General features: G+C 72.6%; 43 protein-coding genes. 24 read left to right on the forward strand and 19 right to left on the reverse strand.

The genetic code is table 11. The features are described from left to right. The 3 genes from CKO43_RS11005 to CKO43_RS11015 form a co-directional block, all read right to left on the reverse strand. Positions 1–381 (reverse strand): ChaN family lipoprotein (locus tag CKO43_RS11005; protein ID WP_200378665.1); only part of this gene is annotated, 381 nt, incomplete at its 3' end. Positions 382–489: 108 nt separating this feature from the next. Next, positions 490–1,119, reverse strand: a complete 630-nt coding sequence (pssA, locus tag CKO43_RS11010) for a CDP-diacylglycerol--serine O-phosphatidyltransferase (RefSeq protein WP_200231821.1) — start codon at positions 1,117–1,119, stop codon at positions 490–492. A 112-nt stretch (positions 1,120–1,231) separates the two neighbouring features. Next, positions 1,232–1,696 carry a tellurite resistance TerB family protein gene (locus CKO43_RS11015; RefSeq protein ID WP_200231822.1) on the reverse strand — a complete coding sequence of 155 codons (465 nt, stop codon included), beginning with the start codon at positions 1,694–1,696 and terminating at the stop codon, positions 1,232–1,234. Positions 1,697–1,959: 263 nt separating this feature from the next. On the opposite strand from CKO43_RS11015, the gene CKO43_RS11020 reads away from it, so the two are divergent. From CKO43_RS11020 to CKO43_RS11050, 7 genes are all read left to right on the forward strand, one after another. Further along, positions 1,960–3,084, forward strand: a complete 1,125-nt coding sequence (locus tag CKO43_RS11020; protein WP_200378666.1) for an efflux RND transporter periplasmic adaptor subunit — start codon at positions 1,960–1,962, stop codon at positions 3,082–3,084. Positions 3,085–3,094: 10 nt separating this feature from the next. After that, positions 3,095–6,274, forward strand: coding sequence for an efflux RND transporter permease subunit (locus tag CKO43_RS11025; RefSeq protein ID WP_200378667.1), 3,180 nt, complete (start codon positions 3,095–3,097; stop codon positions 6,272–6,274). A gap of 106 nt (positions 6,275–6,380) precedes the next feature. Beyond that, a complete protein-coding gene (locus CKO43_RS11030) occupies positions 6,381–6,788 on the forward strand; it encodes a polyhydroxyalkanoate granule-associated phasin (RefSeq protein WP_200231826.1) in 408 nt (135 codons plus the stop codon). A 293-nt stretch (positions 6,789–7,081) separates the two neighbouring features. Then, on the forward strand, positions 7,082–7,639 hold the full coding sequence (locus tag CKO43_RS11035) for a hypothetical protein (protein ID WP_242478157.1): 558 nt from the start codon (positions 7,082–7,084) through the stop codon (positions 7,637–7,639). Between the two features lie 331 nt (positions 7,640–7,970). Then, on the forward strand, positions 7,971–8,942 hold the full coding sequence (locus CKO43_RS11040) for a hypothetical protein (RefSeq protein ID WP_200378668.1): 972 nt from the start codon (positions 7,971–7,973) through the stop codon (positions 8,940–8,942). A gap of 37 nt (positions 8,943–8,979) precedes the next feature. Beyond that, entirely contained in the window at positions 8,980–10,074 is a 1,095-nt protein-coding gene (locus CKO43_RS11045; RefSeq protein WP_242478158.1) for an AAA family ATPase, read from the forward strand. Further along, complete coding sequence (locus CKO43_RS11050) at positions 10,067–11,425, forward strand: vWA domain-containing protein (protein WP_200378669.1); 1,359 nt, start codon at positions 10,067–10,069, stop codon at positions 11,423–11,425. Before CKO43_RS11045 ends, CKO43_RS11050 begins: the two co-directional genes overlap by 8 nt. Here CKO43_RS11050 and CKO43_RS11055 read toward each other — a convergent pair whose 3' ends face one another. From CKO43_RS11055 to CKO43_RS11085, 7 genes are all read right to left on the reverse strand, one after another. Further along, a complete protein-coding gene (locus tag CKO43_RS11055; protein ID WP_200378670.1) occupies positions 11,426–11,752 on the reverse strand; it encodes a thioredoxin family protein in 327 nt (108 codons plus the stop codon). It lies immediately after the preceding gene. Positions 11,753–11,764: 12 nt separating this feature from the next. Then, on the reverse strand, positions 11,765–12,553 hold the full coding sequence (locus CKO43_RS11060) for an SDR family NAD(P)-dependent oxidoreductase (RefSeq protein ID WP_200378671.1): 789 nt from the start codon (positions 12,551–12,553) through the stop codon (positions 11,765–11,767). A 20-nt stretch (positions 12,554–12,573) separates the two neighbouring features. Next, positions 12,574–13,482 carry an EamA family transporter gene (locus CKO43_RS11065; protein WP_200378672.1) on the reverse strand — a complete coding sequence of 303 codons (909 nt, stop codon included), beginning with the start codon at positions 13,480–13,482 and terminating at the stop codon, positions 12,574–12,576. Between the two features lie 2 nt (positions 13,483–13,484). Further along, the gene (locus CKO43_RS11070; RefSeq protein ID WP_200378673.1) at positions 13,485–15,122 is read right to left on the reverse strand and encodes a gamma-glutamyltransferase family protein; all 1,638 of its coding nucleotides are present in this window, start codon (positions 15,120–15,122) and stop codon (positions 13,485–13,487) included. A gap of 66 nt (positions 15,123–15,188) precedes the next feature. Continuing rightward, positions 15,189–16,781: an MFS transporter gene (locus CKO43_RS11075; RefSeq protein ID WP_200378674.1), complete on the reverse strand. Its 1,593-nt coding sequence runs from the start codon at positions 16,779–16,781 to the stop codon at positions 15,189–15,191. Between the two features lie 160 nt (positions 16,782–16,941). Further along, positions 16,942–18,456 (reverse strand): tripartite tricarboxylate transporter permease, encoded by a 1,515-nt coding sequence (locus CKO43_RS11080; RefSeq protein WP_200231713.1) that lies wholly within the window; start codon positions 18,454–18,456, stop codon positions 16,942–16,944. Positions 18,457–18,469: 13 nt separating this feature from the next. Further along, a complete protein-coding gene (locus CKO43_RS11085; RefSeq protein WP_200231714.1) occupies positions 18,470–18,931 on the reverse strand; it encodes a tripartite tricarboxylate transporter TctB family protein in 462 nt (153 codons plus the stop codon). 154 nt (positions 18,932–19,085) lie between these two features. On the opposite strand from CKO43_RS11085, the gene CKO43_RS11090 reads away from it, so the two are divergent. From CKO43_RS11090 to CKO43_RS11120, 7 genes are all read left to right on the forward strand, one after another. Then, positions 19,086–20,045: a LysR family transcriptional regulator gene (locus CKO43_RS11090; protein ID WP_200378675.1), complete on the forward strand. Its 960-nt coding sequence runs from the start codon at positions 19,086–19,088 to the stop codon at positions 20,043–20,045. Positions 20,046–20,158: 113 nt separating this feature from the next. Beyond that, the gene (locus CKO43_RS11095; protein ID WP_207184982.1) at positions 20,159–21,133 is read left to right on the forward strand and encodes a TRAP transporter substrate-binding protein; all 975 of its coding nucleotides are present in this window, start codon (positions 20,159–20,161) and stop codon (positions 21,131–21,133) included. A gap of 23 nt (positions 21,134–21,156) precedes the next feature. Beyond that, entirely contained in the window at positions 21,157–21,663 is a 507-nt protein-coding gene (locus CKO43_RS11100; protein ID WP_200378676.1) for a TRAP transporter small permease, read from the forward strand. Between the two features lie 25 nt (positions 21,664–21,688). After that, on the forward strand, positions 21,689–22,987 hold the full coding sequence (locus CKO43_RS11105; protein WP_200378677.1) for a TRAP transporter large permease: 1,299 nt from the start codon (positions 21,689–21,691) through the stop codon (positions 22,985–22,987). Positions 22,988–22,993: 6 nt separating this feature from the next. Further along, on the forward strand, positions 22,994–23,713 hold the full coding sequence (gene pxpB / locus CKO43_RS11110; protein ID WP_200378678.1) for a 5-oxoprolinase subunit PxpB: 720 nt from the start codon (positions 22,994–22,996) through the stop codon (positions 23,711–23,713). Continuing rightward, positions 23,710–24,714: a 5-oxoprolinase subunit C family protein gene (locus CKO43_RS11115; RefSeq protein WP_200378679.1), complete on the forward strand. Its 1,005-nt coding sequence runs from the start codon at positions 23,710–23,712 to the stop codon at positions 24,712–24,714. The genes pxpB and CKO43_RS11115 overlap by 4 nt, the downstream gene beginning before the upstream one ends. After that, positions 24,711–25,472 carry a LamB/YcsF family protein gene (locus CKO43_RS11120; protein WP_200378680.1) on the forward strand — a complete coding sequence of 254 codons (762 nt, stop codon included), beginning with the start codon at positions 24,711–24,713 and terminating at the stop codon, positions 25,470–25,472. Before CKO43_RS11115 ends, CKO43_RS11120 begins: the two co-directional genes overlap by 4 nt. 7 nt (positions 25,473–25,479) lie before the next feature. Here CKO43_RS11120 and CKO43_RS11125 read toward each other — a convergent pair whose 3' ends face one another. From CKO43_RS11125 to CKO43_RS11145, 5 genes are all read right to left on the reverse strand, one after another. Beyond that, complete coding sequence (locus tag CKO43_RS11125) at positions 25,480–27,255, reverse strand: GspE/PulE family protein (RefSeq protein ID WP_200231715.1); 1,776 nt, start codon at positions 27,253–27,255, stop codon at positions 25,480–25,482. A gap of 9 nt (positions 27,256–27,264) precedes the next feature. Then, positions 27,265–28,035 carry a class I SAM-dependent methyltransferase gene (locus CKO43_RS11130; protein WP_200378681.1) on the reverse strand — a complete coding sequence of 257 codons (771 nt, stop codon included), beginning with the start codon at positions 28,033–28,035 and terminating at the stop codon, positions 27,265–27,267. Between the two features lie 12 nt (positions 28,036–28,047). Then, positions 28,048–30,810 (reverse strand): DUF3857 domain-containing protein, encoded by a 2,763-nt coding sequence (locus CKO43_RS11135; protein ID WP_207184983.1) that lies wholly within the window; start codon positions 30,808–30,810, stop codon positions 28,048–28,050. A 71-nt stretch (positions 30,811–30,881) separates the two neighbouring features. Next, a complete protein-coding gene (locus CKO43_RS11140; protein ID WP_200378683.1) occupies positions 30,882–31,379 on the reverse strand; it encodes a DNA-deoxyinosine glycosylase in 498 nt (165 codons plus the stop codon). Then, the gene (locus CKO43_RS11145; protein ID WP_200378684.1) at positions 31,376–32,206 is read right to left on the reverse strand and encodes a TatD family hydrolase; all 831 of its coding nucleotides are present in this window, start codon (positions 32,204–32,206) and stop codon (positions 31,376–31,378) included. The genes CKO43_RS11140 and CKO43_RS11145 overlap by 4 nt, the downstream gene beginning before the upstream one ends. 87 nt (positions 32,207–32,293) lie before the next feature. Between CKO43_RS11145 and CKO43_RS11150 the strand changes: the two genes are divergently transcribed. From CKO43_RS11150 to CKO43_RS11165, 4 genes are read left to right on the forward strand one after another with little or no spacing between them, the layout of a single operon-like run. Beyond that, a complete protein-coding gene (locus tag CKO43_RS11150; protein WP_200378685.1) occupies positions 32,294–33,217 on the forward strand; it encodes a S1C family serine protease in 924 nt (307 codons plus the stop codon). A gap of 31 nt (positions 33,218–33,248) precedes the next feature. Continuing rightward, positions 33,249–34,250: an AAA family ATPase gene (locus CKO43_RS11155; RefSeq protein WP_242478142.1), complete on the forward strand. Its 1,002-nt coding sequence runs from the start codon at positions 33,249–33,251 to the stop codon at positions 34,248–34,250. Beyond that, the gene (locus CKO43_RS11160; protein WP_200231720.1) at positions 34,243–35,196 is read left to right on the forward strand and encodes a DUF58 domain-containing protein; all 954 of its coding nucleotides are present in this window, start codon (positions 34,243–34,245) and stop codon (positions 35,194–35,196) included. Before CKO43_RS11155 ends, CKO43_RS11160 begins: the two co-directional genes overlap by 8 nt. Continuing rightward, positions 35,193–36,224 (forward strand): VWA domain-containing protein, encoded by a 1,032-nt coding sequence (locus CKO43_RS11165; protein WP_200231721.1) that lies wholly within the window; start codon positions 35,193–35,195, stop codon positions 36,222–36,224. The genes CKO43_RS11160 and CKO43_RS11165 overlap by 4 nt, the downstream gene beginning before the upstream one ends. On the opposite strand, the gene CKO43_RS11170 is transcribed toward CKO43_RS11165, so the two are convergent. The 4 genes from CKO43_RS11170 to CKO43_RS11185 all read right to left on the reverse strand — a co-directional run bounded on the left by CKO43_RS11170 (position 36,225) and on the right by CKO43_RS11185 (position 40,881). Beyond that, positions 36,225–37,004 carry a lysozyme gene (locus CKO43_RS11170; RefSeq protein ID WP_200231722.1) on the reverse strand — a complete coding sequence of 260 codons (780 nt, stop codon included), beginning with the start codon at positions 37,002–37,004 and terminating at the stop codon, positions 36,225–36,227. 74 nt (positions 37,005–37,078) lie between these two features. Further along, positions 37,079–38,179 (reverse strand): PQQ-dependent sugar dehydrogenase, encoded by a 1,101-nt coding sequence (locus tag CKO43_RS11175; RefSeq protein WP_200378686.1) that lies wholly within the window; start codon positions 38,177–38,179, stop codon positions 37,079–37,081. A gap of 54 nt (positions 38,180–38,233) precedes the next feature. After that, positions 38,234–39,943 carry a single-stranded-DNA-specific exonuclease RecJ gene (gene recJ / locus CKO43_RS11180; RefSeq protein WP_200231724.1) on the reverse strand — a complete coding sequence of 570 codons (1,710 nt, stop codon included), beginning with the start codon at positions 39,941–39,943 and terminating at the stop codon, positions 38,234–38,236. Beyond that, the gene (locus CKO43_RS11185) at positions 39,940–40,881 is read right to left on the reverse strand and encodes a hypothetical protein (protein WP_200231725.1); all 942 of its coding nucleotides are present in this window, start codon (positions 40,879–40,881) and stop codon (positions 39,940–39,942) included. The genes recJ and CKO43_RS11185 overlap by 4 nt, the downstream gene beginning before the upstream one ends. A 52-nt stretch (positions 40,882–40,933) precedes the next feature. Here CKO43_RS11185 and CKO43_RS11190 point away from each other — a divergent pair, with 52 nt between their 5' ends. The 6 genes from CKO43_RS11190 (at position 40,934) to CKO43_RS11215 (ending at position 46,832) form a co-directional block, all read left to right on the forward strand. Then, a complete protein-coding gene (locus CKO43_RS11190; RefSeq protein ID WP_200378687.1) occupies positions 40,934–42,190 on the forward strand; it encodes a lipoprotein-releasing ABC transporter permease subunit in 1,257 nt (418 codons plus the stop codon). After that, the gene (locus CKO43_RS11195; protein WP_200378688.1) at positions 42,183–42,857 is read left to right on the forward strand and encodes an ABC transporter ATP-binding protein; all 675 of its coding nucleotides are present in this window, start codon (positions 42,183–42,185) and stop codon (positions 42,855–42,857) included. The genes CKO43_RS11190 and CKO43_RS11195 overlap by 8 nt, the downstream gene beginning before the upstream one ends. A 31-nt stretch (positions 42,858–42,888) precedes the next feature. Continuing rightward, positions 42,889–43,746: a 3',5'-nucleoside bisphosphate phosphatase gene (locus CKO43_RS11200; RefSeq protein WP_200231728.1), complete on the forward strand. Its 858-nt coding sequence runs from the start codon at positions 42,889–42,891 to the stop codon at positions 43,744–43,746. Beyond that, positions 43,743–44,687: a DMT family transporter gene (locus CKO43_RS11205; protein WP_200231729.1), complete on the forward strand. Its 945-nt coding sequence runs from the start codon at positions 43,743–43,745 to the stop codon at positions 44,685–44,687. The genes CKO43_RS11200 and CKO43_RS11205 overlap by 4 nt, the downstream gene beginning before the upstream one ends. 76 nt (positions 44,688–44,763) lie before the next feature. Continuing rightward, on the forward strand, positions 44,764–46,053 hold the full coding sequence (locus CKO43_RS11210) for a sensor histidine kinase (RefSeq protein WP_200378689.1): 1,290 nt from the start codon (positions 44,764–44,766) through the stop codon (positions 46,051–46,053). 14 nt (positions 46,054–46,067) lie between these two features. Continuing rightward, positions 46,068–46,832 carry a LytR/AlgR family response regulator transcription factor gene (locus CKO43_RS11215; protein ID WP_200231731.1) on the forward strand — a complete coding sequence of 255 codons (765 nt, stop codon included), beginning with the start codon at positions 46,068–46,070 and terminating at the stop codon, positions 46,830–46,832. The last annotated feature ends 151 nt before the right edge of the window (positions 46,833–46,983 follow it).

The following is a 46,983-nucleotide window of genomic DNA, read 5'->3' on the forward strand; positions in this document are numbered from 1 at the left end:
CACCGGCACGCCGGCACGCAGCGCGGCGGCGACGAAGGGGCGGTAGAAGTCCCAGTTCCAGCCGGGGCCGCCGGCGGCGGCGATCAGCGCGTCGGCGTCGCCGCCGGCCGCGCGTGCGGTGTCGAGCGCGCCCTGGCGCTCGCGGTCGAACTGCTCCATCACCAGCGCCGGGCGTTCGCCGCGCGCCAGCAGCGCTTCGAACGCGGCCAGGCGCAGCGCGTGCGCGGCGGCGTTGTCGTGCACCTCGCCGAGCAGCACGACGGGGCGCGTGGTCTGCAGCGGCGGCGCGGCGCAGGCGGCCAGCGCCAGGCAGGCGGCGGCGGCGCCGATGGCGCCGACGGGGCGGAAGAAGGACAGCGGGGACGGCAGCGAGACGGTCACGGAAGGTTCCTCGGCACGGGGGCGTGAACGGCTGGCGGCGGGCTGGCGGCGAAACGGCGCCGCGAAGGCGCCGGGCAAACGGGCGCGGCCGGCGCGCCGCGCGCCGCACTACAGCTTGGGAATGCGGATGCGGCTGATCATCAGCGAGCCCGACAGCGCGTAGACCAGCACCAGCGGGTGCAGCGTGAAGCCGGCGAGCTTGTACTGGCCGAACCACAGCGCCTCGCGCACGTCGCCCAGCGCGGCGGCCAGCGCCAGCATCGCGACGATCAGGATCGAGGTCGGGATCGGCGTGCCCTCGAAATACTTGACCTTGCCGGTGCCTTCGGACAGCGCCTCGGCGGTGACGTTGTAGCGCGCCAGCCGCGACACGCCGCAGGCGACGAAGTAGACCAGCACGATGCGGTCGTACAGCCCCTGCATGCCGACGCCGTAGGCCATGATGGCCGGGGCGACGCCGAAGGAGATGACGTCGGCCAGCGAATCGAGCTCGCGCCCCATCGCCGAGCTCTTTTGGCGCCAGCGCGCGATGCGGCCGTCGAGCACGTCGAAGACCAGCGCGGCCAGCACCATCGCGGCGGCGAAGTACACGTGCTGCACGTGGCCGGTCTCGAGGTAGGTCATGGTCGAGAACAGCGCGCCGATGCCGCAGATCGCGTTGCCGAGCGTGAACCAGTCCGCGAGGTGGAACTCGCGGATCATCGAAAAAGGTTTGTTGGGCGGGATGGGCGTCGTCATGAGCGGATTCGGGCGTCGGCGCCCGGCACGGGCCGCCCGCGTGGGGCCGGTGCCGGCTCGCGGCCGGGGCGCCAGTGTACGAGCCCTGGCAAGCGGCGCGCCCCGGCCTGCGTCATGCCAGGCCGGCGGCCTCGCGTGCCCGCATGCGTGCATGCACGTAAGCGCCCTGCGGCACGTGCAGCAGGTCGGCGATTCGCCAGGTGATGTGCTGCTCGTGGGCGCTGAGCACGCCGTCGGCGTAGGCCACGCGCCACAGCGCCTCGACGATGGCGATCTTCTGCTCCATCTCCCAGGCCTCGTTGATCGCCGAGGTGAAGCCGAACAGGTCGTGCGCGGTGCGCACCGTCTGCTCGGCCAGTTCGACCAGGCGCTCGAGTTCGTCGTCGGCCAGGCCGAACTGCTGGCGCAGCGTGGCCAGCACCGCGGCGCGTTCGGCCGGCGTGATCGCCGGATCGGAGCGCATCACCTCGACCAGCAGCGCGGCGCAGGCGAGCTGCAGCGTGTGGGCATCGGCAGGGGCGGCGGCGTCGCGGCGCGGGGCGACGGCATCGAGCAGGTCTTTGAGGGTCTTCAGCATGATGGGCGCTGCGCGCCGGGGGCGCGCCAGGCTGGCGAGGTTAGCGCGGCTGAAGGCCGGCACGGCGGGCGGGGGCGCAAGGCCCCGGTGCTTCCCCCGGTACGAACCGCGGTGCAAAAGCATGGTTTCGTCCCGCCGCGACGCCACCGGCGCCGTGCGCGCACCCGTTCGTCGCAGCGGTGCTCGGGCAAGGCCGGCTCACGTTACGCTCGCGGCTTTTGCCCCAGACCGATGCCGCGCCCGCTGCGGCCCAGCCGATGCCCATGCGCCACCACGCCCTGCTCGCCGTCTGCCTCGCCTGCCTGCTCGCCGCCTGCGGCAAACCCGGCGCCTCCGGCCCGGCCGCAGCCGCTTCCGCCCCCGCCGCGACGCTGCTGGTCGCACCCGAGGACGTGCTGACGGTGGCCTCCAGCGCCATCGCCGGTGGCCCGGTGATCACGGGCTCGGTCCAGCCCGAGCGCCGCGCCGACCTGGCGGCCGAGGTCGCCGCGGTCGTCGTCCAGGTGCTGCGCGACAACGGCGAGCCGGTGCGCCGCGGCGACCTGCTGATGCGGCTGGACGACACCGCGCTGCGCGAGAGCCTCGCCTCGGCCGAAGAATCGGTGCGCGCCAGCAACCAGGCTTTCGAGCAGGCCGAGCGCCAGGTGCAGCGCCTGAGGACGCTGCAGCAGCAGGGCATGATCTCGACGCAGGCGCTGGAAGACGCCGAGATCCGGCGCAACAACACCCAGAGCGAGCTCGTCGCAGCGCGGGCGCGCGCGGTGTCGGCACGCCAGCAGGTGACACGCACGCTGGTGCGCGCGCCTTTCGACGGCGTCGTCAGCGAACGCCGCGTCTCGGTCGGCGACACGGTGCAGATCGGGCGCGAGCTGGTGAAGGTGATCGACCCGGCGAGCATGCGTTTCGAAGGCCTGGTCTCGGCCGACCGTGTCGCCGAACTGAAGCCCGGGCAGGCGGCGCGTTTCCACGTCAACGGCTTCGGCAACGCCGAGTTCAGCGGCCGCGTGCGCCGTGTCGACGCCGCCGCCAACGCCACCACGCGCCAGGTCGAGCTGATCGTCGACTTCGCCGACGCCGCCAAGGCGCCGCGCGTGGCCGGCCTGTTCGCCGAAGGCCGCATCGAGACCGGCAGCAGCGACGCGCTGACGCTGCCCGAGAGCCCGATCGTGCGCAGCGGCGACACCGCCAGTGTCTGGCGCCTGGACGGCAAGCTGCTGCAGAAGGTGGCGGTGACGCTGGGCGATCGCGACCCGCGCAGCGGCCAGTACGCGGTGTTGAAGGGCCTGGCCGCCGGCGACCGCGTGCTGCGCAACCCCGGCCGCACGCTGCAGCCGGGCCAGGGCTTCGAGTTCGCCGCCAGCGCCGCCTCGGCCGCGGCGGCGAAGTAAGGAGCGCGCCGTGCTGCTCTCCGAATTCAGCGTCAAGAAGCCGGTGGCGATGGTCGTCGTCATCATCGGCCTGATGGCGCTCGGCCTGCTCGCGCTGTCGCGGCTGAAGGTCAACCAGCTGCCCGACGCCGAACAGCCGGTGCTGGCGGTGACGGTGCCCTACCCCGGCGCGTCGCCCGAGACGGTGGAGCGCGAGGTCGTCGACCGCATCGAGAAGGCGCTGCAAGGCATCTCCGGCGTCGACCAGCTGCGCTCGACCTCGGCCGAAGGCAGCGCCACGCTGATCATCGTCTTCGACTTCGGCAAGGACCTGGTGCTGGCATCGGACGAGGTGCGCAACGCGATCGCCTCGGTGCGGCACAAGCTGCCGGTGGAGATGCGCGAGCCGGTGCTGCAGCGCATGGACCCGAACACCCAGCCGATCATGCAGCTGGCGCTGTCGTCGAAGACGCAGACGCACGCCGAGATCTCGCGCCTGGCCGAGGACCAGCTCGCCGACCGCTTCCGCGCCATTCCGGGCGTTGCCGTCGTCAACGTCAACGGCTCGCTGCAGCGCGAGCTGTCGGTGCTGCTGCGCTCGCAGAAGCTGCGCGAGTACGAGGTCTCGGTGACCGAGGTCGTCGCCGCGCTGCGGGCGCAGAACGCCACCGCCCCGGTGGGCAAGGTGCGCGGCACGCTGGAAGACCAGAGCATCCGCCTCGTCGGCCGCATCGAGCGCCCCGAGGACTTCGGCCAGATCGTCATCAAGCGCCGCGGCAACGAGCTGGTGCGGCTGGCGCAGGTGGCGGTGATCGAGGACGGCTTCGGCGAACTGACCGGGCGCTCGATCCGCAACGGCCACCCCAACGTCGGCATCATGGTCACGCGCACGCGCGAAGCCAGCACCGTCAGCGTCGCCACGCAGGTGCGCCGCGTCGCCGCCGAGATCGGCAAGACGCTGCCCGAGGGCACGACGCTGGAAGTCACACGCGACGGCGGCGAGGAGGCGCAGAGCAGCCTGGACAACGTCATCCACGCGCTCGTCTTCGGTGCCGGCCTGACGATCTTCGTCGTCTACGTCTTCCTGAACTCGTGGCGCTCGACGCTGATCACGGCGCTGTCGCTGCCGACCTCGGTGCTGGCGGCCTTCATCGCTGTCTGGGCCTGCGGCTTCACGCTCAACTTCATGAGCCTGCTGGGGCTGTCGCTGGCCATCGGCGTGCTGATCGACGACGCCATCGTCGTGCGCGAGAACATCGTGCGCCACATGGAGATGGGCAAGGACCGCTTCAGCGCGGCGCTGGAAGGCACCTCCGAGATCGGCCTGGCGGTGACGGCGACGACCTTCTCCATCGTCGCGGTCTTCATCCCGATCGGCGTCATGCCGGGGCTGGCGGGTGAGTGGTTCCGGCCCTTCGGGCTGACGGTCGTGGCCTCGGTGCTGGTGAGCCTGTTCGTCAGCTTCACGCTCGACCCGATGCTCTCGGCCTACTGGGGCGACCCGCCGGGGCGCCACGAGCGGCCGAAGAAGGGGCTGGAGCTGAAGCTGGCGCGCCTGAACGAATGGTTCGACGGCCTGGCCGAAGCTTACGGTCGCGTCGTCGGCTGGGCGCTGCACCACCGGCGCTGGATGACGGCGTTCGCGCTCGCGAGCTTCGTCGCCGCGCTGGCGCTGCAGGCGAAGTTCGGCGGCACCAGCTTCCTGCCGACATCGGACGTCGGCACCATCGCCGTCGAGGTGCGCACACCGGCTTCGAGCAGCCTGGAATACGCACGGCTCAAGGTCGAGGCCGCCGCGGCGCTGGCGCGCGAGATGCCGGAGACGGTGGCGACGAACAGCTCGATCAACCCGAACGGCGGCCGCGTCTTCGTCGACATCGGCAAGAGCACCGAGCGCCGGCGCTCGGGCAGCGAGATCGCCGCCGAACTGCGGGCACGCGTCTCGCGTCTGGTCGGCGCCGAATACGCCGTCATCGACGACCTGAACAACGGCGCGCAGAAGCCGGTGCAGATCCGCTTCTCGGGCCCCGACTCGCGCCGCCTGCTCGAGCTGACGACCGAGTTCATGGCGCGGCTGCGCCAGGTGCCGGGCGCGGTCGACGTCGCGCTGTCCGAGCAGGACCCGCAGGTCGAGATGAAGATCGAGCTCGACCGCGGTCTGGCCAACACCTTGGGCATCTCGGCCAACGATGCCGCGCAGGCGCTGCGCGTGGCCTTCGCCGGCGTCGAGGCCGGCGACTGGATAGACCCCAGCGGCGAGACGCGCGACGTCTCGGTGCGCCTGCACCCCCAGGACCGGGTCGACGCCGGCAACATCGAGAGCCTGCCGATCGCGGTGAACGGCAGCAACATGCTGGTGCCGCTGGAGCAGATCGCCACCGTGACCATGGGCCGCGGGCCCTCGCAGATCCAGCACGCCGACGGCAAACGCATGATCACGGTGGCCGCCAACGCCCAGGGGCGCTCGACCGGCGAGGTCACCGCCGACGCGCTGAAGATCGCGCGTTCGATGGACTTCCCGCCCGGTTTCGGGCTCGAGCTGGCCGGCACCTCGCGCGACCAGGAACTGGTGTTCCGCGACCTGGGCACGGCGCTGATCGCCGGCATCGGGCTGATGTACCTGATCCTGGTGATGCAGTTCGGCTCGTTCACGACGCCGCTGGCGGTGATGGTGTCGCTGCCGCTGTCGCTGATCGGCGTCGTGCTGGCGCTGCTGGCCACCGGCGGCACGCTCAACCTGATGAGCTTCATCGGCGTCATCATGCTGATGGGGCTGGTGGCCAAGAACGCGATCCTGCTGCTGGACGCGGCACGTTCGCGCGAAGCCGAGGGCATGGAGCGCGAGGAAGCGCTGGCCGCCGCCGGGCGCCAGCGGCTGCGGCCCATCCTGATGACGACGCTGGCGCTGATCGCCGGCATGCTGCCGGTGGCCATCGGCGTCGGCGAAGGCGGCGAGTTCTACCGCCCGATGGCCGTCGCGATCATCGGCGGCACCATCACCAGCACCTTCCTGACGCTGCTGGTGATCCCGAGCTTCTACGACAGCATCGAGACCTCGCGCGACCGCGCGATCGCCAAGTTCCGCCGCCGCGCCCAGGGGCGGCATCCGGCGCTGGCTTTCGTCGCGACGCTGGCCGAGGCGGTGGTGACGCTGCTGGGGCTGCGCATGGTCTGGCGGCTGCTGCGCAGGCGCAGGGGCGCGGCTGCCTGAGCGCCGGTGGCGCCGGTGAAACGCATGCCGGCGGCCTGTCGGCCGCCATCACCCCGGGCCGCGGTGGGCATCGCCGGCGGCGCCAGCGCAGGCCTAGAGTGATCGCATGGTCAAGCGCACACGCAACTCCTCGTCCCGGCTCGCGACACATTCCGCCGAACTCGCGTTCGCGGTGCCGCAGGTCGTCGCCCACCGGCTGGCACGCATGGCCTTCGCCGGGCCGCAGCTGTCGGCACGCGACCGGCGCGAGTTCAGCGGCATGGTGTCCGAGAAGGGCACGGCCTTCGCTGGCGCCTGGATGGCGATGGGCTGGCAGATGCTGCGCGTGCAGCAGCAGCTGAGCCTGGGGCTGTGGCGCGCCTGCTGGGCGCCCTGGCTAGCGCGCCATGGCGGCGGTGGCCTGCCCCAGCAGTGGCAGGCGGCGGCGCAGTCGGTGATGGCCGCCGGGCTGGCGCCGGTACACCGCAAGGCGGTCGCCAACGCCAGACGCCTGGGCCGCACCCGGCTGGGATGAGACCGGGCGGCGCAGAAAAAAACAAAGCCCGACAGCCGTCAGGCTGCGGGCTCCCCTCTCGTCGGATCGCGGGGCCGTGGCGGCGCGGCGACGAAAGCTCCTTGGCACCGGGTAACGGGTTCCCGCGATCCGCCCCATCTGCGGCCGGTTGCGTGCTTCGGATGGCCTCATGCTAAAGCGGCGCGCGGCGGCCGGTCCAGAGAGATACCCCGGATCAGGGGTCCATTTCCGGCCGCAGCCGCCACGGCAGCCGCGGCTGGTCGCGGCCGCTGCCGATGGGCAGAATCGCCCCCATGCGCCCCGCCCCATCGACGATGAAATACCGCGAGCTGGTGATCTTCAGCGGCGAGAGTTTCCTCGTGCCGCAAGGCGTGCAGCGCATCGACACCGGCGCCACCCACGGCTGGCAGGTGCGCTACCAGGGCAGCAAGCTGTTTTCCGACCACTCGCGCGACGGCAGCGGCGCGCGTGCGGCATTCGATCAGGCGACACGCGAGCTGATGCGCCGCATCGCCGCGCTGCCGGCGCCGGTGGCGCTGCAGCGCGCGCCCAGCGCGCACAAGACGAGCGAACTGCCGCCGGGCATCTCCGGGCCGATCATCCGCACGCGCTCGGGCACCGGCACGCGCAGCGCGGTGCTGTCGGTGCTGCTGCCGCGCTACGGCGCGCCGTCGCGGCGCACCAGCGTGCACATCGCCAGCGAAAGCAGCTACAGCCCGGAACGTTTCGAGGCCGCCTTGGCACGCGCGCAGGCGCTGCGTGCCGAAGCCGAGCACGCCTACGTGCAGGCGGCGACCCAGGCCCGGCGGCGCGCCGGTCTCGCGATGCGCCAGGTGCTGCGCGACCGCTGAGGCTTCTTCGCCTTGAGTTGTCTCAAGCCTGGAATCGGGGTCTGCACCAGGGGTGGCGATCCGCGGCGCAGCGGGCACGCGCACTGCCACACGAACCGGGCTGCGGATGCGGGAGACCGGCTCGAACAGGCCCCTGCACCCGGCGACAGCACGGCACAATTCGCGCAAATCGCTGGGCGCGGGCCGGCTGTAACCGACCCGATGGCCGACAAGACCCCGAGGCCGGCCGGCAGCCGGCACACTCGACGATGCGCAGGGCCGCAAACGGTGGCTGCGCAGACCCTGCCGCCCCTTTCGGGCGGCGCCGACCGTCCGTGAACGAGGTGAGACGATGAGCGCCCCCGTCCCGCTGACCCACCACGAGATCCTGGAGCTGGTCGCGCCCTTCAGCCGGCGCGGCCGGCGCGTGGACCTGGCCACCAGCGACCGCATCGCCCGCCGGCTGCGTTTCAAGCCGCTGGAACACCCGGCGCAAGCGCCGCTGGCCTGGCCGCTGCAAGAAGAAATGGAACTCGAGAGCTTCGCCGCCGACGACCACCGCGTGACGCGCCGCCTGCGCACGCCCGAAGGGCTGGAAGCGGTGCTGGTCGCCGACGGCCCGGCGGTAGAGGAGCTGGTGGAGCGGGTGCACGCGGTGCCGCCGGCACGCCAGTTCCGCCAGGGGCCGGGCTGGACCGCGGCGCTGGCGCACCGCGCGCGCCGCCTGGGCAACGGTGTCGAATCGATCATCCTCACCGACGCGCAGGCGCGTGTCGCCGGGCTGGACGTGAAGATGAAGGTCTCGAGCGTCTCGGGTGTCAACGCCGACCTGGAACTGATGCCGGCGCCGGGCCGTGCGCTGGCGCTGCCCGACGACCTGCTGGCGGTGCTGGGCTGGCCCTGGACCTGCATCGCCCGGCTGCGCGAGGGCTGGGGCGGCGCGCTGCGGCTCAAGGGCGACGGCAGCGAACGCAGCGCCGACGCCGAGAGCAAGTTCCAGCGCACGCTGGAACATCTGGCGCACACGCTGGCGGCGCCGCCGCAGGTCTTCCACCAGCGCATGCACCGCGAGCGCTGGCGCGTGACGCTGCGCCGGGCGGTGCCGCTGCTGGTCAGCATCGCGCTGATCGCCGGCGCGGCGATGGTGCCGATGATCCAGCTGGCGCAGAACTCGGTCTGGCGCATGCTGGTGTTCCATTCGCCGGCCTTCCTGCTGATGCTGTTCTTCTGCCTCGGCGAGATGCCGCGGCTGGAGTTCCCGCCGCTGCCGCGGCTGGCGCGTGCCGGCTCCTGGGAGCCGGTGACGCCAGCCGACCCCGCCTGACAACCTCTCCACCTGGACCAAGATGCTCGGCAACCCGATGAACATCCCCCCGGTCTCGATCGCCGCGGCCAAGGCCGCGCTGGTCGAGCAGTTCGCCTGCCCCGTGCTGCGCCAGCGCGCGTCGATGCTCTGGGGCACACGCGGCGTCGGCAAGTCCTCGGTGGTGCGCCAGGTCGCCGAGCAGCACGGCGTGCCGCTGATCGACCTGCGCCTGACGACGATCGAGCCGGTGGACATCCGCGGCGCGATCTACGCCGACGAGCAGCTCGAGAAGACGGTCTGGTTCCCGCCCGAGTTCCTGCCGCAGGCCGACCAGCCGCAAGGCATCCTGTTCCTGGACGAGCTCACCGCCGCCGATCAGCGGCTGCAGGTCTCGGCCTATTCGCTGATCCTGGACCGCCGCGTCGGCCGCTACGAGCTGCCGGCCGGCTGGATGGTGGTCGCCGCCGGCAACGCGAGTTTTCACGGCGCGGTCTGCCACGACATGGGCACGGCGCTGGCCGACCGCATGTTCCACTTCAACGTGCAGACCGTGGTCGAGGCCTTTCTGCAGCACGCCGCGGCCAACGACTTCGCGCCCGAGGTCATGGCCTACCTGAAGGTGCGGCCCGACAAGCTCGACGACACCCAGGCCCAGCTCGCCGCCGACCACCTGATCGGCGCCAGCCCGCGCGGCTGGGAGGACGTCTCCAACGTGCTCAAGAGCGGCCTGGGCGAAGCCACCCGGCGCGTCTTCGTGCAGGGCCGCATCGGCGCCGCCAACGCCGCCGAGTTCTTCGGCGTGCTGCGCGAGATCCAGTCGGGCGCCGACGTCGTCAAGCTGCTGGCCGCGCGCCCGGGCGAGGAGACGGCGGCGCTGCTGCCGCGTACGCTGGACGCGCTCTACGGGATGATCTACGGCCTGCTGGCCGCCAGCAACGACGACGCCGCACTCGACCGCGCGCTCGAGATCATCGAGCAGCTGCCCGACACGCGCGCCAATGTCGCGCTGCCGATCCGCGAGGCGCAGACGCTGGCGATGGAGCTGCTGATGCAGAAGGCGCTGGAAGGCGGCATGGAAGGCACCATCCTCGACAGCGCGGCCTACCGCCGCTACAGCGAGCGCCGCCAGCGCGAAGGCCAGGATGCCTGAACCCGGCTCCGTCTACCTGCACCGCGGCACACGCGCGGTGCAGCGCCTGGTCGAATTCGCGCCATCCACCGGCGGCCTCGCGCTGTGGGCGCACCACCGCGACCGCGCGGCCGGCGAAGGCGCGCCGACGATCGCCACCGACGGCCACACGATCTGGTACGGCCGCGCCTTCGACGAACTGACGCTGCCCCAGCAGGCCGGGCTGGTGGCGCACGAGGTGCTGCACGTCGCGCTGCGCCACGCCCAGCGCTACGGCGAGCTGCAGCAGGTGGTCGGCGACGTCGACCTGCAGCTGTTCAACCTCTGCGCCGACGCCATCGTCGACAGCACGCTCAGCCACCTCAGCTGGCTGGAGCTGCCCGCCAGCGCGGTGACGCTGGACCGGCTGCTGGCCAGCGCGCTGGGCATCGAGCAGAGCATCGACAAGGCGCTGCTGGAATGGGACGTCGAGCGCCTGTACCGCGAGATCGACGACCGCCGCAGCGAAGGCCGCGACGGCAAGCGCCAGGGCAGCAAACAGCAGGCCGGCGGCGCCGACGGCAAGGCTTCGCAGCGCAGCAGCGCCGAGTCCGCCCAGCAAAGCGAAGACGGCAGCGGTGAACGCAGCGACGGCCCGCGGGCCGCACGCGCGCGCTCGCTGGCGCGCGGCCTGGTGCCCGACCTGCTGCCCGGCCGCCACGGTGCCGGCAGCCCGGAAGACGAGGCCGAGGCCGCACGCGAGTGGAGCGAACGCCTGACACGCGCCCACGCCGGCGACGGCCTGCACTCGATGCTGCGCACGCTGCTGGCCGACCTGCCGAAGACACGCACGCCCTGGGAGCAGGTGCTGCGGGTGCAGCTGGCGCGTGCGCTGGCGCCGCGGCTGGAGGCCTCGTGGTCGCGGCCGTCGCGCTCCTATCTCGCCAACCAGGGCCGCATGGGCTCGCGCCGCATGCCCTTCGAGCCCGGCCACAGCCAGACCAAACGTGTGCCGCGGCTGGCGGTCGTGGTCGACGTCTCGGGCTCGATCCAGGACGAGCTGATGAACCGTTTCGCACGCGAGATCGAGTCGATCACGCGGCGGCTGGAGACCGGCCTGGTGCTGATCGTCGGCGACGAACGGGTGCAGCGGGTCGAACGTTTCAAGCCCGGCCAGTCGGACCTGCGCGACATCCAGTTCCAGGGCGGCGGCGGCACCGACTTCACGCCGCTGCTCGAAGAAGCCGACAAGCACCTGCCCGACATCGGCGTCGTGCTCACCGACCTCGACGGCCCGGCGCGTTTCCGGCCGCACTGGCCGGTGGTCTGGGCGGTGCCCGAGAAGGACGCCCACGCCCAGGCGCCGTTCGGGCGCAAGATCGTGCTCGCCTGATCAGGCGGCTGCGGCCAGCGCCTGGAAGGCGCGTTCGAGTTCGGCTCCGTCCTGCGGACGCACGACGCGCGCGACCTCCTGGCCGCGGTTGATGAACACCAGCGTCGGCCACAGCTTGACCGCGAACGAGCGCCCGAGCGGCTGGCCGCGGCCGTCCTCGATCTTCCGGTGCGTAATCGCCGGATAGCCGGCACGCGCCGCCGCGATCAGCGGCTGCGCGCCCAGGCAGTGCGGGCACCAGCCGGTGCCGAACTCCAGCACCAGCGGGCCGTCGAAGGCGTCGACCTCGGCGCGGGTCGGCTCGCGGTCGGGGGGCAGGCTGTCCATGCGTGAGCCTCCTCAGAAGGTGCCGGGATAGGCGCCGCCGTCGAGCAGCAGGTTCTGCCCGGTCAGGAAACCGGCCTGCGCGCTGCAGACGAAGGCACAGAAGGCGCCGAACTCGGCCGCGTCGCCGAAACGCTGCGCCGGCGCGACGCGGCGCCTGGCCTCGACCACGGCCTCCAGCGGCTGGCCGCTCTTCTTCGCGCCGGCGGCCAGCGTCGTGCGCAGCCGGTCGGTGTCGAAGGCGCCGGGCAGCAGGTTGTTGATCGTCACGTTGCGCCCGGCCAGCGCCGGCTGGCGCGCCAGGCCGGCGACGAAGCCGGTGAGCCCGGAGCGGGCGCCGTTGGACAGCCCGAGCACGTCGATCGGCGCTTTCACCGCGCCCGAGGTGATGTTGACGATGCGGCCGAAACCCCGCGCCGCCATCGCGTCGACGCTGGCGCGGATGAGCGCGATCGGCGTCAGCATGTTGGCGTCGAGCGCGGCGATCCAGGCTTCGCGCTCCCAGTCGCGGAAGTCGCCCGGCGGCGGCCCGCCGGCGTTGTTGACGAGGATGTCGACCTGCGGCGCCGCCGCCAGCGCCGCGGCGCGGCCGGCTTCGGTGGTGATGTCGCCGGCGACGGCGCGCACCTCGACCGCCGGGTTCAGCGCACGCAGCGCGGCCGCGGTGGCTTCCAGCGCCTCGACGCCGCGCGCGGTGACGACCACGTTGACGCCCTCCTTCACCAGCGCCTCGGCACAGCCTCGGCCCAGGCCCTTGCTCGCCGCACACACCAGGGCCCAGCGGCCCGCGATACCCAGATCCATCTCGATCCTCCTTCGATCAGTCAGCGTGCGCGCGCCAGCAGCGTGATGCCGGCGAGCACGAGCACGGTGCCGGCGACGATCCAGCCGTTGAAGGGTTCGTCCAGCAGCAGCACGCCCATCAGGATGGTCGACAGCGGCCCGACCATGCCGGTCTGCGCCGTCAGCGTCGGGCCTATGCGTTCGATCGCCATCATCACCATCAGCACCGGCGCCACCGTGCAGGCGGTGGCGTTGAGCACCGACAGCCACAGCACCTCGGGCGCGACGATGGCCGCGCCCAGCGGCCGCAGCACCGCGAACTGGGCGATGCACAGCAGGCAGGCGACGCAGCTCGCCAGGCCGGTGAGCCGCATCGCGCCCAGGCGCCGCACCTCGGCACCGCTGGCGACCAGGTAGACCGCGTAGCTGACCGCGCTGCCGAAGACCAGCGCCGCGCCGAGCAGGGTCTGCGGCCCGGCGAGCGTGACCTCGTGGCCGAAGACCAGCAGCACGCCGGCATAACTGACCGCCAGCGCCGCCAGCCGCTGCCCCGACACACGCTGGCCGAAGAGCACGACGCCCAGCAGCAGCACCAGCGTCGGGTTGAGGTAGAGAATCAGGCGTTCCAGGCTGGCGCTGATGTACTGCAGGCCAGCGAAGTCCAGCGTGCTCGCGAGGTAGTAGCCCGAGAAACCCAGCCCGGCGACCACGCCCCAGTCGCGCCGCGACAGAGGCGGCTTGCCGCGCCCGGCCCACCAGGCGATCGCCAGGAACAGCGGCAGCGCGAACAGCATGCGATACATCACCAGCGTCACCGCGTCGACGCCGTGGCGGTAGGCGAGCTTGGCGATGATGGCCTTGCCCGAGAACGCGATCGATCCGGCACCGGCCAGCGCCAGACCGGCACCGACGGGGCTGCGCGTGGCGGCGGCGCTGCCTGCGGTGGCCACCGTCAGAACCCGGCCGCCTGGCCGTCGCGGCGCGGGTCGCTGGCCGCGGCGTAGCCTTCGACGGCGGGCTCACCCAGGCGCCAGATGAACTGGCCGGCGCCGAAGTCCTGGTAGCTGTCCTGGATCACCTCGATGCGGTGGCCGAGCGCGGCCAGGCCCTGCACCAGGCGCGCATCCATCGCCGCCTCGACGTTGATCTCCAGGCCGGCGTTGAAACGCCAGCGCGGCGCGTCGCAGGCCGCCTGCGGGTTCTGGTTCCACTCGACCATGCGCAGATAGGTCTGCAGATGGCCTTGCGGCTGCATGTTGGCGCCCATCACGCCGAAGCTCATCAGCGGCCGGCCGGCGGCGGTGACGAAGCCCGGGATGATGGTGTGGAACGGCCGCTTGCCCGGCGCGACGAGGTTGGCGCTGGCGGCGTCCAGGCTGAAGCCGTGGCCGCGGTTCTGCAGCGACAGCCCCCACTCGGGCACGACGACGCCCGAGCCGAAGCCCATGTAGTTGCTCTGGATGAAGCTGACCATCATGCCGCTCTCGTCGGCGGCGGTGAGGTAGATGGTGCCGCCCTTGACCGGGTTGCCGGCGCCATGGTCCTGGGCGCGGCGTGGGTCGATCAGCTTCGCACGTTCGGCCAGGTAGCCGGGCGCCAGCAGGTCGGCGGCCGTCAGCCCCATCGCCTGCGGTTCGGCGACGAAGCGGTAGACGTCGGCGAAGGCGAGCTTCATCGCCTCGATCTGCAGGTGCTGGGCGGCGACGCTGTCGGCCGGGTGTTCGTCCAGGCCGGCGTGGCGCAGGATGCCCAGGGCGATCAAAGCGGCGATGCCCTGCCCGTTCGGCGGGATCTCGTGCAGCGTGGCGCCGCCGTAGTCCATTGCCAGCGGCTCGACCCATTCGGGCGCGTAGCCGGAGAAGTCGGCCAGCGTCTGCGCGCCGCCCTGGGCCTGTGCCTGGCGCACCAGGGTCTCGGCGATCTCGCCGCCGTAGAAGGCCTGGCCGCGGGTCGCGGCGATCGCACGCAGCGCACGCGCCGCGCCCGGCAGCGTGAAACGTTCGCCGACACGCGGTGCGCGCCCGCGCGGCAGGAAGGTTTCGGCGAAGCCCGGCTGCGACACCAGGGATTGCACGCCCGCCGCCGCGGCCCACTTCTCGCCGACGACGACCGGCACCGCGTAGCCGCGTTCGGCGATCTCGGCCGCCGGCTCGAGCAGCTGCGCCAGCGGCAGGCGGCCGAACCGCTCGGCCAGCGCGACCCAGGCCGAGACCGCGCCCGGCACCGTCACCGCGTCCCAGCCGCGCACCGGCGGCGTGCGCGCGTCGGCACCGTGGCGGCGGCGGAAGTACTCGGGGGTCCAGGCCTGCGGTGCGCGCCCCGAGGCATTGAGGCCATGCAGGCGCTGGCCGTCCCAGAGGATGCAGAAGGCGTCCGAACCGAGGCCGTTGCTGCAGGGCTCGACGATGGTCATCGCCGCCGCCGCCGCGACTGCGGCGTCGACCGCGTTGCCGCCGGCGGCCAGCATGCGCAAGCCGGCCTGCGCCGCCAGCGGGTGCGAGGTGGCAACGAGGTTGCGCGCGAACACCGGCAGACGCCGGCTCGGGTAGCCGGCGTTCCAGTCGAAGTAGTCGGGGGTGGCGAAGTCCATCGGCGCATTGTCTCCAGCCGCCGGCACGCGTGCCGCGGCGGGGCTTCGCCAGTCGTCAAGCCGGCATCAAGCGCGGTGCGGCGGCGCCGCGCGGTCGGCGACGAAACGCCGCAGCAGCGGCGGCTCTTCGCTGCGGTGCAGTGCGGTGCGGCGCGCGCGCAGCCCGGCGTCCTCGGCGGTGAAACGTTCCAGCCGGCGCTGGTGCTCGATCCAGTTCTCGTCGACGAAGTGTTCGACCCAGCGCCCGGGCAGCGCGGTGTCGCGGAACAGCGCCCAGGACAGCGCCCCCTGGCGCAGCCGCGCGGCGCGTGTCAGCTGCATCAGCGCGGTGAACTCGGGCACGTCGGCGTCGTCTATCAGGTACTCGACGGTGACCATCACCGGGCCTTCGTCGGGGCCGATCTCGATCGCCGGTTCGGCCGCGGCGCGCGGCACCGCGGGCGAGAAGTCGACGTCGGCGCCTTCGACCGACCAGCGCCGCGCCAGCGGCAGCAGCGCCGCGCCCAGCACCGAGGCCGTGGCGATGGCCTCGGGCACGCCGACGAGGCCGGCGAGCTTGCCGAACAGCATCGCGCCGAAGGCCGTGCCGGCCATCAGCGCCATCTGGTAGATCGCCATGCCGCGCGCCCGCACCCAGTTGGGCAGCGCGAGCTGGGCCGAGACCGACAGCGTGTTGGCAGTCGAGATCCAGGCCATGCCCGAGATGAAAACCGCCGGCACCGCCATCCAGACCTCGGGCACGAAGGCCGCGACCGCGGCCGCGGCCGCCTGCACCGCGGTGCCGTAGGTGGTGAAGTCGTCGCGGTCGAAACGCTGTCGCCAGCGCGGGAACAGCAGCGCGGCGGTGATCGCGCCGGCGCCCAGGCTGGCCATCAGCAGCGTAAAGGTGCCGGCGCCACCGCCCTGCAGCCCCTTGGCCACCAGCGGCAGCAGTGCCAGCAGCGCGCTCGACTGCAGGAAGAACAGGAACACGCGCACGACGACGGCGCGCATGCGCGGCGACTGGCGCACGTGCTGCAGGCCGACACGCATCGCGCCGACGAACCGTTCGCCCGGCAGCACGCTGGTGCGCGCCTGGGCGCGCCAGCGCAGGATCAGCACGAAGGCGACACCGGCCAGCAGCGCGTTCAGCACGAACACCGCCGCGGTGCCGGCCGAGGCCAGCAGCGCTCCGGCGACGACCGGCCCGATGACACGCGACATGTTCATCGAGATGCCGTTGAGCGCCATCGCCGCCGGCAGGTGGTCGCGGCCGACGACCTCGGGCACGATCGCCGAGAACACCGGCCAGCGCATCGCCAGGCCGATGCCGTTGAGGAAGGTGAGCAGCAGCAGCAGCGAGGGCGTCAGCATGCCGGCGAGCGCGAGTGCTGCGATCAGCAGCGCCACCAGCGAGACCCACAGCTGGGTGCCGGCGAAGTAGAGCCGGCGGTCGACGATGTCGGCGAGCGCGCCGCTGGGCAGGCCGAGCAGGAAGACCGGCAGCGTGGACGCGGTCTGCACCAGCGCCACCATCGTCGGGCTCGGGGTGAGCATCGTCATCAGCCAGGCGGCGGCGACGTCGTTCATCCACATCGTCATGTTCGCCGCCAGCCAGGCGAACCAGAGCCCGCGGAAGATCTGGCTTTCCAGCGGGGCGAGAGCGGCAGGGAGTTTCAAGAGTCGGTGAACGGCAGCAGGACGCCGAGGTTAACGGCCCTGGCCTTTCCGACGCGCGCGCAGGGATGCGCGGCGCGCCAAACGAAAACGAGGCCCCGCGGGGCCTCGTTCTTTCACGTCCTCAATCGCCTTGCAGGCCGCGGGCTCGCGGAGCTCGCCCTCAATCCGCGTCCTGGAACGCCTCTTCGCGTTTGGACTTGATCGACGGCAGCATCACGACGACGACCATCAGCAGCGCGGCGACCAGCAGGCCGGCCGACAGCGGGCGCGTCGCGAAGGTGGTCCAGTCGCCGCGCGACAGCAGCAGCGCGCGGCGCAGGTTCTCTTCCATCATCGGCCCGAGGATGAAGCCCAGCAGCAGCGGCGCCGGCTCGCAGCCGAGCTTGTAGAAGAGGTAGCCGACGACGGCGAAACCGGCGCCCATGTAGACGTCGAAGTTGTTGTTGTTCAGCGTGTACAGGCCGATGCAGCAGAAGGCCATGATCGCCGGGAACAGGAAACGGTAAGGCACCGTCAGCAGCTTGATCCACATGCCGATCAGCGGCAGGTTCAGCACCACCAGCATCAGGTTGCCGACCCACATCGACGCGATCAGGCCCCAGAACAGCTGCGGATCGCTGGTCATCACCTGCGGCCCCGGCTGTATGCCCTTGATCGTCATCGCGCCGACCATCAGCGCCATCACCGCGTTCGGCGGGATGCCCAGCGTCAGCATCGGGATGAACGAGGTCTGGGCGCCGGCGTTGTTCGCCGACTCCGGCCCGGCGACGCCGCGGATGTTGCCCTTGCCGAACGGCACTTCGCCGGCCTTGAGCCCCATCTTCTTCTCGACCGTGTAAGCCGCGAACGACGCCAGCAGCGCGCCGCCGCCGGGCAGCACGCCCAGGATCGAACCCAGCGAGGTGCCGCGCAGCACCGCCGGCCAGGCGTCCTTGAAGTCCTGCTTGGTCGGCCACAGGCCCTTCACGTCCTTGGTGAAGACCTCGCGTTTCTCGGTCGGCTGGCCCAGGTTGGCGATGATCTCGCCGAAACCGAACACGCCCATCGCGATGGCGACGAAGCTGATGCCGTCGGTCAGCTCGGGAATGTCGAAGCTGTAGCGCGGCACGCCCGAGATCACGTCGGTGTTGACCTGGCCGATCAGCAGGCCCAGCACGATCATCGCGATCGCCTTGACCAGCGAGCCCGAGGCCAGCACGACGGCGCCGATCAGGCCCAGCACCATCAGGCTGAAGTACTCGGCCGGGCCGAACTTGAACGCGAGCTCGGTCAGCGGCGGCGCGAACGCGGCGATGATGATCGTGCCCACGCAGCCGGCGAAGAACGAGCCCAGGCCGGCGGCGGCCAGCGCCGCACCGGCACGGCCGCGGCGCGCCATCTGGTAGCCGTCGATCGCGGTCACGACCGAGCTCGACTCGCCCGGCACGTTGATCAGGATCGCGGTCGTCGAGCCGCCGTACTGGGCGCCGTAGTAGATGCCGGCCAGCATGATCAGCGCCGGCGTCGCGTCCAGCGCGTAGATGCTGGGCAGCAGCATCGCGATCGTCGCCACCGGCCCCAGGCCCGGCAGCACGCCGATCAAGGTGCCCAGCATCGCGCCGCCGAAGGCGTAGGCCAGGTTCTGGAAGGTGAAGGCGACGCCGAAGCCGAGCGCCAGGTTGTTCAGCAGATCCATGTCGTCGCGCTCCTCAGCCGATGAAAGAAGGCAGCAACGGGATCGTCAGGCTCAGTCCCTTGATGAACACCGCCCAGCAGCCGATGGTCAGCACCACCGCGTTGATCAGCGCGCCCTTCCAGTGGAACTCGTCGCCCGCGGTGGCCGAACTCAGCACCAGCAGCGGCAGCGCGATGAACATGCCCAGGTGCGGCAGCGCCCAGCCGAACACCGCGACCGACCCGACGATGATCAGCAGCGGCTTGAAGGCCCAGGGGCCGACCGGGTCGCCGTCTTCGGTGCCGATGGTCAGCGCCTTGAACAGCACCATCGCACCCAGCAGCGCCAGCAGCACGCCCAGGCCGAACGGGAAGTAGGCCGGCCCCGGCCGCGCCGCGGACCCGAAGCTGTATTCCTGCGCGCCCCAAGCGAATCCGGCACCGACGACGACGAACATCAGGCCCGACCAGAAATCCTTCTGGCTTTTGATTTTCAAGGCTTGTCTCCTCCAGCCAAAGCGAGGCGGATTCTGGCAGCGCCCCCGGGCGGCGCGGATGTGGATATCACGTAAGCCACCGCGACCGCGGCCCGCACGCGACTTGCTTGCGCCCTGCGCGCCGGGCGCCATCGCCGCGGCCGCACCGACGCCCATGAACACCCGCTTCCTCGAAACCCTGGTCGTGCTGTCGCGTGTCGGCAGCTTCCGCGAGACCGCGCAGGTCCTCAACGCCACGCAGGCGGCGATCTCGCAGCGCATCGCCAGCCTCGAGGACGAACTCGGCGTCGACCTGGTCGAGCGCAGCTCGCGCAGGCTCGAACTCACCGCCGCCGGCGAGCAGGTGGTGCGCCAGGCGCAACGCATCCTCGAGCTCGAGCGCGCGCTGGTGGCCTCGACCCGGCCCGAGGCGCCGCCGGCCGGCCGCGTGCGCATCGGCGTCATCGAGTCGGTGGTGCGAACCTGGCTGTCGCCGCTGGTGCAGCAGCTGGCGCGCCGGCACCCACAGATCGACCTGGACATCACCGTCGACACCGCGCGCAACCTGCAAGAGCAGCTGCGCCAGCACAAGCTCGACGTGATGGTGCAGAACGACCCGTATGCACCGGCGGTGGGCACGCTCGACCACCGCGTGACGCCGCTGTGCGAGTTCCCGCTGAACTGGATCGCGCGGCCCGAGCTGGTGCGCCGCCACGGCCGGCTCACGCTCGACGACCTGGAGAGCGTGCCGCTGCTGACCTTCTCGCGTACCTCCAGCCCGCAGGCGCATGTGCGCGCGCTGTTCGCCGACCGCCAGGTCGAGCCGCGGGTCTGCAACTTCCCGTCGGTCGAATCGATCATCCAGCTGGTGCGCGACGGCTACGGCATCGCCGCGATCCCGCCCGTGTTCGTGCGCGAATGGCTGCATGGCGGCGAACTGGAACAGCGAGCCGGGCCGGTGCTGCCGGCTATGACGGTGACGGCGATCAGCGCCGCCGACGCCTCCCCGGCGGTGCGTGCGGCGCAGCAGCTCACGGCCGAGGTCGTGCGGGCCTATTGCGCGCAGCAGGGTGCGCCGTGGGTGCGATCGCTGGCCGAGCCCTTCGACGATCAGCAAATGTTGTCGCCGGGCTAAAGGATTTCTCGTTGGACAGCGGGCCGCGCTTGCCCGAGAGTCCGCGACAGCGCCGACGGCGCGCGCCGCAGGCCGGCCGCGAACGCCGGTTTCCACCCACCGACGAGGTTTGCATGATCCGACGCCAATTCGCCGTCGCGGCCGCCGCCGCTGCCGCCCTGCTGGGCCTGAACGCCCAGGCCGCCACGACCTGGAACGTGTCGGCCGAACAGCCCGACGCCAACTACCTGACGCAGAACCTGCGCCAGTTCGCCGACGACGTGAAGACGGCCACCGGCGGCCAGCTCGAGTTCAAGGTGCAGTCGAACTCGGTGCTGCTCAAGCGCCCCGAGGTCAAGCGCGGCGTGCAGCAGGGCATCGTGCCGGTCGGCGAGGTGCTGATGTCGGCACTGGGCAACGAGGACCCGATGTTCGAGGTCGACAGCATCCCCTTCGTCGCGACCTCGTTCGACGCCTCCGAGAAGCTGTGGAAGGCCGCGCGCACGCAGATCGCGCAGCGCCTGGACAAGCAGGGTGTGGTGCTGCTGTACGGCGCGCCGTGGCCGCCGCAGGGCATCTACACCAAGGTGCCGGTGGCGTCGATGGCCGACTTCAAGGGCGTGCGTTTCCGCGCCTACAGCGCCTCGACGACGCGCATGGTCACGCTGATGGGCGCGGTGCCGACGACGATCCAGGCCGCCGAGGTGCCGCAGGCCTTCTCCACCGGCGTCGTCGACATGATGATCACCTCGCCGGCCACCGGCGTGGACACCCAGGCCTGGGACTACGTCAAGCACTACTACGACGCCCAGGCCTTCATCCCGCAGAGCATCGTCATCGCCAACAAGCGTGCGCTGCAGTCGCTGCCGGCGGCCGAACGCGAGGCGGTGCTCGCCGCCGCCCGGCGGGCCGAGGCACGGGGCTGGCAGGCCGCACGCGAGCGCACCGCGGGCCTGACGCAGACGCTGGCAAGCAAGGGCGTCAAGGTGCAGCCGGTGCCGCCGGCGATCGCCGCCGAGCTCGCCAAGATCGGCCGCACGATGGCCGATGAATGGCTCAAGCGCGCCGGCGCCGACGGCGCCAAGGTGCTCGAGTCGGTGCAGCGCTGAGCCCGGCCGCGACGGAGCCGGCGATGAAACTTCTGGACCGACTGTGCGCCGCCGCCGGCGCTGCGGCCGCCGTCGCGCTGGCGATGATCGGCGTCGTCATCACGGCGCAGATCGTCGCCCGGCTGTTCGGGCGCCAGATCCCGGCGGCCGACGACTTTGCCGCGTGGTCGATGGCGGCCTCGGCGTTTCTCGCCCTGCCCTACGCGATGCGCCACGGCGAACACATCCGCGTGACGCTGGTGCTGCAGCGGCTGCCGGCGCGCACCGCGCGCCTGCTCGACATCGTCTCCAGCGCCATCGGCTTCGGCCTGGCGGCCTGGGCGGCGTGGAACGCCGCAGTCTTCGTCTACGACTCCTGGCAGTACGGCGAGGTCGCACAGGGCATGCTGGCGCTGCCGATGTGGATCCCGCAGCTGTGCATGCCGATCGGGCTGACGCTGCTGGCGGCGCTGCTGGCCGAGCGCCTGGGGCGGCTGCTGCGCGGGCTGGACCCGGCACCGGGCAGCAGCCCGGTTGCCGCCACCGAATGAAGCACGGGCCGCGCCCACAACCGACATGAACGAACTTTCCCAGGCAGCACTCCTGATGGTGCTGCTGCTGATCGCGCTCGGCCTGGGCGTCTGGGTGGCGCTCGCGCTGCTCGGCTGCGGCCTGGCCGGGCTGCTGCTCTTCACCTCGACGCCGCCGGGTCTGCTGTTCTCGACCACGGTCTGGAACTCGACCGCGAGCTGGGCGCTGACGGCGCTGCCGCTGTTCGTCTGGATGGGCGAAATCCTCTACCGCACGCGGCTGGCGGAAGACATGTTCGCCGGCCTGGGCCCATGGGTGCGCGGCCTGCCGGGGCGGCTGCTGCACGTCAACGTCATCGGCTGCGGCATCTTCGCCGCAGTCAGCGGCTCGTCGGCGGCGACGGCAGCGACGATCGGCCGCATCACGCTGCCCGAACTGGCGCGCCGCGGCTACCCGCAGGCGATCGCCATCGGCTCGCTGGCCGGCGCCGGCACGCTGGGGCTGCTGATCCCGCCGTCGATCGTGATGATCGTCTACGGCGTCGCCGCGCAGGTGTCGATCGTGCGCCTGTTCACCGCCGGCGTGCTGCCCGGGTTGATGCTGATGGCGCTGTTCTCGGGCTGGATCGCGCTGTGGTCGCTGCGCCACCGCGACCAGATCCCCGACGAAGGCGAACGCGTGCCGCTGGCCGAGCGCCTGAAGCGGCTGCGCCTGCTGCTGCCGGTGACGGTGCTGATCGTCGCCGTCATCGGCTCGATCTACGCCGGCCTGGCGACCGCGACCGAAGCCGCCGCGGTCGGCGTCATCGGGTCGCTCGCGATCGCCGCGTTCGGCGGCTCGCTGAACCGGCAGAGCTTCGTCGCCAGCCTGCTGGGCGCGACCCGCACCTCCTGCATGATCACCTTCATCCTGATGGGCGCGGCCTACCTGACCTCGGCGATGAGCTTCACCGGGCTGCCGTCGACGGTGGCGTCGTGGATCGGTGCGATGGGGCTGGCGCCGTGGCAGCTGCTGGTGGTGCTGACGCTTTTCTTCATGCTGCTCGGCTGCTTCCTCGACGGCATCTCGATCGTCGTGCTGACCGCGGCGGTGCTGATGCCGGCGGTGCAGGCCGCGGGCATAGACCCGCTGTGGTTCGGCATCTACCTGGTGCTGGTGGTCGAGATGGCGCAGATCACGCCGCCGGTGGGTTTCAACCTGTTCGTGATCCAGGGCATCACCGGGCTGCAGCTGCTGCAGCTGGCGCGCATGGCCCTGCCCTTCTTCCTGCTGCTGGTGCTGGCCACGGTGCTGATCACGGTGTTCCCGCAGATCGTGCTGGCGCTGCCGGGCGCGATGGGCTGAGCCGGCGTGACAGACCTGCGGATCGAACCCCTGGGCGACAGCGCGCTGATCCTGCGCCTGGGCCACGAGGTCGGCGCCGAGACCACGCGGCGCGTGCGCGCCGCCGCACGCCAGCTCGAACGCGACGCGCCCGCCGGCGTGCACGAGGTGGTGCCGGCTTACACCAGCGTCACCGTGCACTACCGGCCCGAGCGCGTGCCGGGCGAAGCGGGCGACCTGCGGCCACCGTACGAACGCCTGCGCGAGCGGCTGCAGCAGAGCCTGGCACGGCTGCGCCTGCCGCGCGCCGGCGCCGCTCGCGAGGTCGTGGTGCCGGTCTGGTACGGCGGCGCAGCCGGCCCCGACCTGGAAGCGGTCGCGGCCGCCTGCGGCCTGGACGCCGCCGAGGTCGTGCGCCGCCACCTGGCGTCGGCGCACGAGGTCTGCATGCTCGGCTTCGCACCCGGTTTTCCGTTCATCACCGGGCTGGACCCGGCGCTGCGCATGCCGCGGCGCGCGACGCCGCGCACGCGCATCGCGCCGGGCTCGGTGGCGATCGCCCGCGAGCAGACCTGCATCTACCCGCTCGAAACCCCCGGCGGCTGGCAGCTGCTGGGGCGCACGCCGCTGCGCCTGTTCGACCCGCAGGCGGCCGCGCCCAGCCTGCTGCGCCCGGGCGACCGCATCCGCTTCGAGGCCATAGACGAGGCGCGTTTCCACGATCTGCAGGCGGCGCAGCGGCGATGAACATCGAGGTCGTCGAACCCGGCCTGCAGACCCTGCTGCAGGACGAAGGCCGCTGGGGCTGGCAGCGCGAAGGCGTGCCGGTGGGCGGCGCGATGGACGGCTGGTCGCACCGCCTGGCCAACCTGCTCGTCGGCAATGCCGCCGACGAAGCGACGCTGGAGATCCTGCTCAAAGGGCCGACGCTGCGCTTCGAGTGCCCGGTGCGCATCGCCATCACCGGCGCCGAACTCGGGCCCCAGGTCGACGGCCGGCCGGTGCCGACGATGCAGGCGCTGGACCTGCCCGCTGGCGCCGTGCTCGGCTTCGGCACGCGCGAAGCCGGGCTGCGCGCCTACCTGGCGGTGGCCGGCGGTTTCGACCTGGCACCGGTGCTGGGCAGCCGCAGCACCTACACCCGCGGCGGCTTCGGCGGCCTGGACGGGCGCGCGCTGCGTGCCGGCGACCGGCTGCCGCTGCGGCGCACGGCACCCGCGGCCGCACGCCGCGGAGCGCCGGCGCCGGACCTGCTGGCGCTGCTGCCCGACCCGGCCCCCGACGCCTGCGCCACGCTGGCGGTGCTGGCCGGTGAACACTGGAGCGCTTTCAGCCCCGAGGCGCAGCAGTCCTTTCTGTCGCAGGACTGGCGCATCGGCCCGCAGTCCGACCGCATGGGCTACCGGCTGCAGGGCCGGGCGCTGGCCCCGGCGCGCATGGACGAGATGCTGTCCGAAGGTGTCGCCTTCGGCACCGTGCAGCTGCCGCCCGACGGCCAGCCCATCGTGCTGATGGCTGACCGCCACGGCACCGGCGGCTACCCGAAGATCGCGCACGTCGCCGGCGTCGACCTGCCGATGCTGGCGCAGCTGGCACCGGGCCAGCGCGTGCGCTTCGAGCTGGTCACGCTGGATCTGGCGCAGGCGCTGATCGAAGACCGCGAACGCCGGCTGCAGCGGCTGCGGCTGGCGCTGCTGGGCGCGCACGACGGCGACCCGCGCGCCGCCACCGAGGAGACGAAACGATGAATACCCTGGACCTGAACTGCGACATGGGCGAAGGCTTCGGCGCCTGGACCCTGGGCGACGACCTGGCGCTGCTGGAGCACGTGACCTCGGCCAACATCGCCTGCGGCTTCCATGCCGGCGACCCGCAGACGATGCGCCGCGTCGCCGGCGCGGCGGTGGCGCGCGGCGTGCGGGTCGGCGCCCATCCGGGGCTGCCCGACCTGCAGGGTTTCGGCCGCCGCGTGATGCAGGTCTCGCCCGCCGACGCCTACGCGATGACGGTCTACCAGGTCGGCGCGCTGGCGGCCTTCGTGCATGCCGCCGGCAGCCGGCTGAACCACGTCAAGCCGCACGGCGCGCTCTACAACATGGCGGCACGAGACCGCGCGCTGGCCGATGCGCTGGCGCAGGCGGTGCACGACGTCGACCCGGGGCTGGTGTTCTACGGCCTGGCCGGCAGCGAGATGGTGGCCGCCGCCGCGGCCCGCGGGCTCCAGGTCGCCGAGGAGGTGTTCGCAGACCGCGCCTACGACGACGACGGTTCGCTCGCGCCACGCGGCACGCCGGGCGCGATGATCGAGGACGAGCAGGCCGCGCTGGCCCAGGTGCGGCGGATGCTGGACGGGCACGTGCAGGCGCGCAGCGGCCGCCTCGTCGCACTGCGCGCCGACACCTTGTGCCTGCACGGCGACCAGCCCGGTGCGCTCGCCTTCGCGCGCGGCCTGCGCCAGGCGCTGGCAGCCGACGGCGTGCAGTTCGAGGCGCCGACGCGCCGCTGAAGCCGGCCTACTGCAGCGACGGCGTGCTGCGCAGCACTTCCTCGATCGTCGTCACGCCCTCGGCGACCTTCATCGCCCCGGCCAATCGCAGCGGCCGCATGCCGTCCTGGATGCCCTGGCGGCGCAGCGCGTCGGCGTCCAGCGTCGGGTGCACATGCGTGCGCGCGGCTTCGCTCAGCACCAGCAACTCATAGAGCCCGGCGCGGCCGCGGTAGCCGGTGTGGCGGCACTCCAGGCAGCCCACCGGCTTGTAAGCGCGGATGCCGCCCGACAGCCGCCAGGGCTTGACCAGTGCCTCCAGCGTCTCGCGCGTGCTCGATTCGTCGGGCTGCTTGCAGGCCGGACACAGCGTGCGCGTCAGGCGCTGCGCGAGCACGCCGATGACGGTGGCCGAGATCAGGTAGGGCGGCACGCCCAGGTCGACCAGGCGCGTGATGGCGCTCGCGGCGTCGTTGGTGTGCAGCGTGCTGAAAACCAGGTGGCCGGTGAGCGCGGCCTGGATCGCCATCTCGGCCGTGGCCAGGTCGCGGATCTCGCCGACCATGATGATGTCCGGGTCCTGGCGCATCAGCGCGCGCAGCCCCTCGGCGAAGCCCATGTCGATGGACTGCTGCACCTGGGTCTGGTTGAACGAGGTCTCGATCATCTCGATCGGGTCCTCGATGGTGCAGACGTTGACTTCTTCGTTGGCCAGCGACTTCAGCGTCGCGTACAGCGTCGTCGTCTTGCCGCTGCCGGTGGGGCCGGTGACGAGGATGATGCCGTGCGCGCGCCCGGTCAGCGCCTGCCAGGCCTTGGCCTCGGCGGCACCGAAACCCAGGGCCTCGACGCCCTTGACCACGGTCTCGGGGTCGAAGATGCGCATCACCAGCTTTTCGCCGAAGGCCGTGGGCATGGTCGACAGCCGCATCTCGACCTCGCCGCCGCGGCCGGCGCTGTCGGGGCGCACGGTCTTGATGCGCCCGTCCAGCGGCCGGCGGCGCTCGACGACGTCCATGCGGCCGAGCAGCTTGATGCGCGCGACCATCGCGTTCATCACCGTCAGCGGCACCTGGTAGACGGTGTGCAGCACGCCGTCGATGCGAAAGCGGATCGCGCCCATGTCGCGCCGCGGCTCTAGGTGGATGTCGCTGGCGCGCTGGTCGAAGGCGTACTGCCAGAGCCAGTCGACGACCTGCACCACGCCCTGGTCGTTGGCGTCCAGCGTGCCCTTGGCGCGGCCGAGCTCGACCAGCTGCTCGAAGCTCGCCACCGCCGAGACCTCGCCGCTCTTCTGCGCCGCGCGCACCGACTTGGCCAAGGCGTAGAACTCGGTCGTGTAGCGGCGCACGTCCTCGGGGTTGGCGACCACCAGGCGCAGCGTGCGCCGGGTGTGGGCCTCGATCTCGCTCACCCAGTCGACGTCGAAGGGCTCGGCGGTGGCCACCGTGACCTCGGTCGGCGACACCGCCACGGGCAGCGCACGCCGGCTCTCGGCGTAGTGCACGCTCATCACGTCGGCGACGCGGCCGACGTCGACACGCAGCGGGTCGATGCGCAGATAAGGCAGCCCGGCGCGGCCGGCGAGCCAGCCGGTCAGCGCCTCGGTGTCCAGCGCCTCGCCGCGGCCGGCGCGCACCAGCCCCGCGCCGCCCAGTCGCACCAGCGCGTGCAGGCTGGAGGCGCCGGCGCCGAAACGCCGCGTGACACGTTCGGCGTCGCCCGCGGTGATCCAGCCGTCGTCACGCAGCCAGTCCAGCAGTTGCCGCCAGTCCAGCCGTCCGCGTGCCGTCTTCGATTTCATCGTGCCTCTTCAAGCGGGTTGGGGCCCGGCATAGGGCCGCAGCATGCGCAGCCACTTGCGCGCCGGCAGGCCGTAGGCGCCGAAGCGCTGCTCGATCGTAGCGGCGCGGTCGGCGAGCACGTTGCGCTCCGGCATCGCCACATGACGGCCGGCGACGACGACGGTGTTGCCCTCCTTCGTCGGCCGCAGGCTCCAGACCTGATCGGCGCCGAAGACCGCAGCGATGCGTGCGATGCTGCGCTCGAAACTCGAGTCGCGGCCGAAAAGATTCACGCTCATCAGGCCGCCGTCCTCCAGCACCGCGCGGCAGCCGGCGTAGAAGCCCTCGTCGTCGAGCACCGGCGCCGCGGCCTCGTGGTCGTAGAGGTCGACGTGCAGCAGCTGCACGCTCTGCGGCTCGGCACGTTCGGCCAGCCAGGCGCCGGCATCGGCGATCACGACGTCGGCCTCGGCCGGCAGGTGGAACCAGTGACGGCAGACTTCGACGACCTGCGGGTTGAGCTCGACCACCGTGGTCGGCATGCGCAGCGCCTTGTGCGTGAAGCGCGTGATCGCCGCCGCGCCCAGGCCCAGCTGCAGCGCCCGGCCGCGGCCGAGCGCGTCGGTGGGCAGCCACAGCAGGCTGGCGAGCATGCGCTGCACGTATTCGAGCTCGACGACCTGGGGCTTGCGGATGCGCATCGCGCCCTGCACCCAGATCGAGCCCAGATGCAGGAAGCGCACGCCGTCGGATTCGCTGATCGTCGCTTCGGGCAGTTCGGAAGTTTGGGAACGGGTCATCGGCCAGTCTTGTCAGTCGTTCAGGCGCTGCAGTTCGAGACGGGCCAGGCCGTACTCGACGAACTCGGTGACGCCGGTGTCGACGCTGCGGCGGAAGTGGCGGCGCGCGGCGGCGCGGTCGCCGTCGAGCAGTGCCTTCTGGCCGGCGAAGAACTGCAGCTCGCATTCGCGCCCCGGGTCGGCACTGCCGCCCTCGCGCGTGGCGGCGAGCGCGGCGTCGAAAGCAATGTCGCCGGCGAGCCAGCGCGCCACCGGGTGCGGCCAGGCCGGTCTGGCCGCCGTCGGCCAGGCCTGGCGCAGCGCGGCCACGCCGTCGCCGCCGGCGCGGCGTGTCGCCAGATACAGCCAGATGCCGGCATAACCGCCGTCGCGTTCGGCGCGGTTCCGCAGCACCGCCTGGAGCGCGTCGCGTGCGGCGGCGGCGTCACCGCTCAGGTAGTCGATGCGCGCCAGCGTCTGCCGCATCTCGCCGTCGTCCGGGGTCAGGCGCAAGGCCTCCTCGGCGTGCCGGCGGGCCTCGTCCTGGGCCCCGCGCAGCGACGCGTTGACGGCGGCCACGACATGGGTGGGACCGGCTGCGGGGTTCAGCTCGAACGCGGCGGCCAGGTCCTGGCGCGCATCGTCGAGCCGCCCCAGGTGGTCCAGTACCACCGCACGCGCGGTCAGCGTCTGCACCCGCAGCGCCGGCGTCAGGCGGTCGGAGTCGAGCACGAGTGCGAGCACCTGACGCTGCATCAGCGCGTCGCGCTGAACCTGTGTCACGGCGCGCACCCGGCCGGCACGCAAGTCGGTGTCGAGCGCGGCGAAACGCTGGCGCAGGGTGTCGAGCTGCGCCGGCGCGATCGGCGGCAGCTGCATCACGCCCGCCAGGCGCGGGAAGACACGCGTCAACTTCTCACGATAGGCCGGAAAGTCGGCGGCGGCGACGCGGTCCTGCAGCATCTCGAGTTCGGCCTCGACACGCTGCGAGCGCGGCGCGGTGTCGGCCCGCAGGTGCAGCCGGAAGGCCGGCGCCGATTCGTCGGCCGACGAAGAAGCCGAGCGCGGCAGCACGTCCTCGGCGTAGCGGAACTCCACCGTCTGGCGGTAGATGCCCGGGTAGGACAGGCGCAGGGCGCGGCTGCGGTCGGAGGTGTCGGGCAGGCGCAGCACCGACATCGGCAGCGGCAGGCCGTAGTCGGCGACGAACAGCCGCTGCTCGGCGAAGCGCCAGGGCGGCGCCAGCTTGTAGCGCTGCACCAGGCGCAGGGCGTTGCGCTGCGGCACGTCGCCGATTTCGAGCGCACCGTCGGGCACCAGCCCCGGGTACAGGCGCAGGTGGTCGGAGCGCAGGTCGCGCGCGAACTCCTCTGCGCCGCGCGCCGCGAGGTTGGCGCGCACGCCTTCGGCCAGGTCGCCGTGGTAGGTCTGCACCGCCTCGAAGACCGCGGGCTCGGACAGCCGGGTGAAGCTGATCGTGTCCTCGGCCTCGGCCTGCAGCACGCCCTCTTGGCCCGGCAGCGCCTCCAGCGCGGCGCCGGAGCGGGCCCGCAGGCCCCAGCCCAGCCCGCGCACCTGGCGCTCGTCGAGCGTGCCGGTCTGCATCGAACGCGTGGCGTCCACCCACAGCTTGCGGTCCCCCAGGTCCAGCACCGCGATCGCATGGTCGAAGGCGAGCGGGCTGGGCAGCATCTTATGGACGTCGCGGCGCAGCCCGTTGGACACCAGCACCGGCGTCGCCTGCACGCCGGCGGCCTCGGCCAGCGCGGCCAGCAGCGCCACCTTGTCCTTGCAGTCGCCATAACGCTGCGCCAGCACCTGCGCCGCCGGCGCCGGCTGGTGCGAGCTGGCACCGATCTCGGTGCCAAAGTAACGCACCTGGGTCTGGACGAAGTCGAGCAGCGCCAGCAGCTGGGCGTCGCGTTCGCCGCCGCGCAGCGCCGCCGCCTGCGCCGCGACCTCGGGCGTGGGCCGGGTCGCGCTTCGGAACAGGCCCTCGGCCCAGCGCGCGACGTCGGCCCAGTCGGCGAACTCGCTGAGCTGCAGCTGCTCGTCGATGTAGGCCTCGTAGGGTGCGTAGGCGTCGCCGACGAACTGCGGCACCCGGCGGCGGCGGAACTCGGTCGCCTGCAGGCCCCCGGCGCTGCCGGCGGCCTGCAGCTCGGCGGCACCGGCGCGGTGGTGGATCGTGCGCTGCGGCGGCGCCAGCAGCCGGTAGCGGTACAGCCCGGTCGGGCCGCGTGCCTGCTGGCTCCAGTCGAGCTCGACGAAGCGGCCGCCGAACACCGGGTTGTCGCCGGTGATCGTGTAGGCGATCTCGATGCGGTCACCGACACGCACGTCGTCCAGCACGATCGAGGCCGTGCTGCGGCCGTCGAGCCGGCGCTGCTCGAGCCCGGTCTCGCGCTGCAGCACGCGCACGCGGCGCAGATCCAGCTTGTCCAGCCGCGACTTGCCGCGCAGCAGATCCAGCCGGTGCAGCACCAGGCGCTCGTAACCCGGGTCGAACTCGATCTCGAACTGGGCCGCGCTCTCCAGCCCGGCAGCGTCACGCACCTGGCGCACCGTGCGGTGGTAGCGCTGGCTGGCCGTGCCGGCCGCGCCGAGGCGGGTCTGGCGGTCGACCAGCAGCACCTGCAGCGGCGCCGGCTGCAGCCCATCGTCCAGGCCGTCCAGGGCCAGCGGCTGCACCCAGCGCGGTTCGGCCGCACGTTCGACACCGGCCGGAGCGGCCGCGGCCGCGGCGGCGGTCAGCCAGGCTGCCGCCAGCAGCGCTCTTCTGATCCATTTAGCCAACACCCAGGCCTCCCTGCCCCCATGTATCGGATCGATCGATTGTCGCCGCCACCACGGCGCCGGGGCTGGTGTCAGAGCAGAGCGTGGGCGGCGAAGACCTCGCGCCAGGCGGCGAGCTTGCGCTCGAAGCTCCAGCTCGCGTTGGCCGGGCTGGTGGACGGCAGGCGCAGCGTCGCCAGACCCAGCGCCTGCAGCCGGCGCATCGCACGCGCCGACTCGCCGCCGTTGTGCGCCACCGCGTGCAGTTGTGGTGCCAGCCGCCGCAACGCGGCGAAGTCGTTGAGTTCGGCGTCTTCGATCGCCGTGTCCAGGCTGCCTTCGCGCCGGCAGGCGGCGTAGACGTCCCAGATGCCCAGGCCGCGGCGGCGCACCTCGTCCAGGCGCTCGGGGTATGGCAGCGCGCGCAGGTCCACGCCCCAGAGGGCGGACAGGATGGGCCAGAAGTGGTTGCGCGGGTGGGCGTAGTACTGGCCGGCGGCAAGCGAGGCCACGCTCGGGAAGCTGCCGAGCACGACCAGCCGGGTGCGCGCGTCGGCCACCGGCGCCAGACCGACGAGGCGCGTGTTCACCGGCCGTGCGCCGCGACCAGCGGCGCCAGCCGCGGCAGCGCCGCGATGGCGTTGGCGGTCGTCTGTGCCGCGGTGTGCTCCGGCGTCCAGCCACGCAGCGCCGCCAGCTCGAGCGCGATGCGCGGCAGTTCGGCCGGCTCGTTGCGGGTGGACGCGGCGCCAGCGGCACGTTCGGCGGCGCTGCGGTAGAGCCAGTGCGGCGGGATGTCGGGCGCGTCGGTCTCCAGCACCGGCACGTGTTCGGGCAGGGTCGTGGCCAGGCGCCGGATCTGCAGCGCACGCTCGAAGCTCATCGCGCCGCCGAAACCCAGGCGCAGCCCGAGCGCGACGAACTGCGCCGCCTGCGCGTCGCTGCCGTTGAAGGCGTGCGCAATGCCGCCGGGCGTCTCGATGCGCCGCAGCCCGTGCAGCAGCAGGTCGGCCGAGCGCCGCACGTGCAGCAGCACCGGCAGGCCGAAGTCGCGCGCCAGCGCCAGCTGCGCCAGGTAGAAGCGGCGCTGGCGCTCCAGGTCGAGGCCGGGCACGAACTGGTCGATGCCGATCTCGCCGACCGCCACCAGCCGCGGGTCGTCGCGCCGGCGGTCGAGTTCATCGTGCAGGCGCTCCAGGTCATCGTCGGCGGCGCGCCCGGTGTAGAGCGGATGGATGCCCAGTGCGTAGGCCAGCCGGTGCTGGTGGGCGAGTTCGCGCACCGCATCGAAGTTGCCAACTTCCACCGCCGGCAGCACCTGCAGGCCGACGCCGGCGGCCCGCGCCCGGGCGACGACGGCGTCGCGGTCGGCGTCGAATTCCGCAGCGTCGAGATGGCAATGCGTGTCCAGCCACATGGCGCGATGATGCCGTGATCCCGGGTGTGGCCGCCGGGCCGACGTGATACCGTCAGCGAAGGCTGCCGGGTGCAGGAGCCGAGGACGATGAAGAAGGCACCGCTTTACAGCCGTTCGCGCCGGCCCGCCGACGCCACCCAGCCGCCACCGGCCGAAGCCCCGCCGCCAGCGGCGCCCGGCGCGGCCGCAGCGCCGCCCCGCCGCAGGCAGCGCCTGCCGCAGGCCCCGCTGTGGGCCGCCGGCGGCGCCGTCATCGCCACCGCGCTGCTGCTGGCCCTGGGCCCGCTGCGCCCCGGGCACGCGCTGACCCAGGCCGACATCGACGCCGCGGTGCGCGCCTCGCTCGAGAAGGAACCCCTGCCCTCGGCCGCGGCCAAGGCCTACGCTGCGGTCGAGGCCTCGGTCGTGCGCGTCATCGGCCTGATGGACGAACACGACGACGGTCGCGCCGCCAGCGACGAGGCGCGCGCGATGCAGCGCAGTCTGGGCACCGGCGTCGTCGTCATCGACAACGGCACCATCCTCACCAACCTGCACGTGGTCTGGGGCGCGCACAAGGTGCGCGTGATCTTCGCCGACGGCACCGAGTCGAATGCGCGCCTGGTCGGCGTCCAGGCCGAGAACGACCTGGCGGTGCTGCGTGCCGACCACATCCCCGACGACCTGGCCGCGGCGACGATGCGCAGCACCGGCGACCTGCGGCCCGGCGACCACGTCATCGCCGTCGGCCACCCCTTCGGCATCGGGCCGTCGGTGAGCTACGGCGTCGTATCCGGGCTGAACCGCGAGTTCCGTTCGGAAGCAGGCAAACGCACGCTGACCAACCTGATCCAGTTCGACGCCGCCGCCAACCCCGGCAACTCCGGCGGCCCGCTGGTGACGATGGACGGCCAGGTCGTCGGCATCGTCACCGCCATCCTCAACCCGTCGGAAGAACGCACCTTCGTCGGCATCGGCTTTGCCGTGCCGATCGAAAATGCCGCCGCCGCGGCCGGCATGCCGCCGTTCTGATGCGCCGCCACCGGAGAGACACTTGTCGTCGATGACCGAAAACACCCCCGCGCTGATGGAGCGCCTGCTGTACGAAGTCAAACGTGTCGTCGTCGGCCAGGACCGTTTCCTCGAGCGTGTGCTGGTCGCGCTGCTGGCCCAGGGCCACCTGCTGGTCGAAGGCGTGCCCGGGCTGGCCAAGACGCTGACCGTGAAGACGCTGGCGCGCGCCGTACGCGGCAGCTTCAAGCGCATCCAGTTCACGCCCGACCTCGTGCCCTCGGACCTGATCGGCACGCGCATCTACAACCAGAAGACCGGCGAGTTCTCGACCGCGCTCGGCCCGGTGTTCGCCAACCTGGTGCTGGCCGACGAGATCAACCGCGCCCCGGCCAAGGTGCAGAGCGCGCTGCTGGAGGTGATGCAGGAGCGCCAGGTGACGATCGCCGGCGAGACCCACCGCGTGCCCGACCCCTTCGTCGTGATGGCGACGCAGAACCCGATCGAGACCGAAGGCACCTACCCGCTGCCCGAGGCCCAGGTCGACCGCTTCATGATGAAGGTGCTGGTCGACTACCCGAGCGAGGAAGAAGAGTTCGTCATCGCCCAGCGTGTCACGGGCCCGGCGGTCGAGATCGACGCGGTGGCCGACACCTTCGCGCTGGCGGCGCTGCAGCGCGAGTGCCGCGAGGTCTACGTCGACCCCTCGCTGATCCAGTACGCGGTCAAGCTGGTGGCGGCGACACGCACGCCGGCACGCTACGAACTGCCCGACCTCGCCCGGCTGCTGACCTACGGCGCCAGCCCGCGCGCGACCATCGGCATGATCGAAGGCGCACGCGCGCTGGCGCTGCTGGCCGGCCGGCGTTACGCGCTGCCCGAGGACGTCGCCGGCATGGTGGCCGACGTCATGCGCCACCGCCTGGTGCTGAGCTACGAGGCGCTGGCCGAAGGTGTCAGCGCCGACGCCATCGTGCAGCGTGTGATGAAGCGCATCGCGCCGCCCGACAAGCCGCTGGCGGCCGGGCGTTTCGACGGGAGCGCCGGTGCCTGAGTCGCCCGAGCACCTGCTGCGCCGTCTCGAGTGGACGGTGCTGCGGCGGCTGGACGGCCTGCTGCAGGGCGACTACCGCACGCTGCTGCGCGGCGGCGGCGTCGACCTCGCCGACCTGCGCGAATACCAGCTCTTCGACGACGTGCGCCACATCGACTGGAACGTCACCGCACGCCTGCAGCAGCCCTATGTGCGCCAGTTCGTCGAGGACCGCGACCTGACGGCCTGGTTCCTGCTGGACCTGTCGCCGAGCGTGGACTTCGGCTCGGGCGAACGCAGCAAGCGCGAGGTCTCGCAGGCCTTCGCCGGGGCGCTGGCGCGCATCGTCACGCGCCACGGCAACCGCGTCGGCGCCCTCTTCTACGGCCGCCGCGTCGACCACGTGCTGCAGCCCTCGGCGACGCGGCTGCAGGTGCTGGAACTGCTGCGCCGCATGCAGCCGCCGGCGCAGCCGCCCGTGGCCGCGACACCGACGGCGCTGGCCGAACTGCTGGACGCCGCGGCCGGCATCATCCGGCGGCGCTCGCTGGTCTTCGTCGTCTCCGACTTCATCTCGACGCCGGGCTGGGCGCCTTCGCTGGCGCGCCTGGCGCGGCGCCACGAGCTGATCGCGGTGCGTGTGCTCGACCCGGCGGAGATGGCGCTGCCCGACGTCGGCCTGGTCACGGTCGAAGACGCCGAGACCGGCGAGCAGCTGCTGGTCGACGCCGCCGACCCGGCCTTCCGCGCGCGCTATGCCGCGATCGCCGAAGCCGAGGAGAACAGCTTGCGCGCCGCGCTCGCCGAGTCGGGCGCCGACGTGCTCGAACTCGCCACCGACGAGGACCTGCTGGACGCGCTGCTGCGTTTTGCCGACCTGCGGCGCCAGCGCGCGCGCCTGAAGGCCTCGCCGCGGCTGCCGGCACACCTGCGCGAACGCGCCGAGCCGCTGGGGGCCGCGGCATGAGCTTCATCTGGCCGCAGATGCTGGCGGCGCTGGTGCTGCTGCCGCTGCTGGTGCTGCTCTACCTGTGGCTGCTGCGCCGGCGGCGGCGTGCGACCGTGCGCCTGGCCAGCATCGCGATCGCACGCCAGGCGCTGGGCCGCGGCCCGGGCTGGCGCCGCCACCTGCCGCCGGCGCTGATGCTGCTGGCGCTGGCCGCGCTGCTGCTGGCGCTGGCACGGCCGACGGCGACGCTGACGCTGCCGCTGGCCGAACGCACCATCATCCTGGCGATGGACGTCTCCGGCAGCATGCGCGCCGAGGACGTCAAGCCCAACCGCCTGGTCGCGGCGCAGGAGGCGGCGCGTGCCTTCGTCGCCTCGCTGCCGCGCGAGGTGCGCGTCGGCGTGGTCTCGTTCGCCGGCACCGCGGCCGTGGTGCAGGCGCCGACCACCAGCCGCGACGACGTCTTCGCTGCGATCGAACGTTTCCAGCTGCAGCGCGGCACCGCCATCGGCAGCGGCATCGTGCTGTCGCTGGCGACGCTGTTCCCGCAGGCCGGCATCGACATCCAGCAGGTGACCGGACAGCGCCCGATGCCGCGCATGCTGGGCGATCCCGACAAACCCAAGGACTTCAGCCCGGTGGCCCCCGGCTCCTACGGCTCGGCGGCGATGATCCTGCTGACCGACGGCCAGCGCACCACCGGCCCCGACCCGATAGACGCAGCGAAGATGGCCGCCGACCGCGGCATCCGCGTCTACACGGTCGGCGTCGGCACCACCCAGGGCGAGATCATCGGCTTCGAAGGCTGGTCGATGCGGGTGCGGCTGGACGAGGACACGCTGCGCCAGATCGCGCAGATGACGCTGGGCGAGTATTTCTACGCCGGCACCGCCGAAGACCTGAAGAAGGTCTACGAGCGCCTGAGCGCACGCATGGTGGTCGAGCGCAAGGAGACCGAGGTCACGGCGCTGTTCGCCGGGCTGGGCGCGCTGCTGGCGCTGGTGGCGTCGGCGCTGTCGCTGTGGTGGTTCGGGCGCGTGGCCTGATCAGGCCGGCGTCGTCTGCTTTCGTTTGCCGGCGCGGGTGCGCCGCGGCGTGGCCGGCAGCTGCAGGCCCAGCGGGTCGCTCGTCGGCAGCACCGCGGCGCGCGCCTTGGCGGCGGTCTTGCGCGGCGGGCGCTTCGCCACCTCCTGCTCGCGTTCGACGCGGCGCAGGATCGAGCGCCCCTCGTCGGGCCGTGGCGGCGCCAGCACGACCGCGCCGCGAGCCGCGCGCAGGCCGGCGGCGGCGCGCCAGTCCTGGCCGAGGAAGAGCGCACGTTCGGCCCGGCGCCGGCGCGTCAGCCCCGGCAGCGGCTGCAGCACGCCGTCGACGCGGGCCTTGTCCCAGACCAGGAACTGATCGGCCGCAGCGGCGGCGTCGCCGGCGTTGAGCTTCTTCAGCAGCGTGGACTTCTGCAGCGCACCAGCTCCGAGGTTGAAGCAGAAGCTGACCAGGGCGCCGAAAGCGCCGTCGTCCAGCGCCACCGTCGCCAGCGCCTGCACGTCGCGGCAGGCATCGAGCAGGTCAGCGCGCAGCAGGGTCTCGGCCTGCGCCTTCGTGATGCCGCCGGGATAGAGCGCACGCGCCTGCGCCGCCGCCGCCGGCCCGCGCAGCCAGCGCCCGGCGCTGTCGGCGATCGCATGGCCCCAGCCTATGGTCCAGATGCCGACCGGGTCGAGGTAGGGGTCGATGTTGACGGTGCGCGGGTCGCCGTCAGGGATGCCCTCGAAGCTCTTGACCAGTTCCAGCCCTTCGTCGGGCATGTCGCGCAGTGCAGCGGGCATGGGTGACCTCCATCGGTTGCGCGGCCGATTGTTCGCCGCCGCCGCGGCGACGCAATCCCGCACAGCCGCTGCCCTCAGCGCTCGAGCCGCCAGAGCCGCCCGTCTGCACCGTCGGTGAGCGCGTAGAGCCAGCCGTCAGGCCCCTGGCGCAGGTCGCGGATGCGCGCCCCGAGTTCGTGGCGCTCTTCGGCGACGACACGGCGCCCGTCCAGCGTCAGCCGCACCAGGGCCTCGCCGCGCAGCGCGCCCAGCACCAGGCTGCCCTGCCAGCCGGGGTAACGCTCGGAGCCGACGAAGGCCAGCCCGCTGGGCGCGATCGACGGCACCCAGACCTTCAGCGGCTGCTCGAAGCCGGCGCGCGGGCCTTCGTCGCCGATGCGCGTGCCGCTGCCGTAGTTGCGGCCGTAGGTGAGCAGCGGCCAGCCGTAGTTGCGCCCACGTTCGACGACGTTGACCTCGTCGCCGCCTTGCGGCCCGTGTTCGACGGCCCAGAGTTCGCCGGTCTGCGGATGCAGCGCCGCGCCCTGCACGTTGCGGTGGCCCAGGCTCCAGACCTCGGCCGCCATGCCGGCGGCACGCGGGTTGTCCGCCGGCGCCCGGCCGTCGCGGTCGACGCGCACGAACTTGCCGAGGTGGTTGCCCGGCAGCTGGGCGTCGTCGCGACGCGAGAAGCGGTCGCCCAGGCCCACGGCCAGCGTGCCGTCGCGCAGGAAGACGATGCGCGAGCCGCAGTGCGCCGAGCTCGACACCTTGGGCTGCTGGCGGAAGATCGTGCGCACCTCGCTCAGTTTGTCGCCGTCCAGGCGCCCGCGCGCCAGCGCCGTGCTGTTGCCGCCGTCGCCGGGCTCGGCGAAGGTCCAGAAGACCAGGCCGTTGCGCTTGAAGTCGGGGTCGACGGCGACGTCGAGCAGCCCGCACTGGCCGCGCACGTCGACCGCCGGCAGCCCGGCCAGCGGCGCCGACAGCGTGCCGTCGGCGCGCAGCAGGCGCAGCCGGCCGACCTTTTCCGTGATCAGCGCGCGGCCGTCGGGCAGGAAGGCGATGGCCCAGGGATGGTCCAGGCCGCTGGCGACGACGACCGGGCGCAGGGTCTCGGCCGCAGGCGCAGGGTTGGCGGCCAGCCCGGCGGCGAGCGCGACGACGAGCGGCAGCAGGCGCCGAGATCGGGTGTTCATCGGCGCATGCTGCCGCGCACGGCCGTGCCGCACGCGCGCTGGGGCCATACGCCCTCAGGCGGCGGCTTCGACCACCATCTGCACGCGCGCCTGCCCGTTCCACTCGTCCAACGACAGGCGGTAGGCCAGGCGCACGCGTTCGGCCACCGGCTCGGCGTGGCCGAACCAGATCGCCTCGCGCACGCTGGCGCCGTGGCGCAGGCGCAGCTTCAGGTGTTTCTCGCCGACCAGGCGCTGCTGCAGCACCTGCATCTCGTCGCAGAACACCGGCGCCTCGAAACCCTGGCCCCAGACCTGGGCGTCGAGCAGGCCGACGGTGGCGGCGTCGAACCACTGCGGGTCCAGCGGCCCGTCGACGGCGATGCGGCGCTCCAGCGTCGCCGCGTCCAGCCACTCGCCGGCCACCTGGCGCAGCGCCTGGGCGAAGGTCTCGAAACCGGCCGGCGCCAGCGTGCAGCCGGCCGCCATCGCGTGGCCGCCGAAACGCAGCAGCAGCCCCGGGTGGCGCTTGGCGACGAGGTCGAGCGCGTCGCGCAGGTGAAAACCGGGGATCGAGCGCCCCGAACCCTTCAGCGCGCCGTCGGCGCCGCAGGCAAAGGCGAAGGTCGGGCGGTGCAGCCTGTCCTTCAGCCGCCCGGCGACGATGCCGACCACGCCTTCGTGGAAGCTGGGGTCGAAGAGCGCGACTGCCGGCGGCGTGCTGTCGGCGCCGTAACGTTCGACCGCCGCTTCGGCAAGCTCGCGCATGCCGGCTTCGACGTCGCGGCGTTCGCGGTTGATCGCGTCGAGCTGGGCGGCGAGCTCGGCGGCGCGGCCGGCGTCGTCGGTCAGCAGGCATTCGATGCCCAGCGTCATGTCGGCCAGCCGGCCGGCGGCGTTGATGCGTGGCCCGAGTGCGAAGCCGAAGTCGAAGCCGCAGGCACGTTCGGGCTGGCGCCGCGCGGCCGCGAACAGCGCCGCGACACCCGGCTGCATGCGCCCGGCGCGCACCCGGCGCAGGCCCTGGGCGACGAGGCGGCGGTTGTTGGCGTCAAGCCTGACGACGTCGGCCACGGTGCCCAGTGCCACCAGGTCCAGCAGCGCGTCCAGCCGCGGCTGGCTGGCGGCGTCGAAACGCCCGCGCGCGCGCAGCTCGGCACGGGCCGCCAGCAGCACGTAGAAGACGACGCCCACGCCCGCCAGCGCCTTGCTCTCGAAGCCGCAGGCCGGCTGGTTGGGGTTGACGATGACGTCGGCCGCCGGCAGCACGACGGCGCCGGCCTGCAGCGCCGGCAGGTGGTGGTCTGTGACCAGCACCGACATGCCCAGCGCCCGTGCATGCGCCACGCCCTCCAGGCTGGCGATGCCGTTGTCGACGGTGAGCAGCAGGTCCGGGCGCTTTTCGCGGGCCAGCTCGACGATCGCCGGCGTCAGCCCGTAGCCGTGCACCGCGCGGTCGGGCACGACGTAGGCCAGGTTCTCGCGTGCCGCACCCAGCATCGCCAGGCCGCGCAAGGCGACGGCGCAGGCGGTGGCGCCGTCGCAGTCGTAGTCGGCGACGACGCAGATGCGGCCGCCTGCGGCGATCAGGTCGGCCAGCAGCCGGCCGGCTTCGGCGGCGCCGTGCAGCGCCGCCGGCGGCAGCAGCCGCGCCAGGCCGTCGTCGAGCTCGTCGGCGGCGCGCACGCCGCGTGCCGCCAGCAGCCGTGCCAGCAGCGGGTGCACGCCGGCCTGTTCGAGCGCGAAGGCCGCGCGCGGCGGCACGTCGCGGGTGTGCAGGATCACAGCGTCTCCAGCAGGGCTTGCGGCGCCGGGCGCGCCAGGCGCGCACGCAGCGCCTGCCAGGCGCCGCCGGCTTCGCAGGAGACGCCGGCACGTTCACCGCACAGCGTCAGCCGCACCGTCTGGCCGCGCACCCGCGCCGCCAGCAGCTCGGCCACCGGGCCGGCGTCCAGCGCCGCCCATTCGCGGCTCCAGGCCTCCCAGTCCTCGTTCAGCGCCGGCGTGCGCAGGCGTTCGTCGACTTGCGGCATGCGGCCGCGCACGGCCTGCGCCGGGCCGCAGCCGCTGAGCCAGAAGGTGTTGACGCTCGCCAGCCCGCGCGCCTCGCGTTCGTCGTTCAGCGGGTGCGTGTACAGCAGCATCTGGACCTCGTTCTGCAGCCGGCGCACCAGGCGCACCGCTGGCTGCTCGGTCAGCCAGGCGTCGACGTGGCGGCCGATGACGCGGTCGGGCGAAGCGGTGCGCAGCTCGGCCAGGCTCTCGTGCGCCAGGTACCAGCGCAGCGGCGCGCCCCAGCGCAGCACGAAACCTTCGCTGGTGAAGAGCGGCGCCACCGCTTCGAAGAAGGCGTGCGAGCCGGCGGCGTCGAGCTCGAGCTGCAGCGGGTCGAGGAAGCTGACCTGCTCGGTGCCCAGCTGCCAGTGCGCCGGCGTCAGCTCGCCCCAGGCGAGGTCGCCCAGGATCTCGGCCGAGACGCCGTCGCCGGCGGCATGCCAGGCGGCCCAGGGCAGCTGCCCGTCGCCGCCGGCGAAGCCGAGTTCACGCGCCAGGGCGCGCTCGTGCGGCGGGCTGAAGCTGGTCTCGTCGCCGTCGTCACGCACCCGCACCGGCAGGCGCGCGAGCAGTTCGCGCAGACGCGGCAGTTCGAGGCGGCTGAGGGCGGCGCGGCCGGCGTCCGACAGCGGCGCCGCGAAAGGAACGATCAGGTGCACGGCGCGCATTATCCGGCCCCGCGCCGGGACGCCCGGCGCGGCGGGTTAGCATCGCCCACCCATGAACCTGCCCTACGAGTGGCACGTCGGCTGGCGCTACACGCGCGCCGGACGTGCAGGCCGACGCAACGGCTTCATCTCGTTCATCTCCGCGATCTCGGTGCTCGGCATCGCGCTCGGCGTGGCGGCCCTGATCATCGTGCTCAGCGTGATGAACGGCTTCCAGAAGGAGGTGCGCGACCGCATGCTGAGCGTGATCTCGGCCGTCGAGATCCACGACGCCGGCGGCGCCGCCCTGCCCGACTGGCAGGCCACCGCCCAGGCTGCACGCGCCAACCCGCAGGTGGTCGGCGCCGCACCTTTCGTCGCCGCCCAGACCCTGGTCGGCCGCGGCGACGTGCTGCGCGGCGCGGTCGTGCGCGGCATAGACCCGGCCGCCGAGGCCGGGGTCACCGATCTCGCCCGGCGCCTGCGCGACCAGGAACTCGCGGCGCTGCAGCCCGGCCAGTGGCACGCGGTGATCGGCGTCGAGCTCGCCCGGCTGCTGGGCGTGCGCGTCGGCGACTCGATCACGATCGCCGCACCCGGCGGCCAGTTCACGCCCGCCGGGGTCGTGCCGCGGCTCAAGCAGTTCACCGTCACCGGCACCTTCGAGGCCGGGCACTACGAGTACGACAGCGGCCTGGTGCTGATCGCGCTGGACGACGCCGCGCGCCTGTTCCAGACCGGCGGCCCGACCGGCGTGCAGCTGAAGCTGGCCGACGTGCACCAGGCACGCGGCGTAGGCGACGAGCTGGCGCAGGCGCTGGGCCCGGCGGTCGTGGTGCGCGACTGGACCCAGACCAACCGCAACTGGTTCGACGCGGTGCAGATCGAGAAGCGGCTGATGGCGATCATCCTGACGCTGATCGTCGCGGTCGCCGCGTTCAACCTGGTGTCGACGCTGGTGATGACGGTGACCGACAAACGCGCCGACATCGCCATCCTGCGCACGCTGGGCGCGAGCCCGCGGTCGATCATGGGCATCTTCATCGTCCAGGGCGCGACCGCCGGCGTCATCGGCACCGCCAGCGGCGTTGCGCTCGGGCTGCTGGTGGCCTTCAACATCGACGTGCTGGTGCCGGCGCTGGAGCGCGTGCTGGGCGTGGCCTTCCTGCCCAGCAGCGTCTACGTCATCAGCCGCATGCCCAGCGAGCCGATGATGTCCGACGTGCTGCCGATCGCCGTCGTCTCGCTGCTGCTGGCCTTCGTCGCGACGCTGTACCCGAGCTGGCGCGCCAGCCGCGTGAACCCGGCCGAGGCCCTGCGTTATGAATGAGACCGACGCCGACCGCGTGCTCGACGCCGTCGAGCTGCACAAACGTTTCCACGAAGGCGAGCTCGACGTCAGCGTGCTGCGCGGCGTCAGCCTGCAGGTGCGCCGCGGCCAGACGCTGGCCGTCGTCGGCGCCTCCGGCTCGGGCAAGAGCACGCTGCTGCACCTGCTGGGCGGGCTGGACGCGCCGACCTCGGGCCGGGTGACGCTGATGGGCCGCGACTTCGCGTCTATGGACGCGGCCGAACAGGGCCGCTGGCGCAACCGCCACCTCGGCTTCGTCTACCAGTTCCACCACCTGCTGCCCGAGTTCAGCGCGCTGGACAACGTGGCGATGCCGCTGCGCATCCGCCGCGAGCCGCTGGAAGCCGCGCGCGACGCGGCGCAGCGGGTGCTGGCCGCCGTCGGCCTGGCCGGCCGGGTCGCGCACCATCCGGCGCAGCTCTCCGGCGGCGAGCGCCAGCGGGTGGCGATCGCACGCGCGCTCGTCACGCGCCCGGCCTGCGTGCTCGCCGACGAACCCACCGGCAACCTCGACCGCGGCACCGCGACCGCGGTCTTCGACCTGATGCTGGGTCTGGCGCGCGAGCAGGGCACGGCCTTCGTCGTCGTCACCCACGACGAGGCGCTGGCGGCACGCTGCGCGCAGACGATGACCCTGAACCGGTGAATCCGCGGGCCGCTTCCTACAATCGGCCGCAGTGCACCTGCTGAACGCCGACCTCCATTCCCATTCCAACGTCTCCGACGGCACGCTGAGCCCGCAAGCGCTCGCCCAGCGTGCCCACGCCCAGGGCGTGGAGCTGTGGGCGCTGACCGATCACGACGAACTCGGCGGCCTGGCCGCGGCACGCGAGACGGCGCTGGACCTGGGCATGGGCTTTCTCACCGGCTGCGAGATCTCGGTCAGCTTCGCCGGCGAGACGGTGCACGTCGTCGGCCTGGGCTTCGACGCCGGCAACGCGGCGCTGGCCGCGGGCCTGGCGGGCATCCGCAGCGGCCGGCGCGAACGCGCCCGGCGCATGGGCGAGGCGCTGGCCGCGGCCGGCATCCCCGGCGCCTTCGAAGGGGCCTTGCGCCACGTCGGCAACCCCGACCTGGTCTCGCGCACCCATTTCGCGCGCTGGCTGGTCGAAGCCGGCCACTTCGCCGAGACGCACGAGGTCTTCCGCCACTATCTGGCCAGCGGCAAACCCGGTCACGTGCCGCACGACTGGGCGAGGCTGGGCGACGCGGTGCGCTGGATCACCGAGGCCGGCGGCGTCGCCGTCATCGCCCATCCGGCGCGCTACCGCTTCTCGCCCAGCGCCGAATACGCGCTGTTCAGCGAGTTCGTCGCCCACGGCGGCCGCGGCGTCGAGGTCGTCACCGGCAGCCACACCGCGGCCGAACAGCTGCAGTACGCCGACACCGCACTCGAGTTCGGCCTGCTCGCCTCGCGTGGCAGCGACTTCCATTCGCCCGCTGAAAGCCGCGTCGACCTCGGCACCCTGCCCGACCTGCCCGGCCGGCTGACGCCGGTGTGGGGCGCGCTGGCCGCGCGCGTGCAGCGCGCATGACGGCGCCAGGCGCAGGCCGCCGGCAGCGGCCGGGGCTGGGCATTGCGCTCGTCGTCGTCATGGCGGCGTGTTTCGCGACCATGGACAACACCGTGCGCTGGCTCGGCGCGGCGGCGCTGCCGGTGCTGCTGCTGCTGACGCTGCGCTACGCCTTCCAGGCGCTGGCGATGACGGTCTGGCTGGCGGTCGACCCGAAACACGGCTTTCGCAGCGCGCACCCGCGCTTCCAGGCGCTGCGCGGCGCGCTGCTGCTGGCCACCAGCGGCTTCAGCTTCTACGGCGTGCAGGCGATGCCGGTGCCCGAGTTCACCGCGATCAACATGCTGACGCCGGTGCTGGTGACGCTGCTGGCGGGCTGGTTCCTGGGCGAGCGTGTCTCGCGGCTGCGCTGGCTGCTGGTCATCGGCGCCTTCGTCGGGGCGCTGATCGTCATCCGCCCGGGCAGCGGCGTCTTCGGCTGGGCGGTGCTGTTCCCGCTCGCCGGCGCCGTCTGCTACGCCTCGTTCCAGGTGCTGACCAGCCGCATGGCCGCGCTGGAGAACCCGTTCACGACGCACTTCTGGACCGGCTTCACCGGCACCGCGATCCTGCTGCCGCTGCTGGCCGCGGCGCCGCTGGACGTGGCCGGCGCGCTCGGCGCGGCGACGCCCGCGCAGTGGGCGCTGATCGCCTTCGTCGGCCTGCTCGGCACCGCCGGCCACCTGCTGCTGATCCTGGCGATGGGCATGGCGCCGACGGCGACGCTGATGCCCTTCGTCTACACACAGATCGGCGCCGCGGCGCTGGTCGGCTGGCTGGTCTTTCGGCACCTGCCCGACGGCTGGGCCTGGGTCGGCATGGCGGTGATCGCCGCCTGCGGCGCCGCCAGCGCCTGGCTGAACCTGCGCGGCGCGGCGCCGAAGCCGGCGTCGGCGGTGGGCGCCGACACGATCGCCGATTGACGGCCTTCGTCGCCCGCGGCGCCGCTTTCGTCGCGCGTGCCGCGGCGCCCTGCGGGCAGGCGCTACGCTCGCGCCCATGACGCTTCCCGTGACCGCGCTCGACCAGCCGCTGCCGGCCGAACTCACCGGCCGCGAGCACGGCTGGTTCACACGCTACCGCCGCTGGCCGGTGTTCAGCACGCCCTGGGCGCGCGGCCGGCTCTGGCGCATGGCGCTGATTCTGGGCTGCGTCTTCGGCGTGCTGGTGCTGACGGTGCTGACCAACGGCAGCCCGGCCGACCGCCCCTGGCCCGGCGTCGCCGAACTCGTGATCACGCTCATCGGCCCGGCGCTGGCCGGCCCGGCGCTGGGCGTCTGGGTACGCCGGCGCCGCTGGGACGAGCGCCGCGAATGGTGGGCGCTGCTCGGCGCCATCGTCGCCGTCGTCGGCGCGACCCAGGCCTTCCACGCCTGGGGCTCCGAGCCCTTGAAGCAGTTCGTCGCCGAGCGCACCGGCAACGTCGACGAAAACGGCAAGCGCCGCCGCATCGTGATGATGATCGGCATGACGATCCGCTCGCCCGACGATGGGCCCGCCAAGCCCCGAGCGGCGCGCGACGACAGCGACCCCGACGACCCGGCCGGCGAGATCTCCAACTTCGTCGTGCGCTCCGGCGTCGCCTTCCTGCTGGCCGGCGGGCTGGCGCTGCGTGGCTTGCGCCGCGAACGCGAGGGCCTGGCCGCGCTGGCGCGCGAACGCGCGCTGGCCGAAGCGCAGGCGCAGCGGCGCGAGGCCGAGCTGCGGCTGTCGGTGCTGGCGGCACAGGTCGAGCCGCACTTCCTGTTCAACACCCTGGCCGGCGTGCGCAGCGCGATCGCCACCGACCCGGTCCGTGCTGCGGAGATGATCGACCGCCTCGTCGAGTACCTGCGCGCGGCGATCCCGCGGCTGCGCAGCGACGGCTCGGCCCAGGCCACGGTGGGCGGCCAGTTCGAGATCGTGCGCGCCTACCTCGGGCTGATGGCCGCACGCATGCCGCGGCTGGCCTGGTCGGTGCAGGCCGACGAGTCGCTGCTGAGGCGGCCCTGCCCGCCGCTGATGCTGATCTCGCTGGCCGAGAACGCGGTCAAACACGGCGTCGAGCCCAAGATCGGGCCGGTGCGTGTCGACGTGCGCGCCGAACGCAGCGAAGACGGCCGGCTGGCGCTGATCGTCGAGGACGACGGCGCCGGCTTCGGTGCCTCCACCGCCGGCACCGGGCTGGGGCTGGCCAACATCCGAGAACGCCTGGCACAGCTGCACGGCGAGCGCGCCGCGCTGACGCTGAAGGCGCGCGCCGGCGGCGGCGTCTCGGCGACGATCACCGTGCCGCTGGAAGACGCCTGAACCGGGAGCCCCGCATGACCGAGACCACCGCCCTGCTCGCCGACGACGAGGACCTGCCGCGCGCCGAGCTGCGCCGCATGCTCGCCGCCGCCTGGCCCGAACTGCGCATCGTCGCCGAGTGCGAACACGGCCCCGCCGCGGTCGAGGCGATCGAGAAGTTCCAGCCCGACATCGCCTTCCTCGACATCCGCATGCCGGGCCTGAGCGGCCTGGACGTGGCGCGCGCGGCCAGCGGCCGCTGCCACGCGGTCTTCACCACCGCCTACGACAGCTATGCGATCGAAGCCTTCGACGCCGGCGCCGTCGACTACCTGCTCAAGCCCATCGTCGCCGAGCGCCTGGCGCAGACGGTGGCGCGGCTGCGCGAGCGCCTGGCGGCACGTGCCGCGGCGCCCGAACTCGACGCCTTGCTGCAGCGCCTGGGCACGCAGTTCGCGCAGCGCGACGCGGCGACGCGGCTGCGCTGGATCAGCGCCAGCGTCGGCGACACGATCAAGATGTTCGGCATCGACGAGGTGCTGTTCTTCCAGAGCGACGAGAAGTACACCCGCGTCGTCACGGCGGCCGACGAGGCCCACGTGCGCAAGCCGCTCAAGGAGATCGCCGAAGGCCTGGACGGCGAGCTCTTCTGGCAGGTGCACCGGGGCTGCATCGTGCGCGCCAGCGCCATCGCGCGCGCCCACCGCGACGACCTGGGCCGCATCACGCTGCAGCTGCGTGGCCACGGCGAGCGCCTGGCGGTGAGCCAGGCCTACGCCTGGCGTTTCAAGCCGATGTGACAGCCGTCGCACCTGCGCCCTGCACGTAGCCGGCGTCACCCCAAAACGGGGTGGCGACGCGTCATACTCGGGCGTCGAGCGATCAGAGTCATCTTGCGACCCATGCTGCGCCCCGCATCGCCGAACGACGGCCCGATCGCGGCCCCCCACC

The organism is Rubrivivax gelatinosus (assembly GCF_016583785.1).
Taxonomy (GTDB): domain Bacteria; phylum Pseudomonadota; class Gammaproteobacteria; order Burkholderiales; family Burkholderiaceae_C; genus Rubrivivax; species Rubrivivax gelatinosus_B.

Coding starts and splice junctions, on each gene's coding strand:
- pssA (WP_200231821.1), bottom strand. CDS start 1,119: ATGACGACGCCCATCCCGCCCAACAAACCTTTTTCGATGATCCGCGAG.
- CKO43_RS11015 (WP_200231822.1), bottom strand. CDS start 1,696: ATGCTGAAGACCCTCAAAGACCTGCTCGATGCCGTCGCCCCGCGCCGC.
- CKO43_RS11020 (WP_200378666.1), top strand. CDS start 1,960: ATGCGCCACCACGCCCTGCTCGCCGTCTGCCTCGCCTGCCTGCTCGCC.
- CKO43_RS11030 (WP_200231826.1), top strand. CDS start 6,381: ATGGTCAAGCGCACACGCAACTCCTCGTCCCGGCTCGCGACACATTCC.
- CKO43_RS11035 (WP_242478157.1), top strand. CDS start 7,082: ATGCGCCCCGCCCCATCGACGATGAAATACCGCGAGCTGGTGATCTTC.
- CKO43_RS11040 (WP_200378668.1), top strand. CDS start 7,971: ATGAGCGCCCCCGTCCCGCTGACCCACCACGAGATCCTGGAGCTGGTC.
- CKO43_RS11045 (WP_242478158.1), top strand. CDS start 8,980: ATGAACATCCCCCCGGTCTCGATCGCCGCGGCCAAGGCCGCGCTGGTC.
- CKO43_RS11050 (WP_200378669.1), top strand. CDS start 10,067: ATGCCTGAACCCGGCTCCGTCTACCTGCACCGCGGCACACGCGCGGTG.
- CKO43_RS11055 (WP_200378670.1), bottom strand. CDS start 11,752: ATGGACAGCCTGCCCCCCGACCGCGAGCCGACCCGCGCCGAGGTCGAC.
- CKO43_RS11060 (WP_200378671.1), bottom strand. CDS start 12,553: ATGGATCTGGGTATCGCGGGCCGCTGGGCCCTGGTGTGTGCGGCGAGC.
- CKO43_RS11070 (WP_200378673.1), bottom strand. CDS start 15,122: ATGGACTTCGCCACCCCCGACTACTTCGACTGGAACGCCGGCTACCCG.
- CKO43_RS11080 (WP_200231713.1), bottom strand. CDS start 18,456: ATGGATCTGCTGAACAACCTGGCGCTCGGCTTCGGCGTCGCCTTCACC.
- CKO43_RS11090 (WP_200378675.1), top strand. CDS start 19,086: ATGAACACCCGCTTCCTCGAAACCCTGGTCGTGCTGTCGCGTGTCGGC.
- CKO43_RS11095 (WP_207184982.1), top strand. CDS start 20,159: ATGATCCGACGCCAATTCGCCGTCGCGGCCGCCGCCGCTGCCGCCCTG.
- CKO43_RS11100 (WP_200378676.1), top strand. CDS start 21,157: ATGAAACTTCTGGACCGACTGTGCGCCGCCGCCGGCGCTGCGGCCGCC.
- CKO43_RS11105 (WP_200378677.1), top strand. CDS start 21,689: ATGAACGAACTTTCCCAGGCAGCACTCCTGATGGTGCTGCTGCTGATC.
- CKO43_RS11115 (WP_200378679.1), top strand. CDS start 23,710: ATGAACATCGAGGTCGTCGAACCCGGCCTGCAGACCCTGCTGCAGGAC.
- CKO43_RS11120 (WP_200378680.1), top strand. CDS start 24,711: ATGAATACCCTGGACCTGAACTGCGACATGGGCGAAGGCTTCGGCGCC.
- CKO43_RS11125 (WP_200231715.1), bottom strand. CDS start 27,255: ATGAAATCGAAGACGGCACGCGGACGGCTGGACTGGCGGCAACTGCTG.
- CKO43_RS11130 (WP_200378681.1), bottom strand. CDS start 28,035: ATGACCCGTTCCCAAACTTCCGAACTGCCCGAAGCGACGATCAGCGAA.
- CKO43_RS11145 (WP_200378684.1), bottom strand. CDS start 32,206: ATGTGGCTGGACACGCATTGCCATCTCGACGCTGCGGAATTCGACGCC.
- CKO43_RS11150 (WP_200378685.1), top strand. CDS start 32,294: ATGAAGAAGGCACCGCTTTACAGCCGTTCGCGCCGGCCCGCCGACGCC.
- CKO43_RS11155 (WP_242478142.1), top strand. CDS start 33,249: ATGACCGAAAACACCCCCGCGCTGATGGAGCGCCTGCTGTACGAAGTC.
- CKO43_RS11165 (WP_200231721.1), top strand. CDS start 35,193: ATGAGCTTCATCTGGCCGCAGATGCTGGCGGCGCTGGTGCTGCTGCCG.
- CKO43_RS11170 (WP_200231722.1), bottom strand. CDS start 37,004: ATGCCCGCTGCACTGCGCGACATGCCCGACGAAGGGCTGGAACTGGTC.
- CKO43_RS11175 (WP_200378686.1), bottom strand. CDS start 38,179: ATGAACACCCGATCTCGGCGCCTGCTGCCGCTCGTCGTCGCGCTCGCC.
- CKO43_RS11185 (WP_200231725.1), bottom strand. CDS start 40,881: ATGCGCGCCGTGCACCTGATCGTTCCTTTCGCGGCGCCGCTGTCGGAC.
- CKO43_RS11190 (WP_200378687.1), top strand. CDS start 40,934: ATGAACCTGCCCTACGAGTGGCACGTCGGCTGGCGCTACACGCGCGCC.
- CKO43_RS11195 (WP_200378688.1), top strand. CDS start 42,183: ATGAATGAGACCGACGCCGACCGCGTGCTCGACGCCGTCGAGCTGCAC.
- CKO43_RS11205 (WP_200231729.1), top strand. CDS start 43,743: ATGACGGCGCCAGGCGCAGGCCGCCGGCAGCGGCCGGGGCTGGGCATT.
- CKO43_RS11210 (WP_200378689.1), top strand. CDS start 44,764: ATGACGCTTCCCGTGACCGCGCTCGACCAGCCGCTGCCGGCCGAACTC.
- CKO43_RS11215 (WP_200231731.1), top strand. CDS start 46,068: ATGACCGAGACCACCGCCCTGCTCGCCGACGACGAGGACCTGCCGCGC.